Annotated in this window: 53 protein-coding genes and 1 riboswitch; of the genes, 11 read left to right on the plus strand and 42 right to left on the minus strand. The window is 74.3% G+C overall.

Annotated elements, in window-relative coordinates:
- Nucleotides 1-480: 480 nt before the first annotated feature.
- Entirely contained in the window at nt 481-1,764 is a 1,284-nt protein-coding gene (gene tyrS / locus ACW0Q9_RS04860; RefSeq protein ID WP_456178707.1) for a tyrosine--tRNA ligase, read from the minus strand.
- A gap of 103 nt (nt 1,765-1,867) precedes the next feature.
- On the opposite strand from tyrS, the gene ACW0Q9_RS04865 reads away from it, so the two are divergent.
- The 4 genes from ACW0Q9_RS04865 (at nt 1,868) to ACW0Q9_RS04880 (ending at nt 4,248) form a co-directional block, all read left to right on the plus strand.
- Nucleotides 1,868-2,257 (plus strand): PaaI family thioesterase, encoded by a 390-nt coding sequence (locus ACW0Q9_RS04865; RefSeq protein ID WP_456178709.1) that lies wholly within the window; start codon nt 1,868-1,870, stop codon nt 2,255-2,257.
- Between the two features lie 83 nt (nt 2,258-2,340).
- Nucleotides 2,341-3,567, plus strand: a complete 1,227-nt coding sequence (locus ACW0Q9_RS04870) for an NRAMP family divalent metal transporter (RefSeq protein ID WP_456178711.1) — start codon at nt 2,341-2,343, stop codon at nt 3,565-3,567.
- Entirely contained in the window at nt 3,564-3,944 is a 381-nt protein-coding gene (locus ACW0Q9_RS04875; RefSeq protein ID WP_456178713.1) for a hypothetical protein, read from the plus strand. Before ACW0Q9_RS04870 ends, ACW0Q9_RS04875 begins: the two co-directional genes overlap by 4 nt.
- Nucleotides 3,931-4,248: a PRC-barrel domain containing protein gene (locus tag ACW0Q9_RS04880; RefSeq protein ID WP_456178715.1), complete on the plus strand. Its 318-nt coding sequence runs from the start codon at nt 3,931-3,933 to the stop codon at nt 4,246-4,248. The genes ACW0Q9_RS04875 and ACW0Q9_RS04880 overlap by 14 nt, the downstream gene beginning before the upstream one ends.
- Nucleotides 4,249-4,251: 3 nt before the next feature.
- On the opposite strand, the gene ACW0Q9_RS04885 is transcribed toward ACW0Q9_RS04880, so the two are convergent.
- The 3 genes from ACW0Q9_RS04885 to ACW0Q9_RS04895 form a co-directional block, all read right to left on the minus strand.
- The gene (locus ACW0Q9_RS04885) at nt 4,252-5,577 is read right to left on the minus strand and encodes a hemolysin family protein (protein WP_456178717.1); all 1,326 of its coding nucleotides are present in this window, start codon (nt 5,575-5,577) and stop codon (nt 4,252-4,254) included.
- A 126-nt stretch (nt 5,578-5,703) separates the two neighbouring features.
- Nucleotides 5,704-6,330, minus strand: a complete 627-nt coding sequence (locus ACW0Q9_RS04890) for a hypothetical protein (protein WP_456178718.1) — start codon at nt 6,328-6,330, stop codon at nt 5,704-5,706.
- A 10-nt stretch (nt 6,331-6,340) separates the two neighbouring features.
- Nucleotides 6,341-6,844 (minus strand): GNAT family N-acetyltransferase, encoded by a 504-nt coding sequence (locus ACW0Q9_RS04895; RefSeq protein ID WP_456178719.1) that lies wholly within the window; start codon nt 6,842-6,844, stop codon nt 6,341-6,343.
- A gap of 179 nt (nt 6,845-7,023) precedes the next feature.
- Here ACW0Q9_RS04895 and ACW0Q9_RS04900 point away from each other — a divergent pair, with 179 nt between their 5' ends.
- On the plus strand, nt 7,024-7,311 hold the full coding sequence (locus ACW0Q9_RS04900) for a hypothetical protein (RefSeq protein WP_456178769.1): 288 nt from the start codon (nt 7,024-7,026) through the stop codon (nt 7,309-7,311).
- 67 nt (nt 7,312-7,378) lie between these two features.
- On the plus strand, nt 7,379-8,269 hold the full coding sequence (locus ACW0Q9_RS04905; protein ID WP_456178721.1) for a universal stress protein: 891 nt from the start codon (nt 7,379-7,381) through the stop codon (nt 8,267-8,269).
- 22 nt (nt 8,270-8,291) lie between these two features.
- Here ACW0Q9_RS04905 and ACW0Q9_RS04910 read toward each other — a convergent pair whose 3' ends face one another.
- Nucleotides 8,292-8,918, minus strand: coding sequence for an FMN reductase (locus ACW0Q9_RS04910; protein WP_456178722.1), 627 nt, complete (start codon nt 8,916-8,918; stop codon nt 8,292-8,294).
- Nucleotides 8,915-10,054 (minus strand): LLM class flavin-dependent oxidoreductase, encoded by a 1,140-nt coding sequence (locus tag ACW0Q9_RS04915; RefSeq protein ID WP_456178724.1) that lies wholly within the window; start codon nt 10,052-10,054, stop codon nt 8,915-8,917. The genes ACW0Q9_RS04910 and ACW0Q9_RS04915 overlap by 4 nt, the downstream gene beginning before the upstream one ends.
- 169 nt (nt 10,055-10,223) lie before the next feature.
- Between ACW0Q9_RS04915 and ACW0Q9_RS04920 the strand changes: the two genes are divergently transcribed.
- Nucleotides 10,224-10,625 carry a DUF3224 domain-containing protein gene (locus ACW0Q9_RS04920; RefSeq protein ID WP_456178726.1) on the plus strand — a complete coding sequence of 134 codons (402 nt, stop codon included), beginning with the start codon at nt 10,224-10,226 and terminating at the stop codon, nt 10,623-10,625.
- Between the two features lie 7 nt (nt 10,626-10,632).
- Here ACW0Q9_RS04920 and ACW0Q9_RS04925 read toward each other — a convergent pair whose 3' ends face one another.
- From ACW0Q9_RS04925 to ACW0Q9_RS04935, 3 genes are all read right to left on the minus strand, one after another.
- On the minus strand, nt 10,633-10,908 hold the full coding sequence (locus tag ACW0Q9_RS04925; protein WP_456178728.1) for a ubiquitin-like small modifier protein 1: 276 nt from the start codon (nt 10,906-10,908) through the stop codon (nt 10,633-10,635).
- On the minus strand, nt 10,909-11,991 hold the full coding sequence (locus ACW0Q9_RS04930) for a WD40/YVTN/BNR-like repeat-containing protein (RefSeq protein ID WP_456178730.1): 1,083 nt from the start codon (nt 11,989-11,991) through the stop codon (nt 10,909-10,911).
- An 81-nt stretch (nt 11,992-12,072) separates the two neighbouring features.
- Nucleotides 12,073-12,690 (minus strand): DNA-3-methyladenine glycosylase, encoded by a 618-nt coding sequence (locus tag ACW0Q9_RS04935; protein WP_456178732.1) that lies wholly within the window; start codon nt 12,688-12,690, stop codon nt 12,073-12,075.
- Nucleotides 12,691-12,774: 84 nt separating this feature from the next.
- Here ACW0Q9_RS04935 and ACW0Q9_RS04940 point away from each other — a divergent pair, with 84 nt between their 5' ends.
- Both ACW0Q9_RS04940 and ACW0Q9_RS04945 read left to right on the plus strand, forming a co-directional pair.
- Entirely contained in the window at nt 12,775-13,209 is a 435-nt protein-coding gene (locus ACW0Q9_RS04940) for a DNA-binding protein (RefSeq protein ID WP_456178734.1), read from the plus strand.
- Nucleotides 13,210-13,273: 64 nt separating this feature from the next.
- Nucleotides 13,274-13,627, plus strand: coding sequence for an MmcQ/YjbR family DNA-binding protein (locus ACW0Q9_RS04945; protein ID WP_456178736.1), 354 nt, complete (start codon nt 13,274-13,276; stop codon nt 13,625-13,627).
- Nucleotides 13,628-13,667: 40 nt separating this feature from the next.
- Here the strand turns inward: ACW0Q9_RS04945 and argH are convergent, their stop codons facing one another.
- The 26 genes from argH to rpe form a co-directional block, all read right to left on the minus strand.
- The gene (gene argH / locus ACW0Q9_RS04950; RefSeq protein ID WP_456178770.1) at nt 13,668-15,131 is read right to left on the minus strand and encodes an argininosuccinate lyase; all 1,464 of its coding nucleotides are present in this window, start codon (nt 15,129-15,131) and stop codon (nt 13,668-13,670) included.
- 79 nt (nt 15,132-15,210) lie between these two features.
- On the minus strand, nt 15,211-16,416 hold the full coding sequence (locus ACW0Q9_RS04955) for an argininosuccinate synthase (protein ID WP_456178738.1): 1,206 nt from the start codon (nt 16,414-16,416) through the stop codon (nt 15,211-15,213).
- Nucleotides 16,413-16,928 (minus strand): arginine repressor, encoded by a 516-nt coding sequence (locus ACW0Q9_RS04960; RefSeq protein ID WP_254330987.1) that lies wholly within the window; start codon nt 16,926-16,928, stop codon nt 16,413-16,415. Before ACW0Q9_RS04960 ends, ACW0Q9_RS04955 begins: the two co-directional genes overlap by 4 nt.
- Nucleotides 16,925-17,848 (minus strand): ornithine carbamoyltransferase, encoded by a 924-nt coding sequence (gene argF, locus ACW0Q9_RS04965; protein ID WP_456178739.1) that lies wholly within the window; start codon nt 17,846-17,848, stop codon nt 16,925-16,927. The genes ACW0Q9_RS04960 and argF overlap by 4 nt, the downstream gene beginning before the upstream one ends.
- Complete coding sequence (locus tag ACW0Q9_RS04970; RefSeq protein WP_456178741.1) at nt 17,845-19,041, minus strand: acetylornithine transaminase; 1,197 nt, start codon at nt 19,039-19,041, stop codon at nt 17,845-17,847. The genes argF and ACW0Q9_RS04970 overlap by 4 nt, the downstream gene beginning before the upstream one ends.
- Nucleotides 19,038-19,925 carry an acetylglutamate kinase gene (gene argB / locus ACW0Q9_RS04975; RefSeq protein WP_456178743.1) on the minus strand — a complete coding sequence of 296 codons (888 nt, stop codon included), beginning with the start codon at nt 19,923-19,925 and terminating at the stop codon, nt 19,038-19,040. The genes ACW0Q9_RS04970 and argB overlap by 4 nt, the downstream gene beginning before the upstream one ends.
- The gene (gene argJ, locus ACW0Q9_RS04980; protein WP_456178745.1) at nt 19,922-21,094 is read right to left on the minus strand and encodes a bifunctional glutamate N-acetyltransferase/amino-acid acetyltransferase ArgJ; all 1,173 of its coding nucleotides are present in this window, start codon (nt 21,092-21,094) and stop codon (nt 19,922-19,924) included. Before argJ ends, argB begins: the two co-directional genes overlap by 4 nt.
- Nucleotides 21,091-22,092, minus strand: coding sequence for an N-acetyl-gamma-glutamyl-phosphate reductase (argC, locus tag ACW0Q9_RS04985; RefSeq protein ID WP_456178747.1), 1,002 nt, complete (start codon nt 22,090-22,092; stop codon nt 21,091-21,093). The genes argJ and argC overlap by 4 nt, the downstream gene beginning before the upstream one ends.
- Before the next feature lie 135 nt (nt 22,093-22,227).
- Complete coding sequence (locus tag ACW0Q9_RS04990; protein WP_456178748.1) at nt 22,228-22,875, minus strand: DUF7003 family protein; 648 nt, start codon at nt 22,873-22,875, stop codon at nt 22,228-22,230.
- 122 nt (nt 22,876-22,997) lie between these two features.
- Complete coding sequence (gene pheT / locus ACW0Q9_RS04995) at nt 22,998-25,547, minus strand: phenylalanine--tRNA ligase subunit beta (RefSeq protein ID WP_456178749.1); 2,550 nt, start codon at nt 25,545-25,547, stop codon at nt 22,998-23,000.
- Nucleotides 25,548-25,587: 40 nt separating this feature from the next.
- A complete protein-coding gene (pheS, locus tag ACW0Q9_RS05000; protein WP_456178750.1) occupies nt 25,588-26,661 on the minus strand; it encodes a phenylalanine--tRNA ligase subunit alpha in 1,074 nt (357 codons plus the stop codon).
- A 171-nt stretch (nt 26,662-26,832) separates the two neighbouring features.
- Nucleotides 26,833-27,717, minus strand: a complete 885-nt coding sequence (locus tag ACW0Q9_RS05005) for a TrmH family RNA methyltransferase (RefSeq protein ID WP_456178751.1) — start codon at nt 27,715-27,717, stop codon at nt 26,833-26,835.
- 32 nt (nt 27,718-27,749) lie between these two features.
- Entirely contained in the window at nt 27,750-28,142 is a 393-nt protein-coding gene (rplT, locus tag ACW0Q9_RS05010; protein ID WP_091263835.1) for a 50S ribosomal protein L20, read from the minus strand.
- 32 nt (nt 28,143-28,174) lie between these two features.
- Nucleotides 28,175-28,369, minus strand: a complete 195-nt coding sequence (gene rpmI / locus ACW0Q9_RS05015) for a 50S ribosomal protein L35 (protein ID WP_148426695.1) — start codon at nt 28,367-28,369, stop codon at nt 28,175-28,177.
- 18 nt (nt 28,370-28,387) lie between these two features.
- On the minus strand, nt 28,388-29,038 hold the full coding sequence (gene infC, locus ACW0Q9_RS05020; protein ID WP_355351524.1) for a translation initiation factor IF-3: 651 nt from the start codon (nt 29,036-29,038) through the stop codon (nt 28,388-28,390).
- A gap of 323 nt (nt 29,039-29,361) precedes the next feature.
- Nucleotides 29,362-29,832, minus strand: a complete 471-nt coding sequence (locus ACW0Q9_RS05025; protein WP_456178752.1) for a PH domain-containing protein — start codon at nt 29,830-29,832, stop codon at nt 29,362-29,364.
- Complete coding sequence (locus tag ACW0Q9_RS05030; RefSeq protein WP_456178753.1) at nt 29,829-30,791, minus strand: DMT family transporter; 963 nt, start codon at nt 30,789-30,791, stop codon at nt 29,829-29,831. Before ACW0Q9_RS05030 ends, ACW0Q9_RS05025 begins: the two co-directional genes overlap by 4 nt.
- Complete coding sequence (gene hisG / locus ACW0Q9_RS05035) at nt 30,788-31,633, minus strand: ATP phosphoribosyltransferase (RefSeq protein ID WP_456178754.1); 846 nt, start codon at nt 31,631-31,633, stop codon at nt 30,788-30,790. Before hisG ends, ACW0Q9_RS05030 begins: the two co-directional genes overlap by 4 nt.
- Nucleotides 31,634-31,676: 43 nt before the next feature.
- On the minus strand, nt 31,677-31,940 hold the full coding sequence (locus ACW0Q9_RS05040) for a phosphoribosyl-ATP diphosphatase (RefSeq protein WP_456178755.1): 264 nt from the start codon (nt 31,938-31,940) through the stop codon (nt 31,677-31,679).
- A gap of 177 nt (nt 31,941-32,117) precedes the next feature.
- On the minus strand, nt 32,118-32,615 hold the full coding sequence (gene ribH, locus ACW0Q9_RS05045) for a 6,7-dimethyl-8-ribityllumazine synthase (protein ID WP_456178756.1): 498 nt from the start codon (nt 32,613-32,615) through the stop codon (nt 32,118-32,120).
- 2 nt (nt 32,616-32,617) lie between these two features.
- A complete protein-coding gene (locus ACW0Q9_RS05050) occupies nt 32,618-33,883 on the minus strand; it encodes a bifunctional 3,4-dihydroxy-2-butanone-4-phosphate synthase/GTP cyclohydrolase II (protein ID WP_456178757.1) in 1,266 nt (421 codons plus the stop codon).
- Nucleotides 33,880-34,575 carry a nicotinamide riboside transporter PnuC gene (gene pnuC / locus ACW0Q9_RS05055; RefSeq protein ID WP_456178758.1) on the minus strand — a complete coding sequence of 232 codons (696 nt, stop codon included), beginning with the start codon at nt 34,573-34,575 and terminating at the stop codon, nt 33,880-33,882. Before pnuC ends, ACW0Q9_RS05050 begins: the two co-directional genes overlap by 4 nt.
- The gene (locus tag ACW0Q9_RS05060) at nt 34,575-35,186 is read right to left on the minus strand and encodes a riboflavin synthase (protein WP_456178759.1); all 612 of its coding nucleotides are present in this window, start codon (nt 35,184-35,186) and stop codon (nt 34,575-34,577) included. Before ACW0Q9_RS05060 ends, pnuC begins: the two co-directional genes overlap by 1 nt.
- A gap of 1 nt (nt 35,187) precedes the next feature.
- The gene (gene ribD / locus ACW0Q9_RS05065; RefSeq protein WP_456178760.1) at nt 35,188-36,249 is read right to left on the minus strand and encodes a bifunctional diaminohydroxyphosphoribosylaminopyrimidine deaminase/5-amino-6-(5-phosphoribosylamino)uracil reductase RibD; all 1,062 of its coding nucleotides are present in this window, start codon (nt 36,247-36,249) and stop codon (nt 35,188-35,190) included.
- Nucleotides 36,250-36,417: 168 nt separating this feature from the next.
- Nucleotides 36,418-36,590, minus strand: a riboswitch (FMN riboswitch).
- 81 nt (nt 36,591-36,671) lie between these two features.
- A complete protein-coding gene (locus ACW0Q9_RS05070; protein ID WP_456178761.1) occupies nt 36,672-37,628 on the minus strand; it encodes a GGDEF domain-containing response regulator in 957 nt (318 codons plus the stop codon).
- A gap of 1 nt (nt 37,629) precedes the next feature.
- On the minus strand, nt 37,630-38,310 hold the full coding sequence (rpe, locus tag ACW0Q9_RS05075; RefSeq protein ID WP_456178762.1) for a ribulose-phosphate 3-epimerase: 681 nt from the start codon (nt 38,308-38,310) through the stop codon (nt 37,630-37,632).
- A 261-nt stretch (nt 38,311-38,571) separates the two neighbouring features.
- On the opposite strand from rpe, the gene ACW0Q9_RS05080 reads away from it, so the two are divergent.
- Nucleotides 38,572-39,459, plus strand: coding sequence for a septum formation family protein (locus tag ACW0Q9_RS05080; RefSeq protein WP_456178763.1), 888 nt, complete (start codon nt 38,572-38,574; stop codon nt 39,457-39,459).
- A gap of 87 nt (nt 39,460-39,546) precedes the next feature.
- Nucleotides 39,547-40,434 (plus strand): septum formation family protein, encoded by an 888-nt coding sequence (locus tag ACW0Q9_RS05085; protein WP_456178764.1) that lies wholly within the window; start codon nt 39,547-39,549, stop codon nt 40,432-40,434.
- A gap of 43 nt (nt 40,435-40,477) precedes the next feature.
- Here ACW0Q9_RS05085 and ACW0Q9_RS05090 read toward each other — a convergent pair whose 3' ends face one another.
- The 7 genes from ACW0Q9_RS05090 to ACW0Q9_RS05120 all read right to left on the minus strand — a co-directional run.
- Nucleotides 40,478-42,199, minus strand: coding sequence for a M28 family peptidase (locus ACW0Q9_RS05090; RefSeq protein ID WP_456178765.1), 1,722 nt, complete (start codon nt 42,197-42,199; stop codon nt 40,478-40,480).
- A gap of 218 nt (nt 42,200-42,417) precedes the next feature.
- Entirely contained in the window at nt 42,418-43,992 is a 1,575-nt protein-coding gene (locus ACW0Q9_RS05095) for an RsmB/NOP family class I SAM-dependent RNA methyltransferase (protein ID WP_456178766.1), read from the minus strand.
- Nucleotides 43,989-44,915, minus strand: a complete 927-nt coding sequence (gene fmt, locus ACW0Q9_RS05100) for a methionyl-tRNA formyltransferase (RefSeq protein ID WP_456178771.1) — start codon at nt 44,913-44,915, stop codon at nt 43,989-43,991. The genes ACW0Q9_RS05095 and fmt overlap by 4 nt, the downstream gene beginning before the upstream one ends.
- 5 nt (nt 44,916-44,920) lie before the next feature.
- Nucleotides 44,921-45,481: a peptide deformylase gene (def, locus tag ACW0Q9_RS05105; RefSeq protein ID WP_189198354.1), complete on the minus strand. Its 561-nt coding sequence runs from the start codon at nt 45,479-45,481 to the stop codon at nt 44,921-44,923.
- Nucleotides 45,482-45,523: 42 nt separating this feature from the next.
- Nucleotides 45,524-46,768, minus strand: coding sequence for a cytochrome P450 (locus ACW0Q9_RS05110; RefSeq protein WP_456178772.1), 1,245 nt, complete (start codon nt 46,766-46,768; stop codon nt 45,524-45,526).
- A gap of 107 nt (nt 46,769-46,875) precedes the next feature.
- Nucleotides 46,876-47,859 carry an AAA family ATPase gene (locus ACW0Q9_RS05115; RefSeq protein WP_456178767.1) on the minus strand — a complete coding sequence of 328 codons (984 nt, stop codon included), beginning with the start codon at nt 47,857-47,859 and terminating at the stop codon, nt 46,876-46,878.
- Nucleotides 47,860-48,085: 226 nt separating this feature from the next.
- On the minus strand, nt 48,086-49,560 hold a 1,475-nt coding region (locus ACW0Q9_RS05120), incomplete at its 5' end, for a primosome assembly protein PriA (RefSeq protein WP_456178768.1).

A 49,560-nucleotide genomic window follows, 5' to 3' on the forward strand; every position in this document is an offset into this window, starting at 1 on the left:
ACAACCGCAGGACCCCCGTCCGGGGCATTTCGTTCAACCGCACCCGCCGCTCTCGCGCCGGGCACTTTTACTACGTTACCCGGTGGTTTCTGCCGTGTCAAACCGGTGTTTCGCGGTTTGTCATTGCTTCCACCCATTTGCCGGGCACCACTGTTCGACCGACTCGCGCCGGGCGCTTCGTGGATTTCGGCAGGACGGCCGCTGCGGTTTCCCGCTCGCTCGTCCGTGTCCCTGCCGGTCGACAACCTTACCCGGTCGGTTCCGCCTCGCCAAATCCGCCTCGCGGCGAATCCGGGGCACCGCCCGGTCCGGGTTCCGATGGAGTCAACCATCCTCGCCCGGCGGTCATTCCCGCGCTCCGGCCTCCCAGGTCTTTCGCCTGTTTCGTCCGTTCCGCGCTGGCAGAGAGAAAGTTACGCGCCCAGCGGATTGATCGTCAAATCCGCTGGGCGCGTCCCGCGTCACACTGTCGACGGAGGGCTATTTACGCAGCTCAACACCGGCGAACGAGCGCTTGCCGCGGCGCAGCACGAGGTAGCGGCCGTGCAGCAGGTCCGCCGGCGACACCGTCGCGTCCACCTCGCCGATGCGTACGTTGTTGACGTACGCGCCGCCCTCGGCGATGACCCGCCGGGCCTCCTTCATGCTCGGCACCAGGCCCGACTCCTTGAGCAGGCCCGCCACGTCGGGCAGCTCGTCGAGGTGCACCAGACCGGCCTCGGTGAGCGCGGCGCGCAGGGTCGCCGGGGACAGTTCGTCGAGCGAGCCGCGGCCGAAGAGGGCCTGGCTGGCGGCGACCGCCTGGGCCATCTCCCGCTCGCCGTGCACCAGCGTGGTCAGCTCCTCGGCGAGCGCCCGCTGGGCGAGCCGGGCCTGCGGCCGTTCCGCGGTGGCCTTCTCCAGCTCCTCCAGCTCCTCACGGGAGCGGAAGCTGAAGTACCGCAGGTAGCGGGTGACGTCCCGGTCGTCGGCGTTGACCCAGAACTGGTAGAAGGCGTAGGGGCTGGTCATCTGCGGGTCGAGCCAGACCGCGCCGCTCTCGCTCTTGCCGAACTTGGTGCCGTCCGACTTGGTCACCAGCGGCGTGGTGAACGCCTCCACCGGGCCGGCGCCCCGCCGGCGGACGTAGTCCACGCCCGCGGTGATGTTGCCCCACTGGTCGGAGCCGCCGTACTGGAGCTGGCAGCCGTGCCGTCGGTGCAGCTCGAAGAAGTCGTTGGCCTGGAGGAGCTGGTAGCTGAATTCGGTGAAGCTGATGCCGCTCTCCAGCCGGGCCCGGACCACCTCGCGGGCCAGCATCTTGTTCACCGGGAAGTGCTTGCCGACGTCGCGGAGGAACTCCACCACCGACATCTCTCCGGTCCAGTCCAGGTTGTTGACCAGCTGGGCCGCGTTCTCCCCGGTGTACGAGACGAACGGCGCGAGCTGGTCGCGGATGCGCTGGACCCAGCCGGCCACCACCTCGGGCGGGTTGAGGGTGCGCTCGGCGCTCTCCTTCGGGTCGCCGATCTGGCCGGTGGCGCCGCCGACCAGCAGCAGCGGCCGGTGCCCGGCGAGCTGGAGCCGGCGCGCGGTGGTGACCTGCATGAGGTGGCCGACGTGCAGGCTGGGCGCGGTCGGATCGAAGCCCACATAGAAGGTGGCGCTCCCGCCGTCGAGCAGCTCGCGCAGCTCGTCGAGGCCGGTCGAGTCCTGGATCAGGCCCCGCCATCGCAGGTCGTCGGTCAGGGAGTCCCGCCCCTGCGGGAGGTTGCTGTCGGTCACGGTCACCAATTCTCCCCTATGGCCGCCCCAGACCCGTACCGGGTTTGCCGACGAGGGCCCCGACTAGGCTGGCGACCGCGTCGCGCGAGAGGGAGGGGTCGCCGTGGAGGAGCCGGATCTGACCGGGGGCTTCGTCGCCCTGCTGGGCCTGAAGTTCGACGAGGCGAGCGGGGACCGGGTCGTCATCCGCTGGCAGGTCCGTCCGGAGCTGCACCAGCCGTACGGGATCCAGCACGGCGGGGTCTACTGCTCGGTGGTGGAGACGGCGGCCAGCATCGGCGGTGCGCTGTGGCTGGGCGACAAGGGCAAGGTGGTCGGGGTCTCGAACCAGACCGACTTCTTGCGGGCCGTCCGCGACGGCGAGCTGACCGCGGTCGGCACCCCGATCCACCGGGGTCGCAGCCAGCAGCTCTGGCTGGTGGAGATCACCGACGAGGGCGACCGGCTGGTCTCGCGCGGCCAGGTGCGGCTGCAGAACCTCACGGCCGCCTGATCCCGGGCTGGTCGATTCGCCCGAGAACGGGGATCTGACGCCGATATCGTCGCGTCGATGAGACCGCGCGCTGCCGACCCGACGTGAGGAAGCTCCTCGCCGCCACGCTCGGCGTGCTCTCGGCCATCGGCGGATTCGTCGACATCGGCGATCTGGTGGCGGCGAGCCAGGCCGGCGCCCGGTTCGGGATGGCCCACGCCTGGGTGCTGCTCGTCGGGGTGGTGGGCATCTGCGCGTACGCCGAGATGGCCGGCCGGATCGCGGCGGTGAGCGGCCGGGCGGTGTTCGACCTGGTCCGGGAGCGGCTGGGGCCGCGGGTGGCGCTGCTCAACCTGGTCGCCTCCTGGCTGGTCACGGTGATCACCCTGGCCGCCGAGCTGGGCGGGGTGGCGCTGGCGCTGCAGCTCGCGACCGGGTTGAGCTACCTGCTCTGGGTGCCGCTGGCCGCGGTGGCGGTCTGGCTGGTGCTGTGGCGGATGCGCTTCGAGCTGATGGAGCGGGTCTTCGGGCTGGCCGGGCTGGCGCTGCTGGTGTTCGCGGTCGCGCTGTTCGCGCTGCCCACCGACTGGGCGGACCTGGGACACGGGGCGCTGCGGGTCAGCTCCGCCGGCGAGAGCTGGTGGGTGTACTGGTTCGTGGCGGTGGCCCTGTTCGCCTCGACGGTCAGCCCGTACGAGGTGTTCTTCTTCTCCTCCGGCGGGGTCGAGGAGCGGTGGAGCGCCGCCGACCTGGCGCACGCCCGCTCGAACGTGCTTATCGGCTTCCCGGTCGGCGGCTTCCTGGCGCTGTCGCTGATCGCCGTGGCGACGGTGGCGTACCACCCGTCGGGGGCGTCGCTGGACACCCTCGACCAGGTGGCCCGGCCGGTGGTGACCGCGCTGGGCGGGGCCGGGCTGGCCGCCGCGGTGCTGGCGTTCTTCGCGGTGACCTTCGGTGCGGCGCTGGAGACCGGCCTGTCGGCCGCGTACGCGGCGGCGCAGTATTTCGGCTGGCAGTGGGGCAAGCGGGTCAGCCCGCGGGAGGCGGCCCGCTTCCACAGCGTGCTCCTCGTCGGGCTGCTCCTCGGGGTGCTGCTGCTGATGACGGCCGTGGACCCGGTCCGGCTCACCGAGTACATGCTGGTGCTCAGCGCGGTGGTGCTGCCGCTGACCTACCTGCCGATCCTGGTGGTGGCGAACGACCGCAACTATCTCGGCGACCGGGTCAACGGCTGGTGGACGAACCTGCTCGGGGCGCTGTTCCTGCTGCTCATCGTCGCCGCCTCGGTGGCGGCGATCCCGCTGGCGATCATCACGAGGATGGGGCGATGAGGATCCAGCTCGCCAAGCAGTGGCTCGACCGGCAGATCGTCGACGTCGACGGCCGGCTCGTCGGCCGGGTCGACGACATCGCGTTCGCCGTCGACGAGGAGGGCTACCCGTACGTGGACTGCCTGCTCACCGGGCAGGCGGCGCTCGGGCAGCGGATCGGCGGCCGGATCGGGCGGCTGCTGGTGGCCGTCGCCGACCGGTTCACCGACGATCCGCCGGTGCCGCCGCTGCGCGTCCCGCTCACCCTGGTCGACCGGGTGGACAGCGCGGTGCGGCTGCGCTGCCCGGCGGCCGACCTGCCGCCCTCGCCCGTGGAGACCTGGCTGCGCCGGCACCTGGTCGACCGGATTCCCGGAGCGCACCGTGCGAGCGGGTGAGCTGCTCGGCCGGACCGCATACGACCTGCGCGGGCGGCGGGTGGGCCGGGTGGTCGACGTGGTGGTGCGGGGCGGCTGGCCGCCGGAGCGGCTGCGGATCACCGACGTGATCGTCGCCGGCCACTGGTGGACCCGGGTCACCAGCCGGCTCATCGGCCCGGAGCGGCACCCCTCCGGGCCGTGGCTGCTGCGGGCGATCACGCGGGTGCTGGGCCGGAGCACCCGCCAGTTGCCGGCCGACACCGTGCAGCTGCGCCCGCCGGTGCCGGGCTTCCCGTTCGGGGAGCCGGCCGGACATCCCTGACGGTCAGCCGCGCGCCTCGTCGAGCACCGGCGCGTCGGCGTCCTCGGGGCGCTCGCGGCGGGCGTGCCGCCGGACCCGGACCTCGGTGATGGCGTGGTGCTCGACGCCACCCACGGCGAGGTCCCAGCCGTCGACCCGGACCCGCTCCCCCGCGACCGTCGGGATGTGCCCGAGGCAGATGAGCACCAGGCCGGCGATGGTGGTGTAGTCACCGGCCGGACGGCTGGGCAGCTCGACGCCGAGGTCGGTCAGGTCGTGCACCGGGAAGGTGCCGGGCAGCACCAGCGTCCCGTCCGGCTCGGTGCGGACCGAGCTGAGGTCCCGGTCGGTCTCGTCGTAGATCTCACCGACGATCTCCTCGAGGATGTCCTCCAGGGTGACGATGCCGTCGACGGCTCCGCGCTCGTCGACCACCAGTGCGATGTGCTGCCGTTCCGCCTTGAACTGGCGCAGCGCGTCGACCACCGGCAGCGAGTCCGGCAGCAGCATGGGTGGCCGGGCGATCTCGTCCACCGGCCGGTCGTCGGGGACGCCGACCAGGTCGCGAAGGTGGATCACCCCGACCGCGTCGTCCAGGCCGCCGTGCCGGACCACCGGCGCCCGGGAGTGGCCGGTCGCGGCCAGGACCAGCCGGGCCGCCTCGGCGGTCGTCCCGCTGTCCAGGGTGAAGACCTGCAACCGGGGTACGAGCACCGCGCGCAGTTGCCGGTCGGCGATCTCCACGGCGCCGGCGATGATGGTGCGCTGCTCCTTGGTGAACCCGTGGTTGCCGGCCACGATGTCGCGCAGCTCGTCCGGGCCGATCTCGTCCGGCTCGTGCTTCGGGTTCAGACCGACGAGGCGGACCACGAGGTCGCTGGTGGCACCGAGGGCCCAGACGGCCGGCCGGGTGAGGGCGGCCAGCAGGTCGAGCGGACGGGCCACGACGAGGGCCCACCGCTCGGCGGACTGCATGGCGATCCGCTTCGGGGCCAGCTCGCCGAAGACCAGGGTGACGAAGGTCAGCGCCAGGGTGACCGTGACGATGGCGACCGTCTCGGCGGCGTCGCCGAACACCCCGAGCAGCGGGACGAGGGGCTTGGCCAGCGACACCGCCGCGGCGGCGGAGGCCAGGAAGCCGGCCAGGGTGATCCCGATCTGGATGGTGGCCAGGAAGCGGTTGGGGTCCTTGGCCAGCCGGGCCAGCGTACGGCCGGCGCGGCTGCCGCGTTCCAGCCGCTGGAGCTGGCTGTCACGCAGCGAGACCAGGGCCATCTCGCTGCCGGCGAAGGCCGCGTTGACGATCACCAGAACGCCGACCAGGGCCAGCTGGCTCCAGTAGCTCTGCACGCGCGGTTCTCCCCCTCGACCGGACCGGGGCCGGCCGCGGTGGCCGCCCCGTCGCCGACCGGTGCCCGGGCGGCGTCGCCCCTCTGTGCCCCGCGGGCGGGCCGGGCAATCCTCCGGGTCGGCCGATCAGGCGGGCGCGGGCAGGTCCAGCACGTACGCGCCGCCCTCCGGGCGGAAGCCGAGCCGGTGGTAGTAGGGGGCGACCATGCCGGGCGGGCTGACCACCCGGCGGAAGCCGCGGTCGGTGAACAGCCGGCTGCGCCGGTAGACGAACTCGCCGGGGGTGAAGTCGCGGAACGGCGGGGTCACGTAGTCCAGGTCGATCTGGGCCACCCCGCCGGGCTCGGCGTGCGAGACCACCACGCCGACCACCTCGTCGGCGCGGACCACCAGGAACGCCGACCGGTCGGCGGCGGCCGGGTCCCAGCGGAAGTCCGGGTTGAACCGGGCGATGTCGGCGGCGTGCACCCGCAGGGTGTGGGCCAGGAAGGCGTCGCCGGTGCCCACCTCGACCACCTCGTAGGTCTGCGCGTCGTGCCGGGTCGCGAGCATCTTCCGCAGGTACCACACGTTGATCACCGCGAGCACCACGTTCAGCCCGACCATCGGCCACACGTGCACGGCGGCGTTGTAGCCGATCAGGATGAGGCAGCCGAGCAGGTTGAGCGCGCGCAGCCGCAGGATTCGGGTCTGCAGCAGCGACCAGACCAGCAGCGCGGAGCCGGCCCAGCCGACGAGTTCCAGCCAGTTCACCCCGGGGAGACTAGTGGTCGCCCTGGTCAGCCGCCTCGGCGGGCAGCTCCAGCACGTACTCCTCGACCTCGGCGCCGCGGCCCGCGGCGTATCCGGAGTCCTCGCCGACCACGACGAAGCCGCACTTGCGCAGCACGGCGAGGGAGGCGGCGTTGTCCTTGGCGGCGCGGGCGTGCACCGGCCGCTGCGGCAGCTCGCGCAGCAGCGCGGCGAGCGCGGCGGTGGCGTGCCCCCGCCCCCAGCGGTCGGGGTCGATCCAGTAGCTGACCTCGGTGCGCTCCCCCACTGGGAAGGCGGCCACGCGGCCGACCACCACGCCGTCGACCGTCACCGTGCGGTTCACGATGCGCGGGTCGGCCCGGATGCGCGACCAGTGGGCGTCGAAGGCGGCCCGGTCGGCCGGATCCTTCGGGCCGAACGCGGCCATCCAGTTGGCCTGCGGATCCTGCTCATGGGCGAAGAACGCGGACAGGTCCTCGTCGCGTACCGGCCGGAGCCGCACCTCACTGGTCACCCGGCGGAGGATACGCGGACACCCCGACAAAACCGGGACGCGCGGCGGTCCGGCCATGCCGACCCGTCCTCGGGAGGCGACCCGCCGACGCGCGACGTCAGGTCACCCGGCCGGTGGACCGGCACCGGGATCGGCGCCGGACGAACCGGGTGAAAGCGCAGGATCCACGGGTGACCAGGATGCTTCAGCGCCCGCGGAGCCGGGCGTTTCCGACGCGTACCGCCCGGGCCTCCGTCGTCGGGCCGACGGCGGCCGGCCCGCGTGCCCTGGGCCCGACGGCGGCCGCGCCGCTGGCGCTCGCCGCGGCGGCGCTCGGCGCGGTCGCGATCGGCAAGCTGATGATCGCCCGCCTGGCCGTCCGGCGGGCGGTGATCCGGGAGCTGCGGATCGGCCGGCTGGAGGTGGACGACCTGGTCGTCCACCGGCACTCGGCGGGTCCGCCGGCCGGCGGCACCGCCGCCAGGTAGTTCGGCGGTCGGAGTTCGGGCGCCACGGGCCGGCCGTCGTCGACAATGGGCGGAGCCGACCGGAAGGATGCCGATGAACCGACCTGTCGTGGCGGGCGTCGACGGATCGTCGACCAGTATCACCGCCGCCGAACACGCCGCCCGGGCCGCCGTGGCGCGGTCCCGGCCGCTGCACCTGGTGCACGGCTACCTGCACCCGCTCGGTTACGGCGTGCCGCTCAACCCGTACGACCTCGGGGTGCCGGCGCCCACCGAGGAGTCCCGGAAGATGTTGGAGCAGGTGGCCGCCGAGCTGGTCGGCCGGCACCCGGCCCTGCGGGTGGAGGTGCGCCAGGTGGCCGGCGGCCCTGGCGTCACCCTGGTCGAGGAGTCCCGCCGGGCCGAGCTCGTGGTGGTGGGCAGCCGGGGCATGGGCGGCTTCGCCGGGCTGCTGCTCGGCTCGGTCAGCAACCAGGTGGCGCAGCACGGGCACTGCCCGGTGCTGGTGGTGCGCCCGGCGGAGCAGCCGATCCCGGTGAGCGGGCCGGTGCTGGTCGGGGTGGACGGCTCCGAGTCGGCCGGGTACGCCGTCCGGCTCGCCGCCGACGAGGCGGTCCGCCGGGACGCCGACCTGGTGCTGGTGCACGTGCGTACGCCGGAGCGGGGCGCGGTGGCGCCGGACGCCGCGGCGGAGGCCACCGCCGCGGCGCAGGCCGAGTCGGCGGAGCTGCTGGCCGGGGCGGCCGCCCGGATCCGCACGGACCACCCGGTGCTGAGCGTCATCGAGCGGCCCATGCGGGGCGAGTCCCCGGAGCGGGCGCTGATCGAGGCGAGCGGGGAGGCGGCGCTGGTGGTGGTCGGCTCGCGGGGCCGGGGCGGCTTCGCCGGGCTGCTGCTCGGCTCGGTGAGCCAGGCGCTGGTGCAGCACGCCCACTGCCCGGTGCTGGTGGCGCACCCCTACGAGCCGGCCGACGACTGAGGTCGCCGGCCGGCGTGTCAGGTCAGGCCGGGTCGCGGCCGGCGAGCAGGTCCTGGAAGCTGCTGGTGAGCGCGAAGGGGTCGGCCGGGCCGGTCGCCGCCGGGCGGCGGTCCACCTGCTCGGCCAGCTCGGTCCCGGCCCGCCGGATCCGGGCCCGCAGCGCGCTGTCGTCGCCGTCGCCGGCCCAGTCCTCCGGCGCGGCGAAGACCGAAGTCGGCATCACCACCGCCCGCAGGTACGTGAACATCGGCCGGACCGCGTGCTCCAGGGCGAGCGAGTGCCGGGCGGTGCCGCCGGTGGCGCCGATCAGCACCGGCCGATCGGCCAGCGCCTCCTTCTCCACCACGTCGAAGAAGGACTTGAACAGCCCGCTGTAGGAGGCGTTGAAGATCGGGGTGACCGCGATCAGCCCGTCCGCGCCGGCGACGGTGTCCAGCGCTGCGCGCAGGGCGGCCGGCGGGAAGCCGGTGAGCAGGTGGTTGACCACGTCATGGGCGTGCTCCCGCAGCTCCACCGTACGGATCTCCACCTCGGCGCCGCGCCGGACCAGCTCGTCGCGGGCGGCCGCGGCGAGCTGGTCGGCGAGCAGCCGGGTCGACGAGGGCTGGCCGAGGCCGGCCGAGACCACGGCCAGGGTGCGCCGGGTCATCGGGCCCCCTCGGGCGCCTTGCCGGTCACGTCGTCGACGGCGTGGACGGTGCTGTCCTTGGCGCCGCCGGCCGCGGCCAGCAGCGAGGCGTGGGTGGGCGCCTCGGGCACGTGCGCGGGGCGCAGCGAGTCGAACTCCTTGCGCAGCACCGGGACGACCTCCTCGCCGAGAAGGTCGAGCTGCTCCAGGACGGTCTTCAGCGGCAGGCCGGCGTGGTCCATGAGGAAGAGCTGGCGCTGGTAGTCGCCGACGTACTCGCGGAAGCTGAGCGTGCGGTCGATGACCTGCTGGGGGCTGCCCACGGTCAGCGGGGTCTCCCGGGTGAACTCCTCCAGCGACGGCCCGTGCCCGTAGACCGGGGCGTTGTCGAAGTACGGGCGGAACTCGCGCACGGCGTCCTGCGAGTTCTTCCGCATGAAGACCTGGCCGCCGAGGCCCACGATGGCCTGGTCGGCGGAGCCGTGGCCGTAGTGGGCGAAGCGCTGCCGGTAGAGGGCCACCATCCGCTGCGTGTGCTCCTTGGGCCAGAAGATGTGGTTGGCGAAGAAGCCGTCGCCGTAGTAGGCGGCCTGCTCGGCGATCTCGGGGCTGCGGATCGAGCCGTGCCAGACGAACGGCGGCACGCCGTCGAGCGGGCGCGGGGTCGAGGTGAACGACTGCAGCGGCGTGCGGAACCGCCCCTTCCAGTCGACCACGTCCTCCCGCCACAGCCGGCGCAGCAGGTCGTAGTTCTCGATGGCGAGCGGGATGCCGTTGCGGATGTCCTGCCCGAACCAGGGGTAGACCGGGCCGGTGTTGCCGCGGCCCATCATCAGGTCCACCCGGCCGTCGGCCAGGTGCTGGAGCATCGCGTAGTCCTCGGCGATCTTCACCGGGTCGTTGGTGGTGATCAGCGTGGTCGCCGTCGACAGCAGCAGCCGCTCGGTGCGGGCCGCGATGTGACCGAGCATGGTGGTGGGCGACGACGGCACGAACGGCGGGTTGTGGTGCTCGCCGGTGGCGAACACGTCCAGCCCGACCTCCTCGGCCTTGAGCGCGATGGCCACCATGGCCTTGATCCGCTCATGCTCGGACGGCAGCCGCCCGGTGGTCGGGTCGACCGTGACGTCGCCGACGGTGAAGACTCCGAACTGCATGACCAGCTCCTCGCGTGGGGTCCGGACCGCTCCGGCCCGGAATCGCTCCGCACAACATATTTGACGAAGCAACTATTCCGTCGCACGCCCGGCCCGGGGTGGCGCAGCTCACCGGGTCGCGTCCGGTACCTGACCGTGGTTGTCAGCCTCTGCCGGCAGGATGCGGGTCATGACGGAACGCGCGGAGGGCAGCTTCACGCTCGACAGCTGGGAGCAGGAGGCGTACGACGAGGCCGAGGGCGCCGTGCTGGCCCAGGCCCGGATCACCAAGACCTTCACCGGTCACCTCGCCGGCACGAGCACCACGCGCATCCTGATGTGCCAGGCGCAGGTCGACACCAGCGCCGCGTACGCGGGATTCGAGCGCTTCACCGGCACGCTGGACGGCCGGGCGGGCAGCTTCGTGCTGCACCACGACGCCACCGCCCACGCCGAGGAGGGGTCGGCGCTCTCCTGGACGGTCGTGCCCGACTCCGGGACCGGCGAGCTGCGGCGGCTCCGCGGTGGCGGGCAGATCATCCGGGAACCGGACGGTGGGCACCGGTACGTCCTGGAGTACGAGTTGCCCTGAGTGGCGCTCAGCCGCCGGCCACCGAGGGCAGCACCTGCACCTCGGCGCCGTCGGCGACCGCCGCGTCCAGCCCGCCGACGTGCCGGCAGTCCTCGCCGTCGACGTAGACGTTGACGTAGCGCCGCAGCTCGCCGCGCTCGTCGCGGATCCGGCGGGCCAGCCGGGGCCAGCCGGCCGCCACCTCGTCGAGGACCGCCCGCAGGGTGCCGGTGGCGGCCACCGTCAGCCGGCTCTCCCCGCCCGCCTCGGACCGGAGCGGACCGGGCAGCAGCACGGTGACCACTCAGACCTCCACGGCCCGGACGCAGAGCACGTCCGGCAGGTGCGCGGCGACCAGCGACCACGAGTCTCCCTCGTCGGCGCTGGCGTAGACCTCGCCCGAGCGGGTGCCGAAGTAGACCCCGGCGGGGTCGTGGTCGTCGGCGCACATGGCGTCGCGCAGCACCGACGGGTAGAACGCTCCCTCGGGCAGGCCGGCGGTCAGCGGCTCCCAGCTCCCGCCGGCGTCGGCCGAGCGGTAGACCCGGCAGCGCCGGTCGGTGGGGAACCGCTCGCCGTCCGCGGTGAGCGGGAAGGCGTAGACGGTGCCGGGGCGGGACGGGTGGGCGACGATCGGGAAGCCGAAGTCGCTGGGCAGGCCCGCGGCGATCGACGTCCAGCTGCGGCCGTCGTCGTCGGAGCGGTAGACGCCGTGGTGGTTCTGCGCGTACAGCCGCTCGGGGTCGCCGGCGTCCCGGGCGATCTTGTGGACGCACTGGCCGAACTCGGGCCACTCGTCGGGGAGGAAGTAGGCCCGGATGCCGGTGTTGCCCGGCGCCCAGCTCGCCCCCGCGTCCTCGGTGCGGTAGACCCCGCCCGTGGACATCGCCACCGCCATCCGGGCCGGGTCGCCGGGGTGCGGGAGCACGCTGTGGACGGCCTGACCGCCGAAGCCGGCGGCCCACTGCTCCCGGTGCGGGTGGTCCCAGAGCGCCCGGACGAGGCTGAAGCTGCGGCCACCGTCGTCGGAGCGGAAGAGTGCGGACGGCTCGGTGCCCGCCCAGACCACGTCGGGCTGGTCCGGGCCGGCCGGGATGAGCTGCCACACCCGCCCCAGGCTGACCCCGGTGTCGGCGGGGAAGGCCACCGGCGCCTGCTCGGGCTCCTGCCACGAGCCGCCCAGGTCGTCGCTGGTGGCCACGCTCGGGCCGAAGTGCGAGCTGGTCATGCCGGCGAGCAGCCGGGGCCGGCCGGGGCGCTTGTCCACGGCGACCGCGTAGACCCCGGTCATCGGGAAGTGCGGGCCGCTCACCGCCCAGTCGCGCCGGTCGGGGCTGGTGGCCAGGAAGAGTCCCTTGCCGGTGCCGATCGCGAGCAGCGTCGTCATGCCGGTCCTCCCTCGTCGATGGGTGCCGTGATTATCGCCACACCCACCGACAGGATTCCCACCCGCCGCGCCGAGCGCCAGTCAGCGCCGGGTCCGGGGCACGTGCCGGCGGTAGGCGCTCACCGTCGGGTCACCCGTGATCCAGAAGCGCCAGGGCACGTCGTGGGCGCCGGTGACCCCGACCCGGGGCCCGGCGGTGACCGCCGCCTCCGCCACCGGCGCGAGCGGGGGCCGCAGCCGCACCGGCCCGTCGCCGAGCAGGTCGGCGCCGTAGACCGACCGGTCGATGCCGAGCGCCGCGCAGAGCCGGGCGGGCCCGCGGGCCAGATCCACGTCCCGGCGTACGGCCGGGCGGCGCTCCCGGGCGACGTCGAGACCGTCGACCACCTCGCCGGCGCGCAGCAGCACCGCCGAGGCCTCGCCGTCCGGCCCGGTCACCACGTTGACGCACCAGTGCATGCCGTAGGTGAAGTAGACGTAGGCGTGCCCGGCCGGGCCGAACATCACCGCGTTGCGCGGGGTGCGCCCCCGGTGGGCGTGCGAGGCCGGGTCGCCCGCGGTGCCGGCGTACGCCTCGACCTCGGTGATCCGGACGGTCACCCCGTGCGCGGTCAGCCGACAGCCGAGCAGTCCTCGCGCGGCGGGAACCACCGGGCCGGCGAGCAGGTCGGAGAGAGCGGAGAGGTCGGTCGCGGTCACCGGCAAACCCTAACCGGGCCTCGCGGAGGTGCGCACGAATTGCTTTCAACGGGGTGTTGACAAGATGTCATTCAAGGGTGTGGGATGAACGACATGGTCACGCTGGACAACGACCCGTTCGCCACTCCGGATGCTGCCCAGGCCCGGGCTCACCGCAACTACGCGGCGCTGCTGCGGATCGCCGAGCGGCACGCCGGCACCGACGCCCGCCGCCGGCGCTACGCGCACCCCGACGTTCCCGACGCCTACGAAGCGGCGACGCTCGTGATGGCGCTCGCCGGCGGGGCCGAGCTGGCGGAGGGCGAGGAGCCGGTCGACCAGGCCGACCTGATGGCCGCGCTGACCCTGATCCCGCACGTGCGCGCCGAGGTCGACGCGCTGGAGGCGGGGCTGCTGCAGGTGGCCCGCGGCCGGGGGATGACCTGGCAGGCGATCGCCTTCGGGCTGGGGCTGGGCAGCGCCCAGGCGGCCCGGCAGCGCTACGAGCGGCTCACCGTGCGCACCGGCACCGGCGACTGATCATCCGGCGGAGTGTCACATCGACGGGTGAGACTGTGCCGGTGAGCCGCACGGGAGGGATGCCATGACGCGCGAGGAGATGCTGTCCTACTGCCTGGCGAAGCCGGGCGCCTGGCTGGACCGGCCGTGGGAGGGCGACGAGGTGGTCAAGGTCGGCAGCCGGATCTTCGCCTTCCTCGGCGCCCCCGAGGGCGAGCCCCGGGTGGGGGTCAAGTGCGGCCCGTCCCGGGAGGTGGCCGACGAGTGGCTGCACCGGTTCCCCGACGACGCCCGCTCCTCCCCCTACATCGGCCGGTCGGGCTGGAACACGCTGCGGCTCGACGGCGGCATCCCGGACGACGAGCTGACCGAGGCGGTCGACGGGTCGTACGACGCGGTGGTGGCGAAGCTGCCCAAGCGCGAGCGGCCCACGGCCTGACCCCGCGCGGCGGCCGGGACCACCGCGCGGGGCGTCGCACTCAGCGGGGCACGACCCGCTCGGCGGTCCAGTCGCGCCAGCCGGCCAGCTTGTCGGCGGCCGCGGCGAGCTGGTCGGCCACCGGCCCGGGGCCGGTGGAGCCGGGGGTGGTCCGGGCGGCCAGAGCCGAGCGCACCGAGAGCACGTCCCGCACCGAGGGGTCGAGGTGCGCGCTGACCGCGGCCAGGTCGGCGTCGGAGACCTCGTCCAGGGCGCAGTCGCGGGCCGCGCAGAGCGCCACCAGCCGGCCGGTGATCTCGTGCGCGTCGCGGAACGGCACGTTCCGCCGGACCAGCCAGTCGGCGACCTCGGTGGCGAGCGAGAAGCCCGACGGCGCGGTGGCCACCAGCCGGTCCACCCGGACCGTCATCGTGGAGATCATCCCGGCCAGGGCGGGGAGCAGCAGCTCCAGGGTGTCGACCGCGTCGAAGGCGGGCTCCTTGTCCTCCTGCATGTCCCGGTCGTAGGTCATGGGCAGGCCCTTGAGCATGGTGAGCACGCTCATCAGGCCGCCGACCAGCCGGCCGGACTTGCCCCGGGCCAGCTCGGCGATGTCCGCGTTCTTCTTCTGCGGCATGATCGACGACCCGGTGGCGAACGCGTCGTCCAGCTCGACCCAGCCGAACTCCTGCGACGTCCAGAGCACCACCTCCTCGCCGAGGCGGGACAGGTGCACGCCGATCATCGCGGTGACGAAGAGGAACTCGGCGACGAAGTCCCGGTCGGCCACCGCGTCCATCGAGTTGGCGAAGGACGTGCGGAAACCCAGCTCCTTGGCGACCGCCACCGGATCCAGTGGCAGGCCGGAGCCGGCGAGCGCGCCGGCGCCGAGCGGGCTGACGGCACACCGGTGGTCCCAGTCGCGCAGCCGCTCCAGGTCCCGCAGCAGCGGCTGCACGTGGGCGAGCAGCCAGTGCCCGAAGGTGACCGGCTGGGCGTGCTGGAGGTGGGTCATGCCGGGCGCGGCGGTGTCCACGTGCCGCTCCGCCTGCTCGACCAGGGCCTCGGCCAGCTCGACCAGGCGGGCGGCCACGCCGCGGGCGTGGTCGCGCAGGTAGAGCCGCAGGTCGGTGGCGACCTGGTCGTTGCGGGAGCGGCCGGCGCGCAGCTTGCCGCCGAGGCTGCCGAGCCGTTCCAGCAGGCCGCGCTCCAGGGCGGTGTGCACGTCCTCGTCGTCGACGGTCGGGCGGAACGTCCCGGCGGCGCAGGCGGCCTCCAGGTCGTCCAGCGCCGCCAGGATGCGCCCCAGCTCGTCGGGGTCGAGCAGGCCGGCGCCGGCCAGGACCCGGGCGTGCGCCCGGGAGCCGGCGATGTCGTACGGGGCGAGGCGCCAGTCGAACTGGACGCTCACCGACAGCCGGGCGAGCGCCTCGGCGGGGCCGCCGGCGAACCGGCCTCCCCAGAGGCTCGTCCGGTTGGCGGGGGCGCTGTTCTCGGTCAGGCTCTTGTCGTCCACCCCACCCATTGTGGCAGCGCTCACCTTTCGCTCCCGACTGCGGGGCTCACTCGCTTCGCTCCTTCACTCCTCGCGTTCGCACCCACGATCAGAGTCCGCCCAGCCGGGCGTCCCGCGCGGCGGCCATCTTGCTGGGCAGGCCCCAGAGCTGCACGAAGCCCTTGGCGAGGGACTGGTCGAAGGTGTCGCCGGTGTCGTAGGTGGCCATGCCGAAGTCGTAGAGGCTGGCCTCCGAGCGCCGGCCGGTGACGGTGGCCCGGCCGCCGTGCAGGGTGAGCCGCACCTCGCCGGAGACGTGCTGCTGGGCGTCGTCGATGAACGCGTCGAGGGACTTCTTCAGCGGCGAGAACCAGAGGCCGTCGTAGACCAGCTCGCCCCAGCGCTGGTCGACGCCGCGCTTGAACCGGGCCAGGTCCCGCTCGACGGTGACCGCCTCCAGCTCCTGGTGGGCGGCGATGAGCGCGATCGCGCCGGGGGCCTCGTAGACCTCGCGGCTCTTGATGCCGACCAGGCGGTCCTCGACCATGTCGAGCCGGCCGACGCCCTGGGCGCCGGCACGCCGGTTCAGCTCCAGGATCGCCTGGTACGGGGTGACCGTCTCGCCGTCGACGGCGACCGGCACGCCGGCGTCGAAGGTGATGACCACCTCGTCGGCGTCGCGCTCCTGCGCCGGGTCGGCGGTGTAGGAGTAGAGGTCCTCGATCGGGCCGTTCCAGATGTCCTCCAGGAAGCCGGTCTCCACCGCGCGTCCCCACAGGTTCTGGTCGATGGAGTACGGCGACTTCGCCGACACGTCGATCGGCAGCCCCTTCTCCTCGGCGAAGGCGATCGCCTTGTCCCGGGTCCAGGCGAAGTCCCGGGCCGGGGCGATGATCTTCAGCTCGGGGGCGAGCGCGTTCAGCCCGACCTCGAAGCGGACCTGGTCGTTGCCCTTGCCGGTGCAGCCGTGGGACACGATGGTGCCCCCGTGCTTCTTCGCCGCGGCCACCAGGTGCTTGACGATCAGCGGCCGGGACAGCGCGGAGACCAGCGGGTAGCGGTCCATGTAGAGGGCGTTGGCCCGGATCGCCGGCAGGCAGTACTCGGCGGCGAACTCGTCGCGCGCGTCGACCACCTCGGACTCGACGGCGCCGCAGTCGAGCGCGCGCTGCCGGATGGCGTTCAGGTCCTCGCCGCCCTGGCCGACGTCGACCGCGACCGCGATCACCTCGGCGCCGGTCTGCTCGGCCAGGTAGGGAATGGCGACGGAGGTGTCGAGACCCCCGGAGTACGCCAGGACGACCCGCTCGGTCATGGTGTGGTGCTCCCTTCAACGTTCTCTTCCCGGCGGGCCCACGCGGCGAGCTTCTCGCCCAACGCGGCGCCGCCGACGGCCTCGCGGGCCACGACGAGGATGGTGTCGTCGCCGGCGATGGTGCCGACGATCTCGGACAGGCCCGCCCGGTCCAACGCGCTGGCCAGATAGTGGGCCGCGCCCGGCGGGGTGCGCAGCACGGCGATGTTGCCGCTGGAGTCGACCCCGTTGAGCAGCTCGCGCAGCAGCCGGACGAGGCGGGCCGGGGCCGCCTCGGCCTCGCGCAGCGGCCGGTGGCCGTCCTCCGGGATCAGGTAGACGCCCCGCCCGTCGCCGCCGCGCGCGGTGACCGCCCCGAGCTCCTTGAGGTCGCGCGAGAGGGTGGCCTGGGTGACCTGGATGCCGTCACCGGCGAGCAGGTCGGCCAGCTCGGTCTGCGAGTGGATGGCCTTGTCGCGGATCAGCTCGACGATGCGGCCGTGCCGCGCGGCACGGGTCAGCGGGGCGGTCATGATGCCTCCAGGAGAAACGTCAGCAGCGCCTTCTGGGCGTGCAGGCGATTCTCCGCCTGGTCGAAGACGGCGCTGTGCGGCCCGTCGAGCACCTCGTCGGTGATCTCCTCGCCCCGGTGGGCGGGCAGGCAGTGCAGCACGATCACCCCGGCGGCGGCGTGGCCGAGCAGCGCGTCGTTGACCTGGTACGGCAGGAAGGGCGTGATCCGGTCCTGGCCGTCGGACTCCTGGCCCATCGAGGTCCAGGTGTCGGTGGCGACCACGTCGGCCGCGCGGACCGCCTCGACCGGGTCGGTGAGCACCCGGACCGAGCCGCCGGTGCCGGCGGCGATCTTCTCGGCCCGGGCGACGATCTCGGGATCCGGCTGGAAGCCGGCCGGGCCGGCGATCCGCACGTGCATCCCCGCGGTCGCCCCGGCCAGCAGGTACGAGTGCGCCATGTTGTTCGCCGCGTCCCCGACGTACGCCAGGGTGCGCCCGGCGGTGGCGCCGAAGCGTTCCCGGACGGTGAGCAGATCGGCGAGGAGCTGGCAGGGATGGTAGGTGTCGGTGAGCGCGTTGACCACCGGCACGGCGGCGTGGGTGGCCACCTCGGCGATCCGGTCGTCGCCGTGGGTGCGCAGCACGATCGCGGCGACGTAGCGGGACAGCACCCGGCCGGCGTCCGCGAGGGTCTCGCCCCGGCCGAAGTGGGTGACCTGGGTGTCCACCACGAGCGGGTGCCCGCCCAGTTCGGCGATGCCGGCGTCGAAGGAGATCCGGGTGCGCAGGCTCTGCTTGTCGAAGAGCACGGCCACCGACTTCGGCCCGGCGAGGGGCTTGTGGGCGTACCGGTCGGCCTTCATCCGCGCGGCCAGGTCCAGCACCGCGGCCTGCTCGGCGGGCGAGAGGTCGTCGTCCCGCAGGAAGTGCCGGATCATGCGAGGACCTCCGTGGGGGTGGGGGCCGGCGCGGCGGCGTCGAGGGCGGCGGGCAGCGCGGCGAGGAAGGCGTCGGCCTGCTCGGCGCTGAGGATCAGCGGCGGGGCGAGCCGGACCACGCCCGGCTGCACCGGGTTGACCAGGAAGCCGGCCTCGCGCAGCGCGCCGGAGACCACGCCGGAGACCGGCGCGTCGAGCACGATGCCGAGCAGCAGGCCGGCGCCGCGGACCTCGGCGACGAGCGGGTGGCCGAGCGCCTCGACGCCGCGGCGCAGCCGCTCACCGATCCGCTTGACGTGGTCGAGCAGCCCCTCATTGGCAATGGTGGCGACCACGGCGAGCGCGGCCGCGCAGCTGACCGGGTTTCCCCCGAACGTGGTGCCGTGCGAGCCGGGGCGCAGCAGCTCGGCGGCCCGCCCGAAGGCCAGGCAGGCGCCGAGCGGCAGGCCGCCGCCGAGCCCCTTGGCCAGGGTGATCACGTCCGGCTCGACGCCCTCGGCCTGGTGGGCGAACCAGTGCCCGGTGCGGCCGACGCCGGTCTGCACCTCGTCGAGCACCAGCAGCGTGCCGTGCGCGGCGGTGATCCGGCGGGCCTCGGCCAGGTAGCCGGGCGGCGGGACGACGACGCCGTTCTCCCCCTGGATCGGCTCGATGATCACCATGGCGGTGGCGTCGGTGACCGCCTCGGCCAGGGCGGCGGCGTCGCCGTACGGCACGTGGGTGACCTCGCCGGGCAGCGGGCGGAACGGGTCGGCCTTGGCAGGCTGCCCGGTCAGCGCCAGGGCGCCCATGGTCCGGCCGTGGAAACCGCCGTGGGTGGCCACCACGTGGGTGCGCCCGGTGAGCCGGGAGAGCTTGAACGCGGCCTCGTTGGCCTCCGCGCCGGAGTTGGCGAGGAACACCCGGCCGGGGCGGCCGGCCAGGGCCAGGAGCAGCTCGGCCAGGGCCACCGGTGGCTCGGCGACGAACAGGTTCGACACGTGCCCGAGGGTGGCGACCTGCCGGGACACGGCGGCCACCACGGCCGGGTGGGCGTGGCCGAGGGCGTTGACCGCGATGCCGCCGAGCAGGTCGACGTACTCCCGGCCGGCCTCGTCGACCACGACGGCGCCGGAGCCGGAGACGAGCGCCAGCGGCGGCGTGCCGTAGTTGTCCATCATGGCCGCGCACCAGCGTTTCACAAGGTCACTCATCCGGCGCTCACCATCGTTCCGAACCCTTCCGACGTGAATACTTCGAGGAGCGTGGAGTGGGCGACCCGGCCGTCGACGACGTGCGCGGCGGGCACTCCCCCGCGCACCGCCCGCAGGCAGGCCTCCATCTTCGGGACCATCCCCGATTCCAGCCTCGGCAGCAGCTTCGCCAGGTCGTCGGTGGTGATCTCGCTGACCAGGCTGGCCGTGTCGGGCCAGTCGGCGTAGAGGCCGGGCACGTCGGTGAGGACGACCAGCTTGCGCGCGTCCAGGGCGACGGCGAGCGCGGCGGCGGCCGTGTCGGCGTTGAGGTTGTGCAGCACCCCGTCGGCGTCCGGCGCGACCGTGGAGATGACCGGGATCCGCCCGGCCGCGATGAGGTCGGCCACCGCGGAGACGTCCACCGACTCCACGTCGCCGACCTGCCCGATGTCGACCGGCTCGCCGTCCACGTACGCGGGGCGGCGCACCGCCGTGAACAGGCCGGCGTCCTCGCCGGAGAGGCCGACGGCGAACGGGCCGTGCGCGTTGATCAGCCCGACCAGCTCGCGGCCGACCTGCCCGACGAGGACCATCCGGACGACGTCCATGGCCTCGGGGGTGGTGACCCGCAGGCCACCCTTGAACTCGCTGGCGATGCCGAGCCGGCCGAGCATCGCGGAGATCTGCGGCCCGCCGCCGTGCACGACGACCGGCTTGAGGCCGGCGTACCGGAGGAAGACCATGTCCGCGGCGAACGCCCGCTGGAGCTCGGGGTCGACCATGGCGTTGCCGCCGTACTTGACCACGACGGTGGCGCCGGAGAAGCGGGCCAGCCAGGGCAGGGCCTCGATCAGCGTCGCGGCCTTGGCCTGGGCCCGGGTGAGGTCGGCGGTGAGGCTCATGTGGAGTAGGCCGAGTTCTCGTGCACGTACGCGTGCGACAGGTCGTTGGTCCAGATCGTCGCCGCCGCGTCGCCGGCGTGCAGGTCGATCCGGATGGTGACGTCCCGGCCGGTGAGGTCCACCTTGGCCCGGTCCTCGGCGGCGGCGCCGTCCCGGCACACCCAGATCTCGTTGACCGCCACGTCGACGCCGTCCGGCTCGAACGCGGCGGCGGTGGTGCCGACGGCGGCGAGGATCCGCCCCCAGTTCGGGTCGTTGCCGAACAGCGCCGTCTTGACCAGGTTGTTCCGGGCCACCGAGCGACCGACCTCGACCGCGTCGTCCTCGCTCGCGGCGCCGACCACGTCGATGGCGATCTGCTTGGTGGCGCCCTCGGCGTCGGCGATCAGCTGCTGGGCCAGGTCGTGGCAGGCGGCGGTCACCGCGGCGGTCAGCTCGGCCTCGGTCGGCTCGATGCCGGAGGCGCCGCTGGCCAGCAGCAGCACCGTGTCGTTGGTGGACATGCAGCCGTCGGAGTCGACCCGGTCGAAGGTGACCCGGGTGGCGGCCCGCAGCGCGGCGTCCAGGGTCTCCGGTCCGGCCACCGCGTCCGTGGTGAGCACGCAGAGCATGGTGGCCATGGCCGGGGCGAGCATCCCGGCGCCCTTGGCCATGCCGCCGACGGTCCAGCCGCTCCCCCGGGCCACGGTGGTCTTGGGCCGGGTGTCGGTGGTCATGATCGCCTCGGCGGCCGGGTGGCCGCCGTCGCGGGACAGGTCACGCACCGCGCCCCGGACGCCCGGGAGGAGCTTCTCCATCGGCAGGCGCTCGCCGATGAGGCCGGTGGAGCAGACCGCCACCTCGCCGGCGCCGACCATGAGCCGGGGGCTGCTGGCGGTGAGCGCCGCGGCGGTGTGCTCGGCGGTGGCGTGGGTGTCCTGGAAGCCTGCCGGGCCGGTGCAGGCGTTGGCGCCGCCGGAGTTGAGCACCACGGCGCGGACCACGCCGCCGCGGACGACCTGCTGCGTCCAGAGCACCGGGGCGGCCTTGACCCGGTTGGCGGTGAAGACGCCGGCGACCCCGGCGTCGGGGCCGTCGTTGACGACGAGGGCGACGTCGCCGGCGCCGCTGGCCTTGAGGCCGGCGGCCACGCCGGCGGCGCGGAAGCCCCGGGGGCTGGTGACGGTCATGGTGCTACTCCAAACCCGGAGAGTCCGGTGGTCTCGGGGTGGTGGAACATGAGGTTGGCGTTCTGCACGGCCTGGCCGGCCGCGCCCTTGCCGAGGTTGTCGATGGCGCTGACCACGATCACCCGGCCGGAGTCGGCGTCGACGGTGGCCTGGAGGTGGCAGGAGTTGCCGCCGGCGGTGGCGGCGGTGTGCGGCCACGTCCCCTCGGGCAGCAGGTGCACGAAGGGCTCGTCGGCGTACGCCGCCGCCAGCACCTCGCGCGGGTCGGCGTCGCCGGTGGGGACGGCGGTGACGGTGGCCAGGATGCCCCGCGGCATCGGCGCCAGGACCGGGGTGAAGGAGATGCTGGTCGCGCCGGTGGCCTGCTTGATCTCCGGCACGTGCTGGTGGGCGCCGACCTTGTAGGGCGACAGGTCGCCCATCACCTCGCTGCCGAGCAGGTGGGGCTTGGCGGCCCGGCCGGCGCCGGAGGTGCCGGAGGCGGCGACCACCACCACGTCGGCGGGGAAGACCGCGCCGGCGGCGATCAGCGGGGCGAGCGCCAGGGTGGTGGCGACCGCGTAGCAGCCGGTGCTGGCGACCCGGTCGGCCGCGGCGATGGCGGCCCGCTGGCCGGGCAGCTCGGGCAGCCCGTAGGTCCAGGCGCCGGCGTGGTCGCCGCCGTAGTAGCGGGCCCAGGCGTCGGCGTCGCGCAGCCGGTGGTCGGCGCCGAGGTCGACCACCTTGACGGTGGTGGGGAGGGCGGCGGCGAGGGCCGCCGACTGGCCGTGCGGCAGGGCCAGGAAGACCAGGTCCGCGTCGGCCAGGGTGGTCGGGTCGGTCGCCGCGAAGGTGAGGTCCAGCCCGGCGAGCTGCGGGTGTACGGCGGCGACGGGCCGGCCGGCCGAGGCGTGGGCGGTGGCGGCGACCAGGTCGAACTCGGGGTGCCCGGCGAGCAGCCGGAGCAGCTCGCCACCGGCGTACCCGCTGGCCCCGGCGACCGCGACTCGGATGCCCATACTCACCTCCGCATGACTATGCAACGAAGGTTAGCAGCGATGATCCGCCGCTGCAAGTTCATACGGTGTGATGCATGAAGCTGCACGGGCCCGCCCTGGCAGGCGGCGCATCCAGGCGGGGGGTCACGCGCCCCGCTACAACGTCCCGGCCAGCGGCCAGTTCGACCAGTGCGTGGTCGGCGGCAGCGACGGGCGGTAGCGCCCCACGTCGCCGGTGGCCAGCACCTCCGCGAGTTGGCGATAGGTCGCGGTCCCGCTGGGCAGCACCTCGCCGAGGTCGGCCGGCTGGTGCCACTCCTCGAGCCGGAGCACCTCGGGCAGGTCGGCGGGGATCCGCTCGCGAAGCTCCACCTCGTCGGCCAGCAGCAGGTCACGGTGTGCCGGGACGAGCCGGCGCAGCACGTCCTCCAGCCGCTCCCCGGCCGTCCCGTCCACGGCGACGGGGCGACCGCGCACGACAACCGGCACCCCGCCCCGGTACCTCTCCCCGTACTCCTCGGCGGCCAGCTCCGCCATGTTCTCCACCCGGGACAGGAAGTCCTCGTTGCCGAAGCCGGGCTCTCCCCGGGTCAGGCAGTTGCCGAAGACGTGCCGCACGTCGTGCACCTCGAAGGCACGCGGGCTGTAGCCCACCAACTCCACCACGAGCGCCCAGCGGTCGTCGTCCCGGTAGCAGCGCAGCCGGGCGTCGATCGGGTGGTAGTAGCCGTTGTCCGGGTCGGGGAAGCAGGCGTCGTCCGCAGCCCGGTCCCACTGCCGCAGGATGTCCTCGACGTCGATCACGGACGGATCGTAGAAGGGGGAGATGACGGCGGCGCCGCCGACCGCCGACCGGGCGGCACCGCTCGAACAACGGCGACGGCCCTGCGGGTGGTGCACCCGCAGGGCCGTCGTCGTCGGTGCGGTCAGGCGCCGCGCAGGATGGCGCCGAAGCGGCGGGCGGCCTCGGCCACCGCCGCGTCCCGGGCGGCCACCGCCTCCTCGCCCGCGAGGGTCCGGTCCGGGGCCCGGAACGTCAGCTTGTACGCCAGCGACCGGCGACCCGCGCCGAGCTGCTCGGACGCGTACACGTCGAAGAGCCGGACGTCCTCCAGCAGCGGGCCGGCCCCCTCGACGAGGGCCCGCTCCACCTCGGCGGCCGGGACCGACTCGTCCACCACCAGCGCCACGTCGATGAGGGCGGGCGGGAAGGTGGAGACGGCCGGGCCGGCCACCACCGGCGCGGCGGGCAGCGCGTCGAGGTTCAGCTCCATGGCGCTGGTCCGCCGGGGCAGCTCCAGCGTCGCCACCACGTTCGGGTGCAGCTCACCGGCGTAGCCGACCACCGTTGCGTCCACCAGCAGCTCGGCGCAGCGGCCGGGGTGCCAGGGGGCGCGCTCGGCGGCCCGGACGGTGACCCGGTCGGCCGGGATGCCGGCGGCGGCGAGCACGGCCCGCCCGGCCTCGACGGCGTCCGCCCAGCCGGCCGCGCGGCCCGCGCCCCACCAGCCGGCCGGCTCCATCTCCCCGGTGAGCGCCACGGCCACGTGCCGCGGCTGGTCGGGCACCACGGCGTCGGCTCGGGCGAACTCCTCGTCGGTCGGGCGCCGGTCCACGCCCATGGCCGGCGGGGCGCCGGCGCCCGGACGCGGGTGGAACACCGCGCCGATCTCGTAGATCGCCACGTCCCGCTGGCCCCGGCCGACGTTGCGCTTGAGAATGCCGAGCAGCGGGCCGAGCAGCGTGGTGCGCAGCAGCGGCTCCTCCTCGGACAGCGGGTTGGCCACCCGCACCGCGGGGCGGCGCGGGTCGTCGGCCGGCAGGCCGAGCTGGTCGGCCAGCTCCGCGGAGACGAACGGGTGCGCCAGGACCTCGACGTACCCGCGCTCGGCGAGCGACCGGGCGACCGCCCGGCGGCGCTGCTGCTGCCCGGTGAGGCCGCGGCCGGGCGGGGCGGTGGGCAGCACCGACGGCACCCGGTCGTAGCCGTCGAGGCGGACCACCTCCTCGACCAGGTCGGCCGGGTCGGTGAGGTCGGGCCGCCAGCTCGGCGGGGTCACGCTCAGCACGTCGCCGCCGGCCGCGGCGGCCACGCCGGTCTCGCCCGGGTCGTCGCCGAGCCGGTCGGCGCCCCGGGTGACCGTGCAGCCGACCTGCTCCAGCAGCTCCACCACCCGCTCCGCCGGGTACGCCACGCCGACCCGCCGCGACGGCAGGTCGACCGGCAGGGTCACCGGGGTACGCGGCCGGACGTGGTCGAGGTCGAGGATCTCGGCGCCGACCGTGCCACCGGCGTGCTCGGTGAGCAGCCGGACCGCCTTCTCCAGCGCGACCAGCGGGAGCGCCGGGTCGACGCCCCGCTCCCAGCGCTTGGCCGCCTCGCTGAACAGCTTGTGCCGCCGCGCGGTGCGGCCCACCATGGCCGGGTCCCAGTGCGCCGCCTCGAAGAGCACGTCGGTGGTGGACGCGACGACCTCGCTGGTCTCGCCGCCCATCACCGCGGCCAGCGAGATGGGCCCGGTGTCGTCGCAGATCACCATGTCCTCGGCGACCAGCCTGCGGGTGACCCCGTCGAGCGTGGTCAGCTGCTCCCCCGCCTCGGCGCGGCGGACCACCAGCGGGCCGCTGATCCGGTCGGCGTCGAAGGCGTGCATGGGCTGGCCGAGTTCGAGCATCAGGTAGTTGGTGATGTCGACCGGCAGCGAGATGCTGCGGATGCCGGCCACGGTGAGCCGGCGGGACATCCAGCCGGGGGTCTGCGCGGTCGGGTCGACGCCGCGGACCATCCGGGCGGCGAACCGGTCGCAGCCCACGGTGTCGCGCACCTCGACCGGGTACGCCGGCTCGGCGGTCGCGCCCGGAGCCGGGATCGCGGCCGGGTCGCGGAACGGCACCCCGAGGGCGTGCGACAGCTCGCGGGCGAGGCCCCGGACGCTGAGCGCGTACCCGCGGTCCGGGGTGATCTCCAGCTCGACCACGACGTCGTCGAGGCCGACCACCGGGCGGGCGTCGTCGCCGGGCTTGGCCTGGGTGTCCTCGGGCAGCACGATGATGCCCGCGTGGTCGTCGCCCAGGCCCAGCTCCTTCGCGGAGGTGATCATGCCGGCGGAGGTGCGCCCGTACGTCTTGCGCGCGCCGATGTGGAAGTCGCCGGGCAGCACGCCGCCGGGGAGGATCACCACGACCCGGTCGCCCTGGGCGAAGTTGCGCGCCCCGCAGACGATCTCCTGCGGCTCGCCGGTGCCGTTGGCGGCACCGACGTCCACCCTGCAGAACCGGATCGGCTTCTTGAAGCCGGTCAGCTCCTCGATCTCCAGCACCTCACCGACCACCAGCGGGCCGGTGACGGTCTCCCGCAGGTCCACCACGGAGTCGACCTCGATGCCGAGGTCGACCAGCGCCTGCTCCAGGTCGCCGGTGGGCAGGTCGGCCGGGAGGTCGACGTACTCCCGCAGCCAACTGACAGAAACTCGCATGACTGTTAAACCACCGTCTCCGTAACTCGTGCCCGCACCGTCAGACCCCGAACGCGCGGGTGAACCGCACGTCGCCCTCGGCCATGTCCCGCATGTCGCTGACCCCGTGCCGGAACATCACGGTCCGGTCGATGCCCATGCCGAAGGCGAATCCGGAGTAGACCTCCGGGTCGATGCCGCAGGCGCGCAGCACCCGCGGGTTCACCATGCCGCAGCCGCCCCACTCGACCCACCGCGGCCCGTCCCGGTGCTCCGGGAACCAGACGTCGAACTCGGCGGACGGCTCGGTGAACGGGAAGTAGTGCGGCCGGAACCGGGTCTTCGCGCCCTCGCCGAACATGGCGCGGGCGAAGTGGTCCAGCGTGCCGCGCAGGTGCGCCATGGTGATGCCCTTGTCGACGACCAGACCCTCGACCTGGTGGAAGACCGGGGCGTGGGTGGCGTCGAGCTCGTCGGTGCGGTAGACCCGGCCGGGCACCACCACGTAGATCGGCGGCTTGCGGGTCAGCATGGTGCGCGCCTGCACGGGCGAGGTGTGGGTGCGCAGGACCAGCCCGGAGCTCTCCGCACCCGGCGCGGGTGCGATGTGGAAGGTGTCCATGAGGCCGCGCGCCGGGTGGTCGGCGGGGATGTTCAGCGCGTCGAAGTTGGTCCACTCCAGCTCGACCTCGGGGCCCTCGGCCACCTCGTAGCCCATCCCGATGAACAGGTCGCTGATCTGCTCCATCAGGGTGCTCAGCGGGTGGCGGGCGCCGCGCGGCCGCCGGTCGTAGGGCAGGGTCACGTCGACCCGCTCCTCGACCAGCACCCGCTCGGCCTGCTCGCGCTCCAGGATCTCCTGCCGGGCCGCGTACGCGCTCTCGATGGCGCGGCGGGCCTCGTTGACCCGCTTACCGGCGTCGGACTTGGCGGCCGGCGGCAGCGCGCCGATCTCCCGGCGCGCCAGCGACACCGGGGACCGGTCCCCGAGGTGCGCCGGGCGCAGCGCGGTCAGCGCGTCCGGGTCGGCGGCGGCGGCGAACGCCTTCTCGGCGTCGGCCACGGCCGCGGCCAGGGCGTCCGGGTCGAGCAGGGCGACCTGCTTCGGGTCGTACGGATCGTTGCGGTAGCTCATGGCGTACGGGCACTCCCTCACGGCGGCGCCGGCCCTCGCGGGCGGCTAGGCGAGTCTACGGACGCGCGGCTTCGCCGCAGCCCGCCGGTGGGAGATCGCGCAGGAGGAAGGGTCAGGCCCGCCGCCCGCCGACACCGGCGGGCTGGCTAAACGAACGCCGAGGCGCGTTCATCATCCGGCTGACTCCCCTGCTGTGTGGCCGCGCGGACCCGCGGGTCGGCGCAGCGCTCTCGCTGAAGCGTACAGGCAGACGGCCGCGGCCGCAGCCAGGTTCAGGCTCTCGGCGCGCCCGTGCAGCGGCACCCGGACCCGGGCGTCGGCCGCGGCGGTCAACTCCTCGGGCAGCCCGTGCGCCTCGGAGCCGAAGAGCCAGGCCGTCGGGGCGGCGAGCCGCCCGGCGTCGGCGAGGTCGTCGAGGTCGCTGTCGCCGTACCCCGTCGTGGCCAGGACAATGAGGCCGGCGGACCGCAGCGCGGCGACCACGGCGACCGGCCCGGTGGCGCGCACCACGTCGACGTGGAAGAGGCTGCCGGCGGAGGCCCGCACGCACTTTCCGTTGTAGGGGTCGACGGCGTCACCGGCGAAGATCACCGCGCCGGCGCCGGCCGCGTCGGCGGTGCGCAGCACGGTGCCGGCGTTGCCCGGGTCGCGGATCTCGGCGAGCACCGCGACCAGGCGCGGCCCGCGCGCCAGGGCGGCGTCCAGGGGTACGTCGAGGTGCCGGCAGACGGCGACCAGGCCCTGCGGGGCCACGGTCTCGGCCAGCGCGGCGAGCGCCTCGTCGGTGACCTCGGAGACCGGCACGTCGGCCCGGGCCGCGTGCGCGGCGAGGTCGGCGTGCCGGTCCAGGGCGGCCGGGGTGCCGAACAGCTCGACCACGGTGCCGGCGCGGGCGAGCGCCTCGCGGACGGCCTGCGGCCCCTCGGCCAGGAACCGGCCGGTGGTCTCGCGGTCCCGCCGGCGCTGGAGCCGGCGGGCGGCGACCACCCGCGGGGTACGCGGGGTGAACGGGCCGGGAACAGCGTCGAGGCGCCTCCCGTGCGGTGGTGACGGCATGGGAGACGCCTCGATCTGCTGGTACGGGTGGGTCAGGCGGCCTGGGCCGCGGCGCCACCGGTGCCCTCGGCCGCCACGGCGGCGCGGGCCAGCTCGACGATCGCGGCGAACGCCGCGGCGTCGTTGACGGCCAGGTCGGCCAGGATCTTGCGGTCGACCTCGATGCCGGCCAGGCGCAGGCCCTGGATCAGCCGGTTGTAGGTCAGGCCGTTGGCCCGGGCGCCGGCGTTGATCCGCTGGATCCAGAGCTGCCGGAAGTCGCCCTTGCGGTCACGACGGTCCCGGTAGGAGTACTGCATCGAGTGCAGCACCTGCTCCTTGGCCTTGCGGTAGAGCCGGGAGCGCTGACCGCGGTAGCCGCTCGCGGTCTCCAGCAGGGTACGACGCTTCTTCTGGGCGTTCACAGCCCGCTTGACGCGTGCCATCTCAACTCCTTCTTCGGTTCAGGTGGCGCGCGTCAGCGGCCGAGCAGCTTCTTGATTCGCTTGGTTTCGGCCTTGGCCAGTTCGACCGTGCCGGTCAGCCGCCGGGTCTGGGTGGAGGGCTTCTTCTCCAGGTTGTGGCGGAGGCCGGCCTGCTGGGCAACGATCTTGCCCTTACCGGTCACCTTGACCCGCTTGCCCATACCCGTGTGGCTCTTCATCTTCGGCATGTGGAACGTCTCTCCCTGTTACTGGCCGCTGGTCTCAGCGGTCGGGCCGGTCTCACCGGCTGCTGCGGTCTCGCCGGCCGCCGGGGTCTCGCCACCTGCCGGGGCGGCCGACTCCTCCGCCGCGCGGTCGCGGGGCCCGCCGCGGGACGCCGTGGCGGCGACCGCGGAGGCCTTCACGGCCCGGTGCGGAGCGAGAACCATGATCATGTTTCGGCCGTCCTGCTTCGGCGCGGCCTCGACGTATCCCAGGTCCGTGATCTCGGACTCGAGCCGGCGCAGGAGCCGGTAACCCAGCTCCGGGCGGCTCTGCTCGCGACCGCGGAACATGATCGTCACCTTGACCTTGTCGCCCGCCTTGAGGAACCGCACCACGTGACCCTTCTTGGTCTCGTAGTCGTGCGGGTCGATCTTCGGCCGGAGCTTCATTTCCTTGATGACGGTCTGCTGCTGGTTACGCCGCGCTTCGCGCGCCTTCAGTGCGCTCTCGTACTTGAACTTGCCGAAGTCCATGAGCTTGCACACCGGCGGGCGCGCCATCGGCGCAACCTCGACCAGGTCCAGGTCGACGTCCGCGGCCAGCTGCAGGGCGCGCTCCAGCGGGACGATGCCCACCTGCTCACCCTCAGGGCCGACCAGTCGGACCTCACGTGCCCGGATCTGCTCGTTCACGCGTGGTTCGACGCTGATGGGGCCTCCTCGAGTCGAGTCTCCTACGGTGCCGACTCCGCGGGCTCCCGGACGGGAGCCGACCCGGAAAGCAGAAGGCCCCGGCGTATGCCAGGGCCCACTCGACCGGTCGGCACGATCACAGGATCGCGCATCCGGGACCGGGACGTGCCCGGAACCGGGAGACCGGGACCCGGCCACCTACGGGGGCGACTCGGGTGGGAGCAGGCGCTCCGCTTCAGGACCGCCCGCAGGGCAGTCTGGTCGACTCCGCAACATTACACCCTCGCCCCGGCCCGCCCCAAACCGGGCGACGCCGGGCGCGGTCAGCGCGGGGTGGCCGGGTCGGCCAGCGCGGCCAGGTGGGCCTGGTGCAGGCGGCGCAGGGCGCGGACCGCCTCGACGGCGCGCTCCTTGTCGGCGGCCTGGAGGGCGACCATCGGCAGCAGGTCGTCGTCGTGCAGCTCCAGGCTGGCCCACGGGGCGCCCCGGTCGAACCGGACCCCGCGGATCACCTCCCAGGGCAGCTCGTACGAGCTGATCACGTTGCGGACCCGGACACCCCGGGCGTCGGCGACCACCCGGGGGCGGGTGAAGAGCAGGAAGCCGAGGGCGCCGAAGACGCCCAGCCCCACCATGGCGAGCTGGTCGCCGCGCTGGAACGAGCCGTAGCCGTCGCCGGTCGCGCCGGTCAGCGAGGTCGCCACCAGGCTGAACACCACCAGCAGCGTGACGGCCGACGCCCAGCAGACCACCCGGACCCGCCGCGGCCGCACGGTCACCACCGAATCGTTCACGTCACCAGTCTGCCATCCGGCTCGCGCTCCGGTTCCGCCGCCACACGGCGCGGTGCGCGCCGCCCCCGGCCGGCCACCAGCACCGCCACCCCGGTGAGCACCGCCCCCGCCAGCACGGGCAGGCGCACCCCGGGACCGCCGGGCACCGCCACGTCCAGCAGCAGGGCCCCGCCGAGCTGCCCGGCCACCAGCGCCAGGCCGGTGCGCAGCACCCCGGCGGCGCGGACGCCGACCAGCAGGGAGAGCACGATCCCGACGCCGAACAGGCCGCCGACGTAGAGCCACCACTGGCTGGGCCAGGTGGGGTGATCGGCGAGCGCGCCGGCCAGCGCCGCCACCGCGCCGATCGCCGACGTGCTGACCGCGAAGTTCACCGCCAGCCCGGCGGCCGGGCCGACCGACGCGGCCACCCGCCCGTTCAGCGCGGACTGCAGCGCCACGGCCAGGCCGCCGGCGACCGAGAGCAGCACCAGCCCGACCGCCAGGTCGCCGACCGGCCGGCCGAGCTGGGCCAGGGTCACCGCGACGATCCCGAGCAGCGCCCCGACCACCCGGGGGCCGGTGAGCCGGAGCCGGCCCGTCGCGGCCAGCCCCGCCCGGTCGACGGCCAGCCCGCCGAGGCTGCCCCCGGCCACCTGCGCGATCGTGAAGATCGCCACCCCGAGCGCCGGCACGACGAACGGGCCGATGACCACGATCGCGGCCCCGCCCAGGCCACCCAGGTAGGCCCACCAGGGCAGGCCGGAGCCGCGCAGGCCGGCCAGCCCGGCGCGCATCGACCGGACGGCCACCAGCCCGAGCAGCACGATCAGGCAGCCACCGAGGTTGTTGACCACCGCGCCGAGGAGGGGATCGCCGGCCCGCTCCCCCAGCTCGGCGTTGACCACGCCCTGCGCGGCCGAGGCCACCCCGCCCAGGACGACCACGGCCAGGGCGGCCGGGGCCGGCAGCGGCCTCACAGCCGGCAGGCGTGGATGTTGGTGACGAGGATGGCCCGGGCACCCAGCTCGTACAGCTCGTCCATGATCCGGTGCACGTCGTCGCGCAGCACCATGGCCTGCACGGCCACCCAGCCCTCCCGGTGCAGCGGGGAGACCGTCGGCGACTCGATGCCCGGGGTGAGCGAGCTGGCCCGGTCCAGCAGGCCGGCCGGCACGTCGTAGGCGAGCATCACGTAGCGCCGGGCGACCAGCACGCCGTGCAGCCGGCGCAGCAGCTGCTCCTGCTGGGCACAGCCGCTGGCGCCGGCCCGGCGGACCAGCACCGCCGACGAGCGCAGCAGCGGCTCGCCGAAGACCACCAGGCCGGCCTGGCGCAGGGTGGCGCCGGTCTCCACCACGTCGGCGACCACGTCGGCCACGCCGAGCCGGATGGCGTTCTCCACCGCGCCGTCCAGCCGGATCACCTCGGCCTTGACGTCCAGCTCGGCCAGGTGCCGCTCGACCAGCCCGGGGTACGCGGTGGCGATCCGGTGCCCGCCGAGCTGCTGGACCGAGTCCACGTCGTCGGGGCGGGCGGCGAACCGGAAGGTGGCCCGGCCGAAGCCGAGGTCGACGATCTCCTCGGCCGGCGCGCCGGAGTCGACCAGCAGGTCCCGCCCGGTGATGCCGACGTCCAGGTCACCGGAGCCGACGTAGGTGGCGATGTCCTTGGGGCGCAGGTAGAAGAACTCGATGTCGTTGGGCTCGTCCCGGCAGACCAGGTCCTTCGGGTCGGTGCGCTGGCGGTAGCCCGCCTCGCGCAGCATCCCGGCGGCCGACTCGGCCAGGGCGCCCTTGTTGGGTACGGCGACACGCAGCATGGGAGTGCTCCTTCGATCGATCAGGTGATCAGCGGACGGGCACTCACAGATGTCGGTAGACGTCCTTCAGTTCGAGACCGGTGGCCAGCATCAGCACCTGGGCCTGGTAGAGCAGCTGGGAGATCTCCTCCGCGGCCCGCTCGGGACCCTCGTGCTCGGCCGCCATCCACGACTCGGCCGCCTCCTCGACGACCTTCTTGCCGATGAAGTGCACCCCCCGCTCGAGCGCGGCGACCGTGCCCGAGCCCGGGGTGCCGGCGGCGGCCTTGGCCTGCAGCTCGGCGAACAACTCCTCGAACGTCTTCACGGGAGGCGATTCTTCCAGCCGCGCCCGGTGACGGCTCCGCCCGGGTCCGGCGCGGCGGGAGGTCGACCACATTCTGGACGCACCCGCCGGCGCGCGCCCCGGGTCACCGGAGCACGGGCTCACCCGGCGGCCCGGGACGAGGCCCGGGCACCGGGGCCCGGACGGCGCGCGGCCGGATCAGGCGAAGCCGACGCGGCGGCCGTTGGTGGCGTCCAGGCCGTGGATGGCCAGCGCGGCGTCCAGCGCCGCCACGGTGGCCGCCCAGCCCTTGTCCTCCGAGGAGCCGGGCAGCCCGGCCCGGTCCCGGGCCTGCTCGATGGTGTCCACGGTGAGCACGCCGTGGGCCACCGGCTTGCCCTCGTCCAGCGCCACCCGGGTCAGCCCCTCGGTGACCGACTGGCAGACGTAGTCGAAGTGCGCGGTGGCACCCCGCACCACCACGCCGAGGGCGACCACCACGTCGTACCGGCGGGCCATCGCCTGGGCCACCACGGGCAGCTCGACCGAGCCGGCCACCCGGGCCACCACGGACCGCGCGCCGCACGCCTCGGCCGCGGCCACCGCCCGCTCGACCATGTGGTCGGTGAGGTCGCCGTGCCAGCGCGCGGCCACGATGCCGACGGTCAGCCCGCCGGCGTCCACCGCGGTCACGCCCGGTTCGCCGAAACCCGCCATGTCTATGCTCCGATCTCGTCGCCGGCGACCGGGCGGCCCATCGGCGCCTCGGTCACCTCGTCCAGCCCCTCCAGGAGGTGGCCCATCCGGTCCCGCTTGGTCCGCAGGTAGCGCACGTTCTCCGGGTTGGACCGCACGGGCAGTCCTTCCCGGCCGCTCACCGTGAGGCCGTACCCCTCCAGGCCGGCCCGCTTCGCGGGGTTGTTGGTCAGCAGCCGCATCGAGCGGACGCCGAGGTCGTAGAGGATCTGCGCGCCGGTGCCGTAGTCCCGCGCGTCGGCCGGCAGCCCCAGGTCGAGGTTCGCGTCCACGGTGTCCCGGCCCTGGTCCTGGAGCTGGTACGCCTGGAGCTTGTGCAGCAGGCCGATGCCCCGCCCCTCGTGCCCGCGCACGTAGAGCACCACGCCGCGGCCCTCCTGGGCCACCCGGGCCAGCGCGGCCTGCAACTGCGGGCCGCAGTCGCAGCGCAGCGAGCCGAAGACGTCACCGGTGAGGCACTCGGAGTGCACCCGGACCAGCACGTCCTTCCCGTCGCCGAGGTCGCCCATGACCAGCGCCACGTGCTCGGCCGGGTCGTGCTCGGCGCGGTAGCCGAGCGCCCGGAACACCCCGTACGGGGTGGGCATCCGCGCCTCGGCGACCTGCTCGACCTGCTTCTCGGTGCGCCGCCGGTAGGCGATCAGGTCGGCGATGGTGACCAGCGTCAGCCCGTGCTCGGCGCAGAACTTCTCCAGGTCGGGCAGGCGCATCATGGTGCCGTCGTCGTTGACCAGCTCGCACAGCACCCCGGCCGGGCGCAGCCCCGCCAGCCGGGTCAGGTCCACGGCCGCCTCGGTGTGCCCGGGCCGGCGCAGCACCCCGCCCTGGCGGGCGCGCAGCGGCACCACGTGCCCGGGGCGGGCCAGGTCGGTCGGGTCGGTCGACGGGGCGGCGAGCAGCCGGATGGTGTGCGACCGGTCGGCGGCGGAGATGCCGGTGCTGATCCCCTCCCGGGCGTCCACGGTCACCGTGTAGGCGGTGCCCCGCCGGTCCTGGTTGGTGTGGTGCATGGGCGGCAGGTCCAGCCGGTCGCACTCGCTGTCGGTGAGCGGCACGCAGATGTAGCCCGACGTGTAGCGGACCATGAACGCGACCAGCTCCGGGGTGGCCAGCTCGGCCGCGAAGATCAGGTCGCCCTCGTTCTCCCGGTCCTCGTCGTCGACCACCACGACGGGCCGGCCGGCGGCGATGTCCGCCACCGCCTGCTCGATGCTCCCGAAAGTGCTCATGCCACGGCCTCCGAGTACGTCGGCGGGATCGGGGTGCGGGCGGGCGGGGTCGCCCGGGAGGTGCGCCACCAGGCGTACAGGCCGGCGGCGCAGAACCCGCCGTAGACCAGGTACATGGCGGCCGACGGGTAGAAGCCGCCCTGGAGCAGCAGCGGCACGCCGACCGCGTCGACGGCGATCCAGATCAGCCAGAACTCCACCCAGCCGCGGGCCATGCCGTAGGTGGCGAGCAGGCTGCCGACCAGGATCCAGGCGTCCGGCAGCGGCCCCCACGAGCCCAGCGCGGCCAGCACCGGGTACGCGGCCGCGGTGCCGAGCAGCGCGGCGGCGAGCAGGCCCAGCCGCTCCCGCCAGGTGGCCCAGCGCGGGACCACGGCCGGCTGCTCCCCGCCGCCGGAGCGGCGGTTGCGCGACCAGCGCCACCAGCCGTAGACGCTGACCGCGAAGAAGAAGACCTGCCGGCCCGCCTGGCCGTAGAGGTCGTGCGCCTGCGGCGTGGCGAACACCCCGCCGAGGAAGACGGTGAACAGCAGCGCGTTGCCGATCATGCCGACCGGCCAGGCCCAGACCAGCCGGCGCAGCCCGAGCAGCGCCGAGGCGAGCCCGAAGACGTTGCCGACGATCTCCCGGACCAGCACCGGCGAGCCGGCCACGTGCACCTGGGCGTCGAGCAGCCAGCCGAGCGGGCCCATCAGCGGGCACCTCCCGCCGCGCGGTCGCCGAGCAGCCGCTCGACGTACTTGGCCAGCACGTCCACCTCGAGGTTGACCGGGTCGCCGACGCCCTTGGCGCCGAGGGTGGTGAGCTTGAGGGTGGTGGGGATCAGCCCGACCGAGAACCAGTCGTCGCCGACCCCGGCGACGGTCAGCGAGATGCCGTCGACGGTGATCGAGCCCTTCTCCACGACGTAGCGGGACAGGCCGGCGGGCAGCCGGAACCGGACCGTCTCCCACTGCGCGGCCGGCTCCCGGCTCAGCAGCTCGCCGACCCCGTCGACGTGCCCCTGCACGAGGTGGCCGCCGAGGCGGCTGTTCAGCGCGGCGGCCCGCTCCAGATTGACCGGGTCGCCGGGGCGCAGCGCGCCCAGCGCGCTGCGGCGCAGCGTCTCCCCCATCACGTCGGCGGTGAAGACGCCGCCGTCGACGTCGACCACGGTGAGGCAGACCCCGTTGACCGCGATGGAGTCGCCGTGCCGGGCGTCCGAGGTGACCAGCGGGCCGCGGACCGCGACCAGCGCCGAGTCACCCCCGGTGTCGGCGGTCCGGACGATCTCGCCCAGTTCCTCGACGATGCCGGTGAACATGTCAGGCCTCCCTCTTCCGGGGCAGCGCGGTGATCCGCAGGTCGGGGCCGACCTGCGTAACGTCGGTGAGCTCCAGGTCGATGGCGTCGGCGATGGTGGTCACGCCGGCGTCCAGCAGCGCGGTCGGGCCGGCGCCGAGCAGCTTCGGCGCCACGTACCCGACGATCTTGTCGACCAGGCCGGCGGCGAGGAACGCGCCGGCCAGGGTGGGGCCGCCCTCCAGCAGCGCGGCCCGCACGCCGCGGTGGTGCAGCTCCGCCAGCAGCGCCGCGAGGTCGACCCGGCCGTCGGGGCCGGCCCCGACCTCCGCGGCGGTGGCCACCCAGGTCCGGGCGGCGCCGTCGCGGACCCGGGCCTCGGCCGGGGTACGCCCCGAGCTGTCCACCACCACGCGCAGCGGCTGCCGGATGGCCAGGGTGCCGTCGCGCAGGTTGCGGGCGGTGAGCCGGGGGTCGTCGGCGAGCACGGTGCCCACCCCGGCGATCACCGCGTCGACGGTGCCGCGCAGGGCGTGCACGTCGATCCGGGCCGCCTCCGAGGTGATCCACATGCTGGTGCCGTCGGCCGCGGCGGAACGCCCGTCGAGGGTGGCCGCGTACTTCCAGATCAGGTACGGCCAGCCGCGGCGCATCGAGGTGAGCCAGGCGATGTTGCCGGCCTCGGCCTCCTCGGCGCGTACCCCCAGCTCGACCTGGACGCCGGCGGCGCGCAGGGTGGCCGCGCCGCCCGAGGCGACCGGGTTGGGGTCCGGGACGGCGACCACCACGCGGGCGACGCCGGCCGCGATGAGCGCGTGGCTGCAGGGGCCGGTGCGGCCGGTGTGGTCGCACGGCTCCAGGGTGACCACCGCGGTGCCGCCGCGGGCCCGAGTGCCGGCCTGGGCCAGCGCGACGATCTCGGCGTGCGGGCCGCCCGCGTACGCGTGGAAGCCCTCGCCGACGACCTCGCCGTCGGCGTCCAGCAGGACGCAGCCGACCACCGGGTTGGGGCTCGTGGTGCCGAGGCCGCGGGCGGCCAGCGCGATCGCACGACGCATCGCCTCGTCCACGGAGACGCTCGCCATCGCCGGCCCGCCCTCTCGCTCGTCGGTCGACGCGCGGGCGGGTCAGGGAGCGTGCGGCACGGGTGCCGCGGACACGCGGCGGCGGAGATCCGGGGACGGCGGAGCCGACCCCGGGGAGCCCACGGACGGCTGAGGGTGCTCAGCGCCCAGCAGGGCTCTCCCCGTCCCGCGCGCTGTCTCCCATCCGGACTGTCTGGGGGCGGACGAGCCGCACCCCAACCGTCGGCCCCGGATTCTCACCAGGTCCACCGTCCGGCCGAAGCCGTCCGGGTCGCGGGCTTACCACGGTCGGACCGTGGATCACCGCCGGTTCGGAATTTCACCGAGCCCCGCCAGCGCGTGGTGGGTACACGGGAAGTCTTACACGTCGGGCGGGGGGTCGTGCCACAGAGGCGAGCTACCTCACAGCGCGGACCGGATCGTCACGTCACGCCCCGGCGCCGGTCGACCGCGACGTACGACCCGGGTTGGCTCTTGGCGACCGTTTTCATCTCGGAGGCCACGGCGATCGCTTCGAGGGGGTCGGTGAAGCGTTTGCCGGAGTCGGAGAGGGAGACGCCGATGGAGAGGGTGACCAGGGCGGCCCGGCGGATGTTGCCCCGCCGGTCCTTCAGCTCGACGAAGCCGCGCTCCCGGTCGGTGGGGTCGTAGAGGGCGTCGGCGGCCTTCTCGAAGTCGACCACGGCCCGGCTGGTCAGCGGCCGGACCTGCGACGGGGTGCAGACGATGACGAAGTCGTCGCCGCCGACGTGGCCGAGGAAGGCCGGCGGCAGCCCGATCGAGACCACCGCCCGGTGCAGGCTGCGGGCCAGCGCCGAGATGAACTCGTCGCCGCGGACGAAGCCGTACCGGTCGTTGACGCTCTTGAACCGGTCGATGTCGATGTAGCCGACGGCGTAGTCGACCCCGCTGCGCACCCGGTCGCTGATCTCCCGCCGGATCCGGCTGTTGCCCGGGAGCCCGGTCAGCGGGGAGACCTCCCGGAACTCCTTGTTGCGGCGCAGCGTGGAGCTGACCCGGGCGACCAGTTCGGCGGTGTCGAAGGGCTTGACCAGGTAGTCGTCCGCGCCGGCGCTCAGGCCGTTGACCTTGTCGGAGGTCATCCCCTTGGCGGTCAGCATGATCACCGGCAGGGCCGAGGTCATCGGATCGGCGCGCAGCCGGCGGGTCAGCTCCAGGCCGTCGATCCGCGGCATCATGAGGTCGACCACGGCCAGGTCCGGCCGGTGCCGCTCGATGACCTCCAGGGCCTCCTGGCCGTCGCCGGCGTGCAGCACCTCGAAACCGTGCAGCCGCAGGTTGAACTCGACGAAGCGGGCGATGTCCTCGTCGTCGTCGACGACCAGGATGACGTCGAGTCGGTCGCCGGCCGGATCCATCTCAGGCCCCGGTCGTCGCGCGTTCCGCCAGGCCGCGCAGCCGGCGGACCGCCTCGGCCGGGTCGTCGGCGCCGTAGACCGCGGTGCCGGCCACGAAGGCGTCGGCGCCCGCCGCGGCGGCCTGTTCGATGGTGTCCGCGGCGATCCCGCCGTCCACCTCGATGCGCAGCTCCAGGTGGCCGCTGGCGGCGTGCCGCCGGGCGGCGCGCACCTTGTCCAGCAGCTGGGGGATGAACCGCTGACCGCCGAAGCCGGCCTTGATCGTCATGATCAGCAGCGTGTCGAAGCTCGGCAGCAGCTCCAGGTACGGCTCGATCGGGGTGTCCCGGTCGATCGCCAGCCCCGCCTTCGCCCCGGCCGAGCGCAGGTCCTTGGCCAGCGCCACCGGGTCGTCGCACGCCTCGGCGTGGAACGTGACGTTGTACGCCCCGGCGTCGGCGTAGCCGGGTGCCCAGCGGCGCGGATCCTCGATCATGAGGTGCACGTCGAAGGGCAGCTCGGTCGCCGCGCGCAGGCTCTGCACCACCGGCAGCCCGATGGTCAGGTTCGGCACGAAGTGGTTGTCCATGACGTCCACGTGCAACCAGTCGGCGGCGTGCTCGACGGCGCGGACCTCGTCGGCGAGGCGGGCGAAGTCGGCGGCCAGGATGCTGGGCGCGACGATCAGCGGCGGTACGGTCACAGGGGCCAGTGTACGAACGCGGTCACCCGCCCCGGGCAGCGCGGCACCGTCGGGGACTCGCTGTGACCCGGGCGTGACCGGCGGTGCAGAATCGGCCCGTCCGGCGCGGATAATCGACACGAAAAGCCATCCGCGACTGGCCGATCGCTCGAAACAGGGCGAAACTCCTACAGGGACGGTCACGTATGCTGCACGCCCGGGTCGCGGGGAACGCCGCACGGGCCGCGGCGACCGGCGATCATCTCCCGGGAAGGGCGGACGATGCGACGGTGGCTCCTGGCGCTGGCGCTGGCCGGCACGGCGACGCTGGCCCTGACCGGCTGTCTGCCACCGCAGCGGGCCGACGGGGACCTCGTCGACGACTGGGCCGCGCTGCCGGCGCCGCGCCTGTTCATCCCCGCCACCGACGCCTGCCTGCCCCGGCTCACCGCCGTGGTGCAGGCCGCCACCTACGAGACGGTGGACTGCGCGGGGAGCCACCTGGCCGAGGCGGTGCACGTCGGCACCTTCACCGGTGCGGCGGCGCAGGGCGCCCGGCCGGAGCCGGGCTCGCCCGCGCTGCGGACCGCCCGCGCCGAGTGTGACCAGCGGGCCCGGGAGGTGATCGGCGGGGACTGGCACTCCGCCCGGCTCACCCTGAACATCGCGCTGCCCCCGGTCACCGCCTGGGTGGCCGGGGCCCGCTGGTTCCGCTGCGACCTGGCCGAGACCGACAGCATCGACAACACCCGGCCGGTCAACCGGGTGGGCAGCCTGCGCGGCGCCATGGTGGGCGACAGCCCCCTGGTGCACCGCTGTTTCGACCCCAAGCTGATCGGCGAGAACCTGAACTACATGGCCCCGGTGCTCTGCACCGAACCGCACCGCGCCGAGTTCGTCGGCGTCTTCGAGGAGCGGGACATGAGCTGGCCGGACTTCACCCGGTCCGCCCCGCAGGTGCACCGCCGCTGCATGGCACTGATCGCCGCTTTCGCCGCGGTACCGAACAACGCCGAACTGCCGTACCGGGCCGGTTCGATCTTCTACCCGCCGTCGCAGCGGGAGTGGGAGGAGGGCGACCGGGGTGTGCGCTGTTTCCTGTGGAGCGACGACCGGAAGCTGACCCGGTCGATGCGCGGGGCCGGCCCGGAGGGACTACCCGTCATCTGAGCCCCGGTGCCGTATGCTGCACCGCCGAGGCGTACCCGGCGCTCCGCGCGGGTCGGGCGGCCACGGACGACGGGGAGGTCGGTCGCGATGCGGCGATGGTGGGCGGCGGTCGCCGTGGGCGTGACGGCGGCGTTGGCACTCGGCGGCTGCGCGCCGGCCGGCGTCGACCGGGACCTGGCCGACGACTGGCCCGCCCTCGGCGCCCCGGTGGCCTTCGTGCCCCAGGCCGGCGCCTGCCACCCCACCATCCAGGACGTCGGCTACCTCAGCGGCTACAACCCCGTCGACTGCGCCGCCACGCACCGCGCCGAGACGCTGCACGTGGGCACCCTGACCGGCCCGGACGCCGGGCGCGGCGCTCCCCCGCGGGCCGGGTCGGCCGGCACCCGGACCGCGCAGGCCGAGTGCACCAAGCAGGTCAACAAGGCGGTCGGCGCCGACTGGCGCTCCGGGCGGCTGCGGCTGTCGGTGGTCTTCCCGTCGGCCCTGGCCTGGACCGGCGGGGCCCGCTGGTTCCGCTGCGACGTCTCCGAGGTGGCCAGCCTGGACGACGGCAGCGTCACCGCCCGCAGCGGCAGCCTGCGCAACGCCTTGAAGGCCGGCTCACCGCTGGCGCTGGGCTGCTTCAATCCGAAGCTCGTCAAGGACCGCGTGGCGGAGATGCGGCCGGTCGCCTGCACCGCCAAGCACCACGCCGAGTTCGTCGGGGTCTACCACTTCCCCGACATCAGCTACACCGAGTTCGTGCGCACCTCGCTGCGGGCGCACAAGGGCTGCCGCGGCCTGATCGCCAAGTACGTCAAGGTGCCGAACAACGGCGACATGGTCTACCGGGCCGGCACGATCATCTACCACCCCTACAAGGAGGAGTGGCAGAACGGCGACCGCGGCGTGCAGTGCTTCCTCTGGCTGTCGGACCGGACGCTGACCCGCTCGCTCAAGGGCGGCGGCAGCCGGGCGCTACCGGTCACCTGAGCGGGAGCGGGGTGGGCCCCTTCGCCCACCCCGCCCGGATCGCTCAGCCGACCTGGAGCGTGACGTCGTCGATGACGAAGCTGGTCTGGAGCGAGGAGTCCTCCACCCCGGTCCACTTCAGCGTGACGGTCTGCCCGGCGTACGCGGCCAGGTTGAAGCTGCGCTGCGCGTAACCGGATGCGGCGTTGAGGTTGGAGTAGCTGGCCAGGGTGGCCGTGCCGACCTGCACGGTCAGCCGGTCGTAGGCGGTGCTCGTGGTGGTCTCGGCGGTGTCGATGTGCAGCCAGAACGACAGGGTGTAGCTGGCGCACCCGGCCGGGATGCTCACCGACTGCGACAGCGTGTCGGTGTGGGTGCTGCCGTAGCCGTCCAGCCAGGCCTTGTAGGAGCCCGTCCGGGCGGCCTGGCTCGACGAGTTCGTGATGACGCCCGAGGTGGCCGTCCACGGCGTGCTGCCGGATTCGAAGCTGCTGTTGCCGATGAGCTGGCCGCCGGCGCAGCCGCCGGTGCCCGTCACCGTGACGGTGTAGGCGGCGGTGCGGGTGACCGAGCCGGTGCCAGTCACCGTGATGGTGAACGTGCCGGTCGTGGCCGTCGCGGAGGCGCTGACGGTCATGGTGGCCGAGCCGCCCGAGGTGACCGAGGAGGGGCTGAAGCTCACCGTCACCCCGCTCGGGGCGCCGGTGGCCGACAGGTTCACGGTCTGGGCGCTGCCGCTGGTGGTGGCGGTGCTGACGGTAGCGGTGGTGGAGCCGCCCCGGGCGACGCTGCCGGAGGTCGGGCTCACCGCGACGGAGAAGTCGTTGGTCGGGGTGCCGCCGCCGACCGCGAGCTGCCAGATCGCGTAGGCCACACCGTCGGCGCTGCGGTTGAGGACCGTCGCGCTGATGTTGCTGGTGGTGTCGCAGGAGCGGTGGTAGCAGGGGTCATACGCGGAGTTCGCGGTGCCGCCCCACTTGGCGGCCTGGGCGCTGGTCTTGCGCGCGCTGGCGCCGGCCGCGTAGCCGGAGGTGGGGATGCCGGCCTGCTGGAAGGAGTAGTCGTCGGAGCGGCCCTGGCCCTCGACGTTCTCCTCGGGCTGGAGGTTGAGCGAGTCCCAGTACGCCTTCAGCGGCGCCGCGGTGGTCGAGGTGAGCCGGTTGATGAAGTAGCCGCCGTTGGTCGAGCCGACCATGTCGAAGTTGTAGTAGCCCTTGATGTAGCCGCGCTGCGTGGCGCTGAGCTGGTTGACGTAGAACTCCGAGCCGTTGAGGCCCTGCTCCTCGTCGGTCCACCAGGCGAACCGGACCCGCTTGGTCATGGTCGGGTTCTGCTGTGCCAGGACCAGCGCGTTCTCCAGCAGGGTGGCCGAGCCGGAGCCGTTGTCGTTGACGCCCGGGCCGGCGGAGACGCTGTCGAGGTGCGCCCCGAACATGACGACCTGGTCGGCCGGGCCCTGCGGCCACTCCGCGATCAGGTTGTTCGAGCGGTAGGTGCAGGTCGTGCAGACCTGCTCGGAGACCGTGTAGCCGGCGGCCTGGAGCTTGGCCTTGACGTAGCTGACCGAGGCGGTGTAGCCCGCCGAGCCGGCCCGCCGGTTGCCGCCGTTGCTGGTGGCGATGCTGTTGAACTGGGTGAGGTGGGCCTGGACGTTGGTCACCGAGATGTCCGGCGCGGCGGCGGCGAGCGCGGGGGCGGCACCGGCCGGTGCGGGGGCGGCCAGGCTCGCCGTGACGGCGGCGAAGAGGGCGAGCGCGAGGCCCGCGGTCGGCGTTCTGCGTCTCATGGAGACTCCTCGTGGGGGTCGGCGGGACGTGCTGGCGGGGTGGCGCGACCCGTGGGCCCCGGTGGGGACCTCGGCGTCGGCGGACCGGTGATCGGAACAGTTACATGTATCGATGTGCGAGTCAACGGTGATGTCACATGACACAAAGCGGGACCGGCGTCGCCGGTCCCGCTTTTGGGTTCACCTGTGGACATTCGACCCGTCGGCCGGGTCCGCGCTCAGCCCCTGCGCAGCACCGCCAGGAACATCGCGTCGGTGCCGTGCCGCTGCGGCCACAGCTGGACGGTCGGGCCGTCCCCCAGCCCGGGCATGCCGGCGGGCAGCAGCGGCCGGGCGTCGACGAAGTCGACCGGGAAGCCGCACCGGCGGGACGCCTCGGTCACCGTCACGTGCGTCTCCACGGTGTGCGGCGAACAGGTCACGTACGCGACCAGGCCGCCCGGCCGGACCGCGCGCAGCGCGGCGGTGAGCAGCTCCCGCTGCAACCGGGTCAGCGGCGGCAGGTCCGACGGCTGGCGGCGCCAGCGGGACTCCGGCCGGCGACGCAGCGAGCCGAGGCCGGTGCACGGGGCGTCGACCAGCACCCGGTCGAAGTGCCCCTCCGGCAGCTTCGGATCCGCGCCCACCGTGCGCCCGTCGGTGTTCAGCACGGCGACCGGCAGGCCGCGGGTGGCCTGTTCGACCAGCCGGGCCCGGTGCTCGGCGACCTCGACCGCGGTGAGCCGGGCGCCGCGCTCCGCGGCGAGCGCGCCGAGCAGGCCGGCCTTGCCGCCGGGGCCGGCGCACAGGTCGAGCCAGCGGCCGTCCGGGCCGTCCAGCGGCGCCACCGCGAGGGCGTTCGCCACCAGCTGGGAGCCCTCGTCCTGGACGTGCGCCCGTCCCTCGGTCACCGCCGCCAGCTCGCCCGGCGCACCTCCGGAGAGGTAGACGGCGTACGGCGAGAACGCGCCGGGCGCCCCGCCGACCTCGTCGGCCAGCGCCACCGGGTCGGCCAGCCCCGGCCGGGCGCACAGGTGCACCGGCGGGCGCTCGTTGTCCTCGATGAGCAGGCGGGCGGTCTCGCGCAGGTCGCCGCCGAGCGCCTCGGCGAAGGCCCGGACGATCCACTGCGGATGGCTGTACGCGAGCGCGAGGTGGCCGATCGGGTCGGTCTCCTCCGACGGGGCGAGCTTCGCCACCCAGCCGTCCACGTCCCGGCTCGCCACCTCGCGGAGCACCGCGTTGGCGAAACCGGTGGCCCCGGGCCCGACGGTCCGGACCAGGTCCACGGTGGATGACACCGCCGCGTGCGCCGGCACCCGGGTGTGCAGGAGCTGGTACGTCCCGAGGCGCAGCGCGTCCCGCACCGGCGGGTCGATCCGCTGCACGTCCCGGCCGGCCGCGTCGGTGATGATCGCGTCCAGCGTGCCGGTGTGGCGCAGCGTGCCGTAGGTCAGCTCGGTGGCGAAGGCGGCGTCCCGGCCGGTCAGCCCCTCGTCGCGGAGCATCGCCGGCAGCACCAGGTTGGCGTACGCGTCGTCCCGGTGCACCGCCGCGATCGCCTGGTAGGCGACGTGCCGGGGCAGGTCCACGGCCGGGCGGGCCGGGCGGCGGGCGCCGCCGCGCCGGTCGGCGCCGAAGCGTCCCTCCCGCGGCGGGCCGTCGCCCCGGCGCCCGGGACGCTCGCCGCGCTCCGGCCGGCCGCGGTCCCAGGGCCGCTCGCCACCGGTGGACCGCCCGGCGTCGCCGGAGCGGCCACTGCGCGGACCGTCGGCGGAGAAGCGCTCGCCCCGGGGCTCGGACGGCCCGGTCACGCGAGCACCTCGCCGGCGGCGACCCGGGCGCCGCGCGCCCAGTCGCCGGCCGACATGGCCTTCTTGCCGGCCGCGCGCACCTCGCCGAGCTGCACCGGGACGGTGCCCGTGCCGGCCAGCACCCGGACCTTCTCCACCAGCAGCTCGCCGGGCTTCAGCTCCGGGCCGTTGGCCACCGGGGTGACCGGGCCGAGCTTGACCCGGTCGCCGCGGAAGGTTGTCCACGGGCCGGGGGCCGGGGTGCACGCGCGGATCCGGCGGTCCACCGCGAAGGCCGGGTCGGCCCAGCGGACCCGGGCGTCCTCGACGGTCAGCTTCGGGGCGAGGGAGACGCCGTCGGCCGGCTGCGGCTCCGCCCGGGCGGTGCCGGCCGCCAGCGCGTCGAGCACGGCGACCAGCAGCCCGGCGCCGGAGTGGGCGAGCCGCTCCAGCAGGTCGCCGGAGGTGTCGGCGGGGCGGATCTCGTCGGTGACGGTGCCGTAGACCGGGCCGGTGTCCAGCCCCTCCTCCAACTGGAAGACGCTGGCCCCGGTCAGCTCGTCGCCGTGCAGCACGGCGTGCTGCACGGGCGCCGCGCCGCGCCAGGCGGGCAGCAGGGAGAAGTGCAGGTTGATCCAGCCCAGCCGGGGGATCTCCAGCGCCGCCGGCGGCACCAGCGCGCCGTAGGCGACCACCGGCACGCAGTCCGGGGCCAGCTCGCGGAGCCGGTCGAGGAACTCAGGCTCGCGCGGCCGGGCCGGGGTGAGCACCTCGACGCCGTGCGCGTCGGCCCAGGCGCCGACCGGGGAGCGGACCAGGCCCCGGCCGCGGCCGGCGGGCGCGTCGGGGCGGGTGACCACGGCGACCAGCTCGTGGCCGGAGGCGGCGATCGCGTCCAGCGCGGGCACGGCGACGGCCGGCGTGCCGGCGAAGACCAGGCGCATCCGGGTCACCGCCCCAGGCCGAACGGGTTCCCGGCGGCGTGCGGGCTGAGCTTGACGGTCGGCGGGGCGGCCTCGTCGTACCACTCGGCCTGGCGGATCGCCTTCATGGCCTCCTTGCGGCCGGCCGGGTCGAGCCGGTCGACGAAGAGCACCCCGTCGAGGTGGTCGGTCTCGTGCTGCACGCAGCGCGCCATCAGGCCGGTGCCGACGATCTGCAGCGGGTCGCCGTAGCCGTTGAAGCCCTTGGCGATGACGTTCTGCCGCCGCTTGGTGTCGAAGTAGAGCCCGGGGATGGACAGGCAACCCTCCGGGCCGTCCTGCTCCTCCTCGTCCGGGAACTCGAGCACCGGGTTGACCAGGTGACCGAGGACATCGTCCACGTCGAAGGTGAACACCCGCAGGCCCACCCCGAGCTGCGGCGCGGCCAGGCCGGCGCCGTTCTGCTCGCGCATCGTGTCGGTCAGGTCGGCGATCAGCTTGCGCAGCTCGGCGTCGAAGTCGACGACCGGGTCGGCCGGCGTGCGCAGCACCGGATCGCCGAACAGACGGATGGGCTGGACGGTCACGCGGAGTGGCTCCTTGTCTGGGACGAGTGGTGCCGTACCAGTCTACGGAGTCGATCCGGTGGCCCCGGCCGGCGTACCGCGATCGGTGACCCGGGCCGCCCCGTCACCGACGGTGACCGGCAGGGTGGCGTAGCCGCGCAGGGTGAGCCGGGCCCGCCGCTGCGGCGTGCCGGCGAGGGCGAGCTCGGGCAGCCGGCGCAGCAGCAGCGGGAACGCCACCTGCGCCTCCAGCCGGGCCAGGCCGGCACCGAGGCAGTAGTGCGGGCCGGCCCCGAAGGACAGCGGGTGGATCTGCGGGCGCCAGGGGTCGAAGCGCGCCGGCTCCGGGTAGCGGCGGGGATCCCGGTTCGCCGCGCCGAGCATCACGATGATCCAGCTCTCCGCGGGCAGGTCGACGTCGCCGTGCCGGGACGGGGCGGTGCTCATCCGGGAGGTGAGCTGCACCGGTGAGTCGTACCGCAGCAGCTCGTCGACGTAGGCGGGCGCGAACTCGGGGTTGCCGCGCAGCGCCGCCGCCTCGCGGGGGTGGTCGAGGAGCACCACCAGGCCGTTGCCCAGCAGGTTGGTCGTGGTCTCGAAGCCGGCCACCAGCAGCACGATCAGGTTGGCCAGCAGCTCGTCGCCCGAGAGGCGATCGCCGTCCGTGTCGTGGGCCTGCACCAAAGCGGTGGTCAGGTCGTCGGCCGGGGACCGGCGGCGGGCCGCGACCAGCTCGGTGAAGTAGTCGCGCAGCTCCCCCGCACCCCGATCGGCCACGGCCAGCTCCTCGGGGGTGATCTCGGGCTCCAGCACGCCGGTCAGGTCGGTGGCCCAGCGCCGGAACAGCGGCCGGTCGGCCGCCGGCACGCCGAGCAGCGCGCAGATCACCGCCACCGGCAGCGGGTACGCGAACTCGGCCATGAAGTCGACCGGCGCGCCGTCCCGGCCGCGGGCCAGCATCCCGTCGACCAGCACGTCGGCCTGTGCCTCGACCACGTCGTGCATGGCGGCGATCCGGCGCGGGGTGAAGGCGCCGGCCGCCAGCCGCCGCATCCGGCTGTGGTCGGGCGGGTTGGTGCGCAGCATCGACCGGGAGATCGACAGGACCGCCGGGCTCTCCCGCCAGCCGGGCAGGAACTGGTCGCGCAGGCGGTCGTCCATCACCCCGAACCGGGCGTCGCGGAGCATCGCGTCGGCCTCGGCGTGGCCGGTCACCAGGTAGAAGACCGGACCGGCCTGGACCACCGGGCCGTGCGCACGCAGCCGTTCGTACGTCGGGTACGGGTCGACCCGTCCCGACGGTGACATGAGCAGCGCGAGGGCGTCGGCAGGGTCCACGGTCGGCCTCCCCAGGCATCGGAGGCCTTCATCATGCTCCGGTCCGCCCGATCGGGCGATCCCCCCGGGCGGCCGGCTCAGGCGCCGGTGCCCGGCTCCCCGGCCAGCACCGCGTCCCCGCCCAGCAGGGCGTGCTCGGGCAGCGGCAGCTGGAGGCCGTGCGCGGCCTCCCAGTCGTGGATCAGGCTGGGTCGGGCCTGGGCGGCGAAGAAGTCGACCGCGCTCAGCCCGCCGACCACCGGCTCGTCGACCTCGGCGACCAGGCGGGCGGGGACCAGCGGGAAGCCGCTCTGCAGGGCGGCGCTGAGCCGGCGGTGGCCGTCGACCACGAAGAAGTACTCACCGGTGTAGCCGATGGTCAGCGGCTCCAGGGCCTCGTCGCCGGACCCGGCCACCTCGCCCACGAACTCCGAGTCCCACAGCCCGCGCAGGGTGGCGATGTCCTCGGTCGGGTAGACCCGGGCCGGGTCGAGCAGCAGCAGCGGCTGGCCGTCACGGAGCACGTCCGCGCCGAGCCGCCCCTCGTAGACGTCGATGACGTGCTGGATCACCTGCTCCGGGGTGGCCCGGGTGGTGTCGCAGATCAGGTCGTAGTTGCGCAGCCGGGCCTTGTCGACGCCGTAACGCACGATGAACCGGCCGCGCTCGCTCTCGCTGCGCTCGCGGAGCTTGGCCTTCGCCTCCTCCATGGAGGTGTAGCTCTCCGCCGGGCCGGACGGGCGGGCCAGCACCCGCCGGGCCGCCTCGGTCGGCTCGGTGATCATGTGCACCTTGAGCGCGTCGGTGAAGAAGTGCCAGGCCAGCCGGGAGTCCATCACCAGGCTCTCGCCGGAGGCGGCGATGTCCCGCTGGAGCTGGTCGACGTAGCCGTCGACGGCCTGGTCCAGCTCGGCGTGCAGGTTGAGCTGGAGGGCGGTCATCTGCCGCTCCTGGGCCATCTGGCGGTAGAGGTCGCCGACGCTGACCCGGCGCAGCCCCAGCCGCTTGGCGATCTCGACGGAAACGGTGCTCTTGCCGCTGCCGAGATCACCGTTGAAGACGATCGACTGACGAACGGTCACGACTGGTCCACCCCTGATCACCGGCTGATTGACATCATCGAATCCGCGTCGGCTCGACGCACTTCCGTTGCGCCGCGCCGCGCCCGGGAGCCGTCGTGCGCCTGGGCATGACGGGCGATGCTATCACGCGTCTTCCACCCATTTGCCGCACGAGGGGTGCGACAAACCCCAGCTCACGACCGTACGCGACGGCCCGGGCGCGCCCCGTCACGGGCGCCGGACGGGCTCAGAACAGGCTGAGCGGGTCGATCTGGAGCCGCACCGGGTCGGCCGCCTTGCGGGCGCTGCGCTGCCCGGCGGCCGCGTGCAGCGCCCCGGCCAGGGCGGCGGCCCGGGCCCGGGGCACCCGGACCAGCATCCGCTCCCGCCCCTCGTCGGCCGGCACCGGGCCGAGCACCTCCGCGCCGTCGGGCAGCCGGGTGCCGGCCAGCAGGTCCGCCACCGCGTCGGCCACACCGGTGACGCTGGCCATCCGCACCGCCGGCGGGAAGCCCAGCTCGCGGCGCTCGGCCAGCTCCCGGGTGGCGAACCAGGCGGAGTCCCAGCGCAGCAGCGCCTGCACCGGCGCGAGGGCGCCGTCGGCGACCACCACCACCCGGCCGCCGGCCGGCCCGGGCTGGGCCAGCGCGGCGGCGGCCAGCCAGCGGCGCAGCGCCTCCTCCCCGGCCCGCAGGTCGGCCCGGGTGAGCAGGGCCCACGAGTCCAGCAGCAGCACCGCCCCGTAGCCGTCCTCGGCGACCGGCTCCGCGCCGGGAGTGGCGATCACCAGGCCGGCGCCGGCCGGCACGGTGGCGAGCACCTCCTCCCGCCCGGAGGTGCGCACCGGCACCCCGGGAAACGCCCGGCCCAGCTCCTCGGCGGTCCGCCGGGCGCCGGTGACCGAGGCGCGCAGCCGCCGGCCGCCGCACTCCGGGCAGGCGTACGCGGCGGCGACCCGGCCGCACCAGCGGCAGGCGGGCACCCCCTCGGCCGACGGCAGGCCCAGCGGCCCGGCGCAGTGCGGGCAGCGGGCCGGGGCCCGGCAGTCGGCGCAGGCCACCGAGGGCAGGTAGCCGCGCCGGGGCACCTGCACCAGCACCGGCAGGTCCGCGCGGAGCGCGTCGCGGGCGGTGGTCCAGGCCAGGCTGGGCAGCCGGGCGGAGGCGGCCCCGGGGTCGCGGGCCAGGTGCGGGTCGTCCCCGGTCGGCGCGATCGCCGGCATCCGGGCCCGCACGGTCGCCCGGTCGGCGACCACCTCGCGGGCCCAGCCGGTCTCCACCAGCAACTGGGCCTCGGCGGTGCGGGCGTACCCGCCGACCAGGGCGGCGGCCCCGCCGAGCTGGGCCCGGGTGAGCAGCACCTCGCGGGCGTGCGGGTAGGGCGCCCGGGGCTCGGCGTGCAGGTCGTCGCCGTCGTCCCAGACCGCGACGAGGCCGAGCCGCTCGACCGGGGCGAACATGGCCGCCCGGGTGCCGATCACCACGGGCACGTCGCCGCGGCGGGCCGCGAGGAAGGCGCGGTAGCGGCGGGCCGGTCCGGCCGCGGCGGAGAGGCAGGCGTGCCGCCCGGGCCCGAGGACGGCGGTCAGGGCGGCGTCCAGGCGGTCCAGGTCCCGGGCGTCGGCCACCACGACCACGGCACCCCGGCCGCCGGCCACGGTCGCGGCGACGGCGTCGGCGTACCGGTCGGCCCAGTCCTCGCCGGGCAGCGCGGACCAGACGG

The sequence above is a fragment of the Micromonospora sp. I033 genome (genome assembly GCF_053890995.1).

Coding starts and splice junctions, on each gene's coding strand:
- argH (WP_456178770.1), bottom strand. CDS start 15,131: ATGGGTGGGGTGGACGACAAGAGCCTGACCGAGAACAGCGCCCCCGCC.
- ACW0Q9_RS05070 (WP_456178761.1), bottom strand. CDS start 37,628: ATGGATCCGGCCGGCGACCGACTCGACGTCATCCTGGTCGTCGACGAC.
- ACW0Q9_RS04910 (WP_456178722.1), bottom strand. CDS start 8,918: ATGACCCGGCGCACCCTGGCCGTGGTCTCGGCCGGCCTCGGCCAGCCC.
- ACW0Q9_RS04875 (WP_456178713.1), top strand. CDS start 3,564: ATGAGGATCCAGCTCGCCAAGCAGTGGCTCGACCGGCAGATCGTCGAC.
- pnuC (WP_456178758.1), bottom strand. CDS start 34,575: ATGGGCCCGCTCGGCTGGCTGCTCGACGCCCAGGTGCACGTGGCCGGC.
- ACW0Q9_RS04960 (WP_254330987.1), bottom strand. CDS start 16,928: ATGACCGCCCCGCTGACCCGTGCCGCGCGGCACGGCCGCATCGTCGAG.
- ACW0Q9_RS04930 (WP_456178730.1), bottom strand. CDS start 11,991: ATGACGACGCTGCTCGCGATCGGCACCGGCAAGGGACTCTTCCTGGCC.
- ACW0Q9_RS04945 (WP_456178736.1), top strand. CDS start 13,274: ATGACGCGCGAGGAGATGCTGTCCTACTGCCTGGCGAAGCCGGGCGCC.
- ACW0Q9_RS04920 (WP_456178726.1), top strand. CDS start 10,224: ATGACGGAACGCGCGGAGGGCAGCTTCACGCTCGACAGCTGGGAGCAG.
- argC (WP_456178747.1), bottom strand. CDS start 22,092: ATGGGCATCCGAGTCGCGGTCGCCGGGGCCAGCGGGTACGCCGGTGGC.
- rplT (WP_091263835.1), bottom strand. CDS start 28,142: ATGGCACGCGTCAAGCGGGCTGTGAACGCCCAGAAGAAGCGTCGTACC.
- ACW0Q9_RS05080 (WP_456178763.1), top strand. CDS start 38,572: ATGCGACGGTGGCTCCTGGCGCTGGCGCTGGCCGGCACGGCGACGCTG.
- rpmI (WP_148426695.1), bottom strand. CDS start 28,369: ATGCCGAAGATGAAGAGCCACACGGGTATGGGCAAGCGGGTCAAGGTG.
- ribH (WP_456178756.1), bottom strand. CDS start 32,615: ATGGCGGGTTTCGGCGAACCGGGCGTGACCGCGGTGGACGCCGGCGGG.
- ACW0Q9_RS05050 (WP_456178757.1), bottom strand. CDS start 33,883: ATGAGCACTTTCGGGAGCATCGAGCAGGCGGTGGCGGACATCGCCGCC.
- ACW0Q9_RS05085 (WP_456178764.1), top strand. CDS start 39,547: ATGCGGCGATGGTGGGCGGCGGTCGCCGTGGGCGTGACGGCGGCGTTG.
- hisG (WP_456178754.1), bottom strand. CDS start 31,633: ATGCTGCGTGTCGCCGTACCCAACAAGGGCGCCCTGGCCGAGTCGGCC.
- pheT (WP_456178749.1), bottom strand. CDS start 25,547: ATGCGAGTTTCTGTCAGTTGGCTGCGGGAGTACGTCGACCTCCCGGCC.
- argF (WP_456178739.1), bottom strand. CDS start 17,848: ATGATCCGGCACTTCCTGCGGGACGACGACCTCTCGCCCGCCGAGCAG.
- ACW0Q9_RS05090 (WP_456178765.1), bottom strand. CDS start 42,199: ATGAGACGCAGAACGCCGACCGCGGGCCTCGCGCTCGCCCTCTTCGCC.
- ACW0Q9_RS04955 (WP_456178738.1), bottom strand. CDS start 16,416: ATGACCGAGCGGGTCGTCCTGGCGTACTCCGGGGGTCTCGACACCTCC.
- argJ (WP_456178745.1), bottom strand. CDS start 21,094: ATGACCGTCACCAGCCCCCGGGGCTTCCGCGCCGCCGGCGTGGCCGCC.
- ACW0Q9_RS04900 (WP_456178769.1), top strand. CDS start 7,024: ATGCTTCAGCGCCCGCGGAGCCGGGCGTTTCCGACGCGTACCGCCCGG.
- ACW0Q9_RS04940 (WP_456178734.1), top strand. CDS start 12,775: ATGAACGACATGGTCACGCTGGACAACGACCCGTTCGCCACTCCGGAT.
- ACW0Q9_RS05110 (WP_456178772.1), bottom strand. CDS start 46,768: ATGTCACCGTCGGGACGGGTCGACCCGTACCCGACGTACGAACGGCTG.
- fmt (WP_456178771.1), bottom strand. CDS start 44,915: ATGCGCCTGGTCTTCGCCGGCACGCCGGCCGTCGCCGTGCCCGCGCTG.
- argB (WP_456178743.1), bottom strand. CDS start 19,925: ATGAGCCTCACCGCCGACCTCACCCGGGCCCAGGCCAAGGCCGCGACG.
- ACW0Q9_RS05060 (WP_456178759.1), bottom strand. CDS start 35,186: ATGTTCACCGGCATCGTCGAGGAACTGGGCGAGATCGTCCGGACCGCC.
- ACW0Q9_RS04915 (WP_456178724.1), bottom strand. CDS start 10,054: ATGCAGTTCGGAGTCTTCACCGTCGGCGACGTCACGGTCGACCCGACC.
- ribD (WP_456178760.1), bottom strand. CDS start 36,249: ATGGCGAGCGTCTCCGTGGACGAGGCGATGCGTCGTGCGATCGCGCTG.
- ACW0Q9_RS04905 (WP_456178721.1), top strand. CDS start 7,379: ATGCCGATGAACCGACCTGTCGTGGCGGGCGTCGACGGATCGTCGACC.
- ACW0Q9_RS05005 (WP_456178751.1), bottom strand. CDS start 27,717: ATGCCGTCACCACCGCACGGGAGGCGCCTCGACGCTGTTCCCGGCCCG.
- pheS (WP_456178750.1), bottom strand. CDS start 26,661: ATGAGCTACCGCAACGATCCGTACGACCCGAAGCAGGTCGCCCTGCTC.
- ACW0Q9_RS04970 (WP_456178741.1), bottom strand. CDS start 19,041: ATGAGTGACCTTGTGAAACGCTGGTGCGCGGCCATGATGGACAACTAC.